Raw genomic sequence first — 57,671 nt, 5'->3', positions numbered from 1 at the left:
CCGCTAATCAAGCCACTTATGCGCCTAGCCACAGTGAAATAAAAACTTCATGGTGGAAAATTGACGACGTATTTTATGAATCAAGAGGTGCAAGCTGGGCATTGCTGCATTTTTTAAAAGCGGTGGAGCATGATTTTTCTGATGTTTTAGCGAAAAAGAACGCAACTGTTAGCTTGCAACAAATCATTCGTGAACTTGAAGCAACTCAAGAAACTGTTTGGAGTCCGGTAATTTTAAACGGCAGTGGCTTTGGATTGGTTGCTAATCATTCGCTAGTAATGGCAAACTACATATCAAGAGCAAACGCAGCTCTTATTGAACTCAGTGAACTTTTAGCGCAAGGATAAAAAATGAAAAAGTACTGTATCGCAGCCGCACTGTCGATGGCTTGTTTAGCACCTGTTGCACAAGCAGACACGTTACTTGGCTTATATTTAGGAGCCGAAGGGTGGCAGGCTGATAATTCAGGTAACTTTGCTGAAAAAGGCAATGCACAATCTTTTAATTTTGATGACAAAACCTTCTCCAGTTTCTATGCCGCATTGGAGCACCCAATTCCTTTAGTGCCCAATATAAAATTACGTTACACCGAGTTGGAGCTTGATGGTTCAACAACGTTATCTGAAACTTTTGAATTTGATGGTAAGAACTTTACCGTAGGAACAACGGCTAACACCGTTACTGATTTAAACCATGTTGATTACACGCTTTATTATGAAGTTTTTGATAATGATTTAGTGTCATTCGATTTTGGTATAAATGTTAAACAGTTTGATGGTTCAATTCAGTTACAGGGTACAGTAGCTGGTACGCCAACAACTGAAGTACGTGATTTTTCAGGCATCGTACCCCTTGGTTATTTACGTGCACAAGTAGGCTTGCCCATGACTGGGTTTAGCGTGTTTGCAGAGGGCAGTATGCTAGCAATTGATGATAGTAAAATTCAAGATTATCAAATAGGTGTGGCATGGGAAGTTATTGGCAGTTTAGCGATGGATGTGTCGTTACGTGCTGGATATCGCTCTATGGTTTTAGAGCTTGATGATGTTGATGATATTAGTACCGATATAGACGCGTCAGGCCCTTTTGCAGGCGTTGAAATTCACTTTTAAACTGCATAAAGCATGTGCTTAAGTGCATAGTTAAATTGAAGTGACCCAAAGACAGTTCTTGTACTTCTTGTGGGTCACTTTATAGCTGTGTGTTTATATCGAGTCTGCAAAATCTAATTGACGCCAAGACTCATAAACAAATACCGCAACCGCATTTGATAGGTTCATACTTCGGCTATCTGCTTTCATAGGAATACGCAGGCGCTGATCTTCTGGTAATGAGAAAATAATATCCTCCGGTAGGCCGCGTGTTTCTGGACCAAAAAGCAAACAATCTCCTACTTGGTATTGTGGCTGATGGTGATATTTAGTGCCCTTCGTTGTACAGGCAAATATGCGTTTTGGCTGACATGCTTTTAGGTAATCATCAAACGAAGCGTGACGTTTTACGTGGCTAAACTCATGATAGTCTAAGCCTGCACGTTTTACGCGTTTGTCATCCCAATCAAAACCCAGTGGCTCTATCAGGTGTAATGCGTACCCCGTGTTGGCACACAAGCGAATGATGTTTCCCGTATTAGGAGGGATCTCAGGTTGGTAAAGTACAATATCTAACATAATCATCTCGAAAACTTTTCAGTGTTCAGTATAACTAAATGACACCATATTTGGGAAAATTTAGAAGAGGTTTTGTGCTTTATATGTCATCAATATTTCACTTCATTTCAGTAAACTGTACACTGTTGAAATTATTTAAGACTAATCTATTTTAATACTAGCTCCATGTGTAGGAGAGGATTGCTTTTTTAATTACGGCAAAAAATTATTTTTAGAACAAATGAATAGCAATTTTTACCTTGTTACGGGCTTTACTTACTTGCATCATTTAAACGCACTTAATTAAGCAAACAGGTATGAAACATTAAGACTGTGAGGGAAGTGTGAAGCTAAGTTATGCGCAGTTAGTGCGTTTTTCGAGTTTATTTACCATGCTGATGGTCGGTTTGATGATCGTTACTAAATGCTGGGCGTGGTTATCTTCAGGTAGTGCCGCTATGCTGGGGTCACTTACTGACTCTTTGTTAGATATTAGCGCATCTTTGATGAGCTTTTTAGTGCTAAGTTATGCGTTACGACCTGCCGATGATGACCATCGTTTTGGCCATGGTAAGGCTGAAGCACTTGCTGGGCTCGGACAAGCTGCATTTATTGCAGGTTCAGCATGTTTGTTGGCTTTTCACGGTATTGAGCGTCTCATTAACCCTGTGGTGCTAAAGCACTCATTGTTAGGAGTCTGGGTTAGTTTGTTTGCTATTGTGTGTACGCTTTTGGTGGTTATGGTGCAGTTTCAAGTAGTAAAACGTACTCAATCAATTGCTGTTAAAGCCGATTCATTACATTATAAAGGGGATATTTTACTCAATATTGCCGTATTACTGGCTATTTTACTGTCTTATTATGGTGTTATTTATGCTGACCCTATCTTTGCTATTGGCGTGGCAGGTTATTTGCTCTATAACTGTTGGGATATTGCCAAAGAAAGCGCAGCTCATTTGATGGATAAAGAACTTCCAGATGATGAAAAAGCCGATATTATTATGTTAGCGTCGAGTCATGATGATGTTTATGGTGTGCACGACTTGCGTACTAGACAAAGTGGCAAGGTTAAGTTTATTCAGCTGCACTTGGAGTTAGATGATGATATGCCGTTGATGCGAGCACATACGGTTAGTGATGATGTCGTGGCGATGATCCAACAAGCTTTTGAAGGTGAGCTGGATATATTAATACATCAAGACCCTGTGTCTTTGGCAGTTAACCCCAAGCTATCACAAAACTGATAGAATTCGCTAAGCACAGCATGGCGAATTTCATCTTTTTCGCACAATAGTTCATGTTTTGCACCTGAAAATACCTTAAGGTTTGCGTTTGGATGAGCGTGAGAAAAACGAATTTGAGCATGATTGTTGACGACTTCATCTTGCTCAGCACTGGCAATAAATAAAGGCGTTTGAATTTTTAAATCGGGTAGGTTTGCGATAAAGCGAAATGTTTGGTTTAGCCATCCAAAGCTCACGCCACCTAAGCATAATTCGGCTTCGCTTTGATATAAAGCGCGAAAACGTTGATAACGAGTCGGGCAGTGAGTTAATTGGTTTTCGTGATACGGTGTATTCACGTAGTTACTTTGGCCAAATGCGTAACGCTTACTAAGCCCTAACCAGCACGCTATTTTTGCAACCCATGTAGCAAGGCGATAGGGGATATTATGGGTGTAAATATCAAACATTGGTGCAGATAAAAAAGCGCCACTGATGGTACTTGGGTAACGTGATAAGTAATCACAACTAATAGCTGCCCCCATTGAATGACTAAGCATAAATAGTGGCCCTTTTTGTTGGGGCATCACAAGGTTGGTGATAAAAGTATTGAGGTCATCAGCATAATTTGAAAATTGAGTTACATGCCCGACATGTGGATTGGTTAGCAAGCGCTCAGATAGCCCTTGTCCAATATGATCATAGGTAAAAACTGCGATATTGTTTTTTGCCAACTCCCACATCAATTCTTGATACTTCCACGCAGATTCAATTCGGCCATTGACTATAACAACACTGTAATTTGCTGTTTTAGGAATATGATAAGCATAAAACAGCCGTCCATTTGAGCCATTAAAGTAGCCTTGTTGGCAATGCAGCCAGTGTTGCTTTATCGCACTATTGTGTTGTGCTAATTGCGCACTGTTACTATAAAAATTCATATAGGTAATGTAATTGTGACAGTCAAACCTTGCGGCTGGTTGTGTTCAAATTCTAAAGTACCATGGTGCGCGAAAACTGCACGTTTAGCAATGGCTAAACCAAGGCCAATACCACCACTGTCTCTGTTTCTTGATTGGCTAGTACGAAAAAATGGTTGGCAAAGCTGCTTAAGTGATGCATCCGATACACCCTCACCATCATCACGAATTACCAGCACCAAGGACTTTTTAGTTATCGAAAATGAGAGGTCGATTTGTTGATTCGCATACTTGATGGCGTTACGTAGAACATTTTCAACGGCACTACTGAGTAATTGGCCATTACACATGAGTGACATCACAGGCACTTTCGCAATATTTAATACTTTATGGCGTTGCTCGGTTTCAAATTGCGCATCGAGTAACAAGTTATCTAATAATGTTGCTAAGCTTAATTGTTGTAATTGTAGGTTTTGTTGGTTATGTTCTAATCTAGATAGGGTAAGAATATCGGCAAGCATTTTATCTAAGCAATGGGCTTCTTTTTCAATCCGAGTTAAGTAAGTTAGTAGGTGCTCGCTCGCATGCTCTTGCGCTAAAGCATTGGCAAGAGTTAACCGTGTTAAAGGTGAGCGAAGTTCATGTGATACATCAGCTAGTAGTTGCTTATGTGTATTTACGCTCTGCTCTAACTTATCTGCCATATGGTTAAAGTCGTGCATTAAAGTGGTTATTTCATCATGGCGGTGTTTGGGTATATTAACGCGCGCGGCTAATTCACCTAAGGCGAGTTTATTGGCGCTGCGCCCAAGCGCATTCAATGGTGCAACTAGGCGGCGGCTAAATACAATACTCAGCAATATGGATGGTAATAATACTGCAATTGCTTTTAGCCAGAACGGTAGCATTTTGATGCGCATTAACCAAGGTGACTCACGCAAAGGCTTAATCTGATACATTTGGTATTGTTGACCCTCTAATGAAATAGGAAAAGGGCCATAAGCAAAGTAGCGTTCAGTTGCGATAAATAGCGGCTCGCTGGTGGTGTTAAAATGCAGCAAAGAAAGGTCTAAATCATACTTGTTTGGGGTTGAACTGATACTTTGTTCTATATTTTCATGAACTAAATACAACCATTTATGTTGGTTAAAGCGCGAATGTGTAATTACTTTCATAAGCGGTTTTTGTTTAACGTTAACTAATCGCTCTATGTTGTGGCGTAGGTGAATCATCGTATCACGCAATTTACCTTTTAAGGGTTTACTTTCTAATTGTTCTGGTTGTAGCTGACTAAGCGCTACCAATAATAACAAAATGCTTATAATGGTCAGCCAAAAGCTTAAAAAAGCTTGGAAAAATAGGCCTGAAGGTCTGAACTTAAAATTGCTGAACTTTTCTTTTAGCATTACTTTATTGCGCCAAAAAAACATAGCCACTGCCTCGGATAGTTTGAATGCAGTTAGCATTATTATGTCGTGCTATTTTTTTGCGTAAGTTGCTAACATGGACATCAATGGAGCGATCAAAAGGTGCTAAGCGGCGCCCTAAAACATGTTGGCTAATAGTATCCTTTGTGACCACTTGCCCAGCATGTTTCATCAACTGATGTAGCACAGCAAACTCAGTGCCAGTTAGTGTGAGTTCATGTTCAAAAACACAGACCCTGCGGGCCAATTCATTTAATGTGACATTGTTAAGCGTTAACTCAGATGTTTGACTGCTGGCTTGTTTAATGTAATCAATACGTCGACCAATTGCGTGGATTCTGGCAAGCAGCTCACGGTGATTGAATGGTTTGGGTAAATAATCGTCAGCACCGAGTTCTAGTCCAAAAATCCGGTCAAAGTCATCGCCTTTAGCTGTAAGCATAATAACGGGCGTAAGGTGGGTTGCTCGAAGCTTTTTAAGTACTTCAAAGCCATCTAATAATGGCAGCATAACATCTAACAAAATCACGTCATAATGCTCGTTGGTTGCATAAAGTAGCCCTTGCTCACCGTCGTATGCTTGAAATACCTCGCAGCCTTGAGCTGTTAAGTATTCCGATAATAAATCGCTTAATGTGTGGTCGTCTTCAATTAATAGCAGCTTACTCATAACAACATTCATTCATAGTCCATAACTCAAGTTTACCTTGCTAAATATTAAATTGCAGATCTTTACACAGTCTTTACATAGCTTTGCGTTGCTTTGCACCTAACTGGTTAAGCTAATACGGAACACATTAATATAAAGGGCAATATCATGAAATCAACATCAGCAGTGGCAGTATTAATTTTGAGCACAAGTTTATTCTTTAGCGCCTTGAGCCAAGCAGGTCAAGGTAGGCACCACAGCGAACATTTCTTATTATCAACAAAAGCGGCAAATAAGCTAAATTTGAGCGAAGATCAACAAAGTAAAATAGCTAAAATTGTTGCAGAGAAAAAGCGAGCAATGAAAGCGCTAAAAGCTGTACGAGGTGAGCATCAAGGTGATTTTAAAGCCTTAGTTGAAAGCGATTATTTTGATGAGCAACAGGCTCGAACATTAATTTCAAAAACCAGTGGAGTAAAAAATGATGCATTACTGGCTAAATTAAAAAGTAAGCAGCAAATATGGCAAGTACTTACACCGGAGCAACGAGAAAAGCTCGCAAAAATAAAAAACCGTAAAATGCAAAGGCACTCTAAGTAATAGCTTAAAGCATACTAGGTGCTCTAATGGGTGCACTAGCGCCCATTTAGCGAGTTAACTTTAATTGGCTTAATTAAAAAAGGACTCATCATTTTTAGCGAGCATAGCTTCAATATCTTCGATCATTTCTTGCTGATCTTGAACACTCATTTGCGTATCTGAAGTGACTGCGGTTGAAATTTTATTGTTCTCAAATGACCATTCCCCGAGATCGATTAGTTGACATCGTTTGGAACAAAAAGGCCGATTTGGGCTTTGTTCAGACCAAGTAACACCTGCTTGGCAGGTTGGACACTTAACAACTGTGGGCATAAATAGCTCCGCTTTAAAATTTGCCCACAGTGTAATTAAAATCATAGCTAGATACTAGGGTCTGTTGATCTTTGCTGTGTGTTTTTGCAGTAGTCATTCGGGTATTTTGGCAAGGCAGAACCTGCGTCGCATAGTTATTCTATGTAAGTCAGGTGATAACGTAGAAAAAATGCTCGAATGGCGCTGCCCAAAGGGTTCAACCAAAGGCTTCCACTACTTTGTCATTCGCAACTGACATAAATTATTATGCTGCATTACTCATTTCGCGTAATGAAAGCCTTTGATTTGAACAAAATTCATACCTCAAAGATCAACAGACCCTAGTGGCTGATTACTTTGAAGTATTAAACTTGCTTAATACACATCTACGACATAGCAAAATTAATAACTTGTCACACGGTTAATCTCGCTTAATGATGTCATGCCAGATGCCGCCTTTTTGAGCCCAGAGGTTCTTAAATTGGCAAACCCCAGTTTATTTGCAATTTTAGCTATCTCTTGTGAGTTACCACCAGACATGATCAGCTCCGATATTTCAGGTGTGATTTTGACTATCTCGTAAATACCCACTCGACCTTTATAGCCATCAGTACAGTGTTCACAGCCTTGTGGAGTGTAAAGACTAATATCATCAAGGTGCTCAACTGCAAAGCCTTGTTTTAGTAATTCGTCTTTGGGTAATGTTTCAGGCGCTTTACAATGATTACATAAGCGGCGAGCGAGCCGCTGCGCAATAATTAAGTTGACCGAGCTGGCAACATTATATGCTGGTACGCCCATATTTAATAATCGAGTCAGTGTTTCTGGTGCTGAATTAGTATGTAGCGTACTCATTACAAGGTGACCAGTTTGTGCCGCTTTGATGGCAATTTCAGCTGTTTCTAAATCACGTACCTCACCGACCATGATGACATCAGGGTCTTGGCGTAAAAATGCTTTGAGCGCATTGGCGAAAGTCATATCGGCTTTGGGATTGATCTGAACTTGGTTTATGCCTTCTAGGTTTATTTCTACCGGATCTTCTGCAGTACTGATGTTTCGCTCAGGCTTATTTAAAATATTGAGCCCAGTGTACAAAGAGACGGTTTTACCTGAGCCTGTTGGTCCGGTAACAAGGATCATCCCTTGAGGTTGATCTAGCGCATCTAAATACATTTGTTTTTGTTCAGGTTCATACCCGAGTGCATCAATGCCGATCATTGCGCTTGATGAATCTAAAATACGCATTACGATTTTTTCACCCCATATAGTCGGCATGGAGCTAACACGAAAATCAATGCTTTTACGCTCTGAAATTTTTAGCTTAATGCGGCCATCTTGAGGTTTACGCTTTTCTGAGATATCTAGACGTGACATCACTTTAATACGTGCAGCTAGGCGTGTTGACAAAGCAGTTGGAGGGCTTGCCATCTCATGTAGTATGCCGTCAATTCTAAAGCGTACTCGGTATTTGTGCTCGTAAGGTTCAAAGTGTAAATCTGATGCGCCTTTTTTAATCGCATCCATCAAAATCTTATTGATATATACAATGATTGGCGCGTCGTCGTTGTCTTTTTCTTTATCGTCACTTTTTTGCTGTGACTGTTCATCTTCTATATCTAGATTGCCGAATTCTTTAAATTCATCTTCACTGAGAGCTAAGCCACCAGAGGAATCAAACAACTGTTCGATTTTTTTCTCTAATACCTTGTGATCGACAACCACCACATCACATTGCAAACCCGTACTAAATTCAAAGTTTTCAAAAGCACCATAATCTGTCGGATCTGAGGCGGCGATATAGAGTTTACGGCCTTTTTTATGTAATGGTAAAACATGATGCTTACGAATTAACTTATCATTAATTAAACTATCAGGTACTTGAGTAACGTCAAATTCGTTTAAGTCGAATAAGGGGATGCGAAATAAATCTAAGCACTGTTCTGCGAGCTCAGCACTGCTGATACCACTGCATAAGCAAATTAGCTCTGCTGTAGAGTGTGCGTCACGTTGCTTGCTTTTAACTTGCTCTGGCGTTACGCGTCCAAGCGTAATGAATTTACGCAACAACGGTGAATGATTTTCCATAGGCCCTCAAACATATCAGCTACAGATTAATATTACTTTAACTCGTTATAAATTAACTTATGACCTCAATAGAGCCCGTGCAAGTTAACCACAAGTTGAATGATTTAATGCAGTAGAAACAAAGTTTTGGTGTAATATTTCTAATTGATTATACATCTCAGTTAATGATTTATCATTATTTAGGATGGTATTTGCACGTTTTAGTTTCTCTGCGCGAGACATTTGTGCTGCAATAATTTTTTCTACTTGCTGCTGAGGTACACTGTCACGCTCAGTTGTGCGAGCTAACTGAGTATGCTCAGGTACATCAACGAGCAAGGTATGACTGCATAAAACGTCGAGTTTATTTTCAAATAGTAAGGGGGCCGATAGCACGACATATGGCCCTTTCGCGCTGTGCAGTTGTGTTATTATTTCTTCACGAATAAGTGGGTGTAAAAGTTGCTCAAGCCACTGTTTACTGTGTGAGTCTGAAAATATAATGTGGCGAAGTTTCGCTCTATCTAGCGTACCATTGGTTTGTAAAATTTCTTTGCCAAACTTATCAACAATGGTGTTTAAGCCAACACTCCCCAAAGCAACTACTTGTTTGGCAATTACATCGGCATCGACAATGGTAATGCCTTTTTTGGCAAGCATATCACTGACCGCTGTTTTACCTGCGCCAATTCCGCCTGTTAGCCCTAAAATCCAGTTGCTCATAACATAGTCACGCTAAAATTAAACCAAAATACCAGCTTTCAATAATATCGCCGAACAGTAAAGTTAACCAACCTGCAATGGCCAAATACGGGCCAAATGGAATAGGCGTACTTTTGTCTTTACCTTGCACTGCTAATTGAATACTGCCAATTATTGCGCCAACTAAACTAGATAATAACACGATGGTTAAAATAGCTTGCCATCCGAGCAGCGCACCAAATACAGCAAGTAATTTAAAATCACCATATCCCATACCTTCTTTGCCGGTGGCTAACTTAAATAGCCAATAAACGCTCCATAGGCTTAAGTAACCAACTGCAGCGCCAATTATGGCATCGCTCGGTGGTATGGTCATATCAAAAGTACTGGCCAATAACATTAACCATAACAGTGGCAAGGTAATTTGGTCAGGTAATAGCATGTGATCAATGTCGATAAAAATAAGTGCAATCAATGCCCATGTCAGTACAAGGTATAAAGCAATTTGTGGTATTGGCCCATAATGAAAGGCAATAAACAAAGAGGCCAGAGCAGTCCCTAATTCAATCAAAGGGTAGCGCATCGCAATTGGCGTTTTACATTGACTACAGCGGCCACGTAACAAAAGCCAGCTGATAAGTGGAATGTTCTGCCAAGGCATTATTTTGGCATCACATGATGGGCAATGAGAGCTCGGCGTTGCCAAATTAAACGGAGCTGTTTGTTGCAGCTTTTCGTCATTACTTATTTGCGGGTTAAGTAGTAGTGTACATTCGCTGCGCCATTGTTGTTGTAACATTTTGGGAATGCGATAAATCACCACATTTAAAAAACTGCCAACACACAGGCTAACTAATCCTACAACAAGCAGTAAAAACCAAGAGTGTGTTTGCATTAATTGAAATACGTCAAGCATGATAATTCTTATTATTTAAGGAGCAAGCAGGGGTTATATAACCGTCCCCAATTGGAAGATAGGTAAATACATGGCAATAATCAGGCCACCAATTAAAACCCCTAACACCGCCATAATGAGAGGCTCTAGTAAGCTTGATAACCCATCAACTAAGTCATCGACTTCTTGCTCATAAATGCTCGCCACTTTGGCGAGCATACTATCTAGTGCACCAGACTCTTCACCGATGGCGACCATTTGAATTACCATATCTGGAAATACACTGGTATTTCTCATGGCCCAATTCATCTGATTACCTGAACTAACTTCACTTTTTATATCTAAAATAGCGTCGCGATAAATAGCATTACCAGAAGCACCTGCGGCTGAATCAAGGGCATCTATCAGCGGTACACCCGCGGCAAATGTGGTAGAGAGGGTTCTGGCATAACGTGCCACGGCGGCTTTATCGAGTATTTGCCCAACCACAGGGAGCTTTAACAACAATCGGTCGTTAAAATTGCGCAAAGGTTTTGAGCGAAAGAGCATTTCTTTATAGGTATAACCCCCTAAAAATAGCAGGGCGAGCATTATCCACCAATATTTTTGCATAATTTCAGAAATACCAATCACCATCAGAGTAAAAGCGGGAAGCTCAGCACCAAAACCATTAAAAATTTCTTGAAACTGGGGCACAACAAAAATCAGTAAAATAGAGGTGACTACCAAGGCAATTAATACCACCGCAATGGGGTAAAATAGCGCTTTTTTAATTTTTGATTTAAGTGCTTCGGCTTTTTCTTTATATATAGCAATACGTTCAAACACATGATCAAGCGAACCCGATTGCTCACCCGATTGTACTAAGTCACAGTATAAGTCATCAAAGTAGCGGGGGTAGGCACGTAAAGCTTTAGATAAAGGCTGCCCTGCTCGCACTTCGTCTGCAATAGTGGTAATTAACTTTTTCATACTTTTATTGTTAATACCAGAGCCAATCATATCTAGTACTTGAATCAATGGCACACCGGCATTTAACATGGTTGCAATTTGACGGGTCGTCACAGAGATATCTTTGGCGCTTACCTTGGGCGTGCGTTTTAAACCAAAGAGCGGCTTGGGTTTGCGTTTCACTTTTGATGGGGTGATCCCTTGCTTACGTAGTTGTGCTTTTACCAGTGCAACACTATTACCTGTCATTTCCCCTTCAAGGCGTTTTCCTCGAGTACTTACTCCGACCCACTGAAAGGTATCTAGATTGTTATCTTTATTACTCAAAAGCGGGCCTACTTTTTAAAAGAAAGGGTGCCAAAACAACACTGTTCTGGCACGGAAGTACTTAACAGAACTCGTTACAGTTGTCAGCCCAAGTTACTAAACCAGCTGCGTATGTACCTGTTAAAACGTAAGTATCAGTAGCTGCTATGCCACCTTTTGCGATTGGGGTAACGGTAATTGTAGCTTTACTGTCTACGTAGGTAAGTGCTACAGATTTAACGGCGCCTGATGGATCAGTAAGATCTGACGGAACACCATTATTGCCTGCAGTACAATTAGTAAAACCACCTTCTACTTGTGCACATACCTCAACGGCAGTTTTTAAAGAATTTGAAGCCATTACAACTTCTGTATAGCGCGCTTTATCTGTGTACTGTTGATAAGCTGGTAACGCAACCGCTGCCAAGATGCCGATGATAGCTACCACTATCATTAATTCGATAAGGGTAAAACCACCCTGTTGTTGTTTTGCCATGATGTGTCTCCTAAGGGATTATTGTCTAACCGTACAAGTGTAAGTTAGAAAGATATTAAAATCTTTATGGTTTTGAGTTAGCGTATAAGTAAGTATAGGCTGTTTTTGGGTAAATGGCGCTATCGTTGCGCTTGATATACCTCAATAAACAGCGTTTTACTCACTAAATTAATAAATTATTAGCAACCCATGCTTTTGTCGTATTTAACGGCCTATTACCACTATTGTCAATAATTTAGTGGTAAAGGGTGTCATTAATATGAATAAATAATACTATTTTTACTTAAAGCGCATTGATAAGTCGATGCTTTGTATATGTTTGGTTAACGCACCACTTGAGATAAAGTCGACGCCTGCTTGGGCATACGTACTGAGTATCTCAAGGGTCATATTACCAGAGACCTCAAGCTTTGCTTTGCCCTGAGTTAGAGTAACTGCTTGTTTAATATCTGCCACGCTAAAGTTGTCGAGCATAATAATATCAGCACCTGCATTAAGCGCTTGTGTTAGCTCATCTAGAGTTTCAACTTCAACTTCAACGGGTTTGTCGAAGTGGTTGACTTTGGCTTGTGATACGGCTTTAGCGATACCGCCACAAGCCGCTATGTGGTTTTCTTTGATTAAAAACGCATCAAACAAACCAATGCGGTGATTTTGACCACCGCCGCATTTTACGGCGTATTTTTGCAGTGCGCGCAACCCCGGAATGGTTTTACGTGTATCTAATAGCTGAGTTTTACTCCCTGCGAGTGCTTTTACATAGTGTGCGGTGGTAGTGGCGGTGCCACTGAGTGTTTGTACAAAATTCAAAGCGGTGCGCTCAGCGGTTAAAATTGCGCGTGCAGACCCAACTGCGGTAAATAGGGTGCTGTTTGCCAAAACTGCATCGCCATCTTCTACTAAAACGTTAACGATAACATTTGGGTCTACTTGCTTGAATACTTCTAAAATCAGGTCTTTGCCGCAAAATACGCAGTCTTCACGAGTGAGCACAGATGCGTTGGCTTGTTGATCTTCAGGTATTAACTGTGCAGTAATATCTCCATCGTTTGCCGATTGGTGATTCAAATCTTCGTTAAGTGCTTGTTTTACTAATTGGCTAATGAGTTCACTGGAGATAAGTTGGCTTTGCATCGTATTGTCACTTGTGTTGGCTAATATAGGCAGAAGTTAAATTTTACTGTGTTGCGCGCGTTTACACAATCATCGCTAGTGAATTAATATTAACCTTGATAAGGTAACAGTATGATTATTAGAGGCCATTTTGTATCATGCCATTAGATTGGTTAGTAGGTGTAAATAGAAGACCTTGTACATTTTATGACGACAGACCCACAGGAGAAGAGGTTTCTTTATTGGTTATTCATAACATCTCTCTGCCTGCGGGTGAATTTGGTACGCCTTATGTAGATGGGCTGTTTTGTGGCACGTTAGATTATAATGCGCATGCGAGTTTTGTTGACTTACAGGGAGTTGAAGTATCAGCCCATTGTTTTATAAAACGTGACGGACAAGTATTGCAATATGTACCTTTTAGTAAGCGAGCTTGGCATGCTGGCGTATCAACGTTTGCAGGACGAACGCGTTGTAATGATTTTAGCATTGGTATTGAACTCGAAGGCACGGATGATTGTGCCTATGAACAGGTGCAATATTTACAGCTTGTTGAACTGACCAAACAATTAATGACAGCATACCCAGCTATCACCAAACAGAGAATTGTGGGTCATTGTGATATTGCACCAGGGCGTAAAACGGACCCCGGTAGCGCGTTTCAGTGGTCAAAATTTTTTCATCAATTAGACAAATAAAGAGCAATGTTATGATCTTAATTTCAATTATTTTAGCACTTGCCATTGAGCGTCTTGCCGCACGAGGCAAATATTGGCAGATAAGTTATTATGCAAAAACTTATTTAGCACGCAGCAGTACGGTTGGGCTTTTTAGGGGAGGAGTTAAGTCAGGCTTTGGTGTGATGGCTTGGCTGGTAGTCCCCAGTATTTTGGTCGCATTCGTGTATCATGTAGCTGATTTGGTATTGGTGCAGTTGGTATTAAACACCTGTGTTCTACTTATTTGTTTTGGTTGTGCCCTGCAGCGAGCACGTTATAAGGGTTATTTAAACGCTTTAACCCGAGGAGATAATGAAGCTGCGACTTTGTATGCGCTACAAATGGGGCAAAAACGCACTGAGCTTGAACAAGGTGGTGAATGGTTTGGGCAAACGCTAGTTTGGGTTAACTTTCGTCATTATTGCGCAGTTATTTTTTGGTTTGTTCTCTTAGGTGCGCCGGGCGCTGTTTTGTATGCACTGACAAGGAGTCTGTTTGATGCGATAGATGAAAATTCAGAGCATCAAATGATAAACCATAGCCAACGATTTCAGACTATGCTGCATTGGTTAGAGTGGTTGCCTGCTAGGATCACCAGTTTTGGTTATTTGATCATCGGTAATTTTTCTAAAGGCACAAGTTGTTGGCTTAAGTATGTGCTTGATTTTAAAGTTTCTAACCGCAGTGTGGTGACGTCTACGGCATTAGCAGCTGAGCAGATAGAACAACAATATATAGGGTGTACATACGAAGCAACCTGCATGATGCGGTTAGTTAAACGCAATATATTGTTTTATTTAGTGCTGATAGCATTATTAACTTTGTTCGGTAATTTAGCATAGCCGTAAGTAACTTGATTGTGAGTGGGGTTCCCCACTCAATTTTTTAAATGTAGGTTAATTTAGTAAGCTTTTTAACCAAGTCTGTTTTCTCAACCGCATAGCCGTTATAAGTTTATTATCGAGCTCAAGGGTGCGCAGGTGCTCATCGGTGACATCTATTAAGTCACATACTCCTGTCACTTTCCATAATCCTTCTTCAAGTTCTTTTGCTTTATGCAGGGCATAATGACTGACATAGCGTAGTTCATTTGCTAAGTAGTCTGTATCAGGGCGTCCAGTTTTAGAAACATGCAAATGAAACACAAATAGCATATTTTTGGTGATGGCTTTTTTCAAAAATAATGACAATGACTCTTGTGGCTCACCTTTTTCAATACAATGGCTTTTAATTGCCTTGCTTAAATCTTTTTCAGTATTATCAAAGCTCACAAATAAATTGTATTTTAAAGGTTTACTTTTTCTGCTGTGCTTTTTGACGGCCTCTGTTAATGTGTTTTCAATAAACCCTGAAGGGAAAAGCGGCTTAACATTTAAATAACCTTGCTTACCATAATGATATTGCATTAATAAATGATGAATAGGAGTTGGATAAAGTCCTATACCAACTGACCCAACTTTAAAGTGTGAAGCTTCCTTGTGAAGGTAAAAAGGAAACTGGCAAACACTTTTGGTGATCATGTTTCTAAGGGCAGTCGAAAGCCCTGGTACTCTAGGCGTTTCTTTACATGGTTGTAGTTTGTCTTTATTACTGTCGATTAATAATTTAAAAAAATCACTGGCGGTTTTAGGTGAGTCTGTAAGCTTACTTACTTTAAGGTTGATGGTTGTTTTAGTTTTACTGACTGCCATCACTTCATAACGCAGATTGCTAAGGGTGTATTGCTTGGTAATTTTTTGCAATTCAGGCAAGTCAATGTGAACAATATCGCCCTTAGTGACTGTCGATGGCTGCGCTAACTGTATTTGCAGCCCCATTACTGAAAAGTCAAGCGTATACCCTTGTACTTCAGCCGCTCCATCAACATGCAAAATGGTGGCTGTTTTATACAAGTAACGCTTGTGAGCGCGAAGATTCACATACTCTAAAGAGACAACCTCTAGTTTAGGTGGGTTGAGGGCTTTTCCTCGGCCAAAAACTTTTAGCTGATTGACTAACCGCTTATCAAATGTCACTTTTTGGTAAGCTGTTCTTTGGTGCTCTGAAGAGATGTCAGTTAGCAGTATGAGGTATTTAACATTATCAATATAACTTTGCGCGCGTGGAGGAGGCCGTTTGTTTAGCTTCTCCACGTTCTTTCCCGCATTTTTTGGTAAAGAGAGTGGTATAAATGCATCTTCATGGTGGCTTGGCATTAACTGCACTTTAAAAGTTCGCCAGCTGCTTTTGTTCGCGCCGTAAGCGATAAATAAACTACGCAATTGTGCTTGTTTTGCCAATTCAAAATCAAATGCTGAATAATGGTACATTTTACCATCTTTTATGTGTGTAAAGCAGTATAGTGTCGACTCTTTGACGGCATTTGGCAGCGATAACATGGCTTCCAAACGAGCTTGGGATAAAACTTGGTATAAACAAGAGGTTTTTCTTTCGTCTTCAAAGTAATAATGAATATTGGCATTATTTTCATTCGTTAACGCAATACTTGGCAATAAGAGCTTATCTTTTTCTGTGATAAAAATGAATAATGAGTTAACCCTAGGCTGGTAATATTGCTCATATCCCTTACAGATAATTGCGTCCATTGTGTTATCGAGGTTTATTTTATAGCGGCGCTTATTACCATGAATAAAGCTATCTAAAAATTCATCAAAAGAGCTGCTGTTTTCAATAAAAGTTCTTTTTAACCTTACATGACTAAGCTCCCTTGACAGAGGCTCAATGGCGACTACTTCGTACTGGATACCGCCTTTGAGGCCTAGTTCAAACTCTTGCTCAAGGCCTATTAGGCGAATACTCACGATTTGCCCCTGCTTAATTCGCTCTTTGGCAGGCATTTTTATTTTAGCGCCACTGAGTGAAATATCAGAGGTGGTACCTCTGATAGAATGCCCTTTACCTAGTTCAATAGATATTTTGATTGAGTAATTCATTCTCTCTTCAATACGGCTTTCGTATGAAGCAAAACGAATGAGTTGGGGGGAGTCAACTTGCTCTGGCGCAATATCTTCAACTAAGCTTTCGCTGTCTTGTGCTTTTTGCATTACTCGAAAATTATTTTCGGTATGCATAACCTCTTCATAAACTGCTAAGGTGTATTTACCATGACGTGCTATTTCACGTTCAAACACTTCAATGGCTAAATCGTCCATAAAGTGTTGTTTACCATCGTATTCATAGGGTATTACTTCACCAGCAACTTGGCCGCGTAAGTCAATAAAGCGGGCAATGGGTTGCGACAAACGAGACATTTCCATTTTTAATAGGAACTTGTCGGGTTTGGAAATATCGCTCGTCATTTGATCAAAGATCCTATCGAAATTGGGATCGCCCAACTGCGACTTTAACTCTTTGATCAGAGGTTGATATTTCTGTAGCTTATCTTCAGCCATAATGACCCATTGTGTTATCTATGTTTAAGCCGTCTGGCTTATTCGTTATTATTAGTTATACCAAGACAAAACTATGACAATATTAAATCATAGTTAATTAATTCTAAACAATTCTGTTAACTTAGTCTGCTATTGCAGTATTTATATTGTGCAGAGATTGAGTTACAGATTTTAAGCAATAAGTGTGCCTAAAAATATGGTAAAAAAGAAAACCGCCTTTGTTTGTAGTGATTGTGGTGCTGAATTTGCGCGTTGGCAAGGGCAGTGCTCCGAATGCCGTGCTTGGAATACAGTGACTGAATTTCGCGTTCCTTCTGTCAAAGCGCCTCCTCGCAGTGCTGCGATGGCTGGGTATGCAGGTATGGTTGATGCCAAAGTGCAAACATTGGATGAAGTTAACCTTGAGAGTTTACCGCGCTTTAGTACGGGTTTTAAAGAGTTTGACCGTGTTCTTGGTGGCGGAGTCGTGCCCGGTAGCGCTATTTTAATTGGCGGTTCCCCAGGGGCAGGAAAAAGTACTATTTTATTACAAACTATGTGCTTGCTAGCACAAGGTATGAATACGCTATATGTAACAGGTGAAGAGTCGTTGCAGCAGGTAGCAATGCGTGCGCATCGTCTTGGTTTGCCGACCAATAAGTTACGAACTTTGGCAGAAACAAACGTTGAAACCATTTGCCAATTAGCTCTGCAAGAAAAACCCAGCATTATGGTCATCGATTCCATCCAAGTAATGCATATGAACGATGTGCAGTCAGCGCCAGGTAGCGTTTCTCAAGTACGTGAAAGTGCTGCATATTTAACGCGTTTTGCAAAGCAAAACCAAGTGGCTATTTTTATGGTCGGCCATGTAACCAAAGATGGTTCTTTAGCTGGCCCAAAAGTTTTAGAGCATTGTATTGATTGTTCAATTTTATTGGAAGGGAGCTCAGATAGCCGCTTTCGTACTTTACGAGGTAATAAAAATCGCTTTGGTGCCGTGAATGAGTTAGGTGTGTTCGCGATGACAGGACAAGGGCTTAAAGAAGTGAGTAATCCCTCAGCTATTTTTTTGAACAGAGGCGAAGAGCAGACACCGGGTTCTTTGGTAATGGTTATTTGGGAAGGAACCCGGCCGCTACTCGTAGAGGTGCAAGCGCTAGTTGATTACTCGCAATTAGCTAACCCTAGAAGAGTCACCGTGGGGTTAGAGCAAAACCGTTTGGCGATGCTATTGGCGGTATTACATCGCCACGGTGGTTTGCAGGTAGCTGATCAAGATGTATTTGTTAACGTTGTGGGTGGTGTCAAAGTGTCAGAGACTAGCGCAGATTTAGCACTAATCGTGGCATTGGTATCAAGTTTTAAAAACTATGCTTTAGAGCGTCAATTAGTGGTCTTTGGTGAAGTGGGATTAGGAGGAGAAATACGCCCAGTACCCAGTGGTCAAGAGCGCCTAAAAGAAGCAGCAAAGCATGGTTTTAAGCGAGCTATAGTGCCAAATGCTAATAAACCAAAAGACCCAATTGAAGGTATGGAAATTATTGGTGTCAATAGTTTAAGTGAAGCGCTTGAAGCACTATTTTAAGGAGCTGCTTATGCGAAATGTATTTTTGGTTGTGCTGGGAGCTGGATTAGTCGCGTATGGAATAGCTCAGCACTTAGTAAACAAAAACGTTACCACTGAGCTGGCGCAGCAATTAGCATCAATACAGCAGCAAAGTGGTATCGAAATAAGTTATGGCAGTATAGATGCGTCAATTTTGCAAGATACAGTGAGTGTGCACAATGTGGTTATTAAAGACGCACTAGCGCGTAAGGTGATAAGTATTGAGCAAGCTAGTCTGCAAGGCTATCAAAGCGATAAAATCAGTGAATTTACTCAGGTACAACTAAATGGAATACGTTTGAGTGAACAAGCCAAGCAGCAGGTATCGCATATACCAGCGCTATTACTGGATACCGACTTTGACTTTGTATCTTCAGTCGCATATGACCATAGTGTTGGTTTAAGTGAATTAAAAGCAAGTTGGGTGGCGCGTGATATTATTGCTGCGACGTTATTATTGCAGGTTAATAATACTCAAGATTTTATGACAGCGTCACAGTCGCTGCGCCAGCAGCCAGATGATTTAGTTGCACAAGGCGCATTGATGGATGCTCTACAAAATGTTGAGCCACGCATGTTGCATTTTAAGCTTGAAAACCAAGGACAGTTGCCAGCGTTACTTGAGAGATTACTGCTGGTGTCTGGGTTAAATAAATTAAATTTTTATCAATTACTAGAAACACGGCTTGAGAAAATTACAATAGCACAGCGCAGTAAAAAGGCATTGCTGGGGTTTGCTAAAGGTTTGCAGCGCTTAGAAGTATCTGCACAGTTACCCTGTGGTACACGTGCTGCTGATTTTTCTCAGCAGCTGGCGATACTCAATACTCAGCCAGAGGCATTGGCAGAGTATATCAACTTGTCTATGACTGGGCAGTAATCGTTAAAAGGTCGCAAGTGCGACCTTTTTAATTTAATGTAATATTCTTGCGCGAATAGTGCCTTCTACAGCACTGAGTTCTTTTAATGCAACTTCAGAGTGATCGCTATCGACATCTATAACCACGTAACCGATGGTGTCATCAGTTTGAAGGTATTGTGCGGCGATATTAATACCATGCTGTGCAAATGCTTGGTTAATTTGTGTGAGCACCCCAGGACGGTTGTGGTGAACATGCAGTAATCTACTGCGATTAGCAAGTTCAGGCAGTGCCACTTCGGGGAAGTTAACGGCACTTAATGTTGAACCATTGTCTGAATATTTAGCGATTTTACCAGCCACTTCAATACCGATGTTTTCTTGTGCTTCTTGAGTCGAGCCGCCAACATGTGGCGTTAAAATAACATTATCAAACTCACGTAATGGAGAAATAAACTCTTCTTCGTTAGATTTAGGTTCCACAGGAAATACATCGATGGCAGCGCCTGATAACTTTTTATCTCTTAGAGACTCAGCAAGTGCATCAATATCAACCACGGTGCCACGAGATGCGTTGATCAAGATTGCGCCTTGCTTCATGACTTCTAACTCAGCCATACCAATAAGGTTTTTAGTTGCTGAGGTTTCAGGTACATGTAAACTCACGACATCAGAGCGCTGCAGTAGTTGCGTTAAGCTTTGAATTTGCTGAGCGTTGCCAAGCGTTAGCTTATCTTCGATATCATAGAACTCTACTTTCATACCGATATTTTCAGCCATGATCCCAAGCTGAGTTCCGATATGACCGTAACCAATGATCCCTAAAGTTTTACCACGGGCTTCGTACGAACCAATGGCAGATTTTAGCCATTGTCCACGGTGTGCCATGGCATTGCGCTGAGGAATGCCACGCAATAGCAGTAGTATTTCACCTAATACTAGCTCTGCAACAGAGCGAGTATTAGAGAAAGGCGCATTAAATACTGCAATTCCGCGTTCACGCGCAGCTTGTAAGTTAACTTGGTTGGTGCCGATACAAAAGCAACCAATAGCAACTAGTTTTTCTGCGGCGCTAAGCACGCTTTCGGTTAAATTGCTGCGAGAGCGAATACCCACAAAGTGGGCATCTTTAATACGCTCTTTTAGCTCATTTTCAGGTAGCGATGTTTTAACGTAATCAATATTACTATAGCCATTGCGTTTTAGTGTTTCGACAGCGCTTTGGTGTACGCCCTCAAGTAGCAAGATTTTAATTTTATCTTTGGCTAACGATACCTTACTCATGATTGATTCCTATTTAACTAATTTTGGGGCCCTCTGAGGTCCCCGTAATAACAACGTCGGCTCCACGCTGTGCAAATAAACCATTGGTTACAACGCCGACAATCTGATTTATGCTTTGTTCTAACTGCTTTGGCTCATTAATCTGCAAGTTATGTACATCAAGTATCACATTACCGTTATCGGTCGTAACGCCATGTCGGTAGACCGGATCACCACCTAACTTTAATAACTCGCGCGCCACATAGCTGCGTGCCATGGGGATCACTTCAACAGGTAGAGGAAATGCGCCCAATGTTTCAACATGTTTGGTGTTATCCACAATACAAATAAATTGTTTAGCTACTGCGGCTACAATTTTTTCTCGTGTTAATGCCGCGCCACCACCTTTGATCATGTCATTACTGGCATTGATCTCGTCTGCACCATCAATGTACACGTCGAGTTGGTCAACATCGTTAAGCTCAAACACTTCTATGCCTAATGCTTGGAGCTTTTCAGTTGAGGCCTCAGAACTTGAAACAGCCCCTTTAATTTGCCCTTTGATACTACTTAAGGCATCTATAAAGTGGTTTACGGTTGAGCCGGTTCCTACGCCAACAATGGTGTTTTCTTTAACATATTCTAACGCAGCCCAGGCTGCTGCTTTTTTCATTTCATCTTGGGTCATTACGTAATTCACTGTGTTGTCAAATTGAACACCGTGAGTATATCGTAATTGTGACCATAGAATGAGTCAGTTTGTGCTTTACCACTGATAAAATTGGCGTGGTGTAATTATCTGCTGTAATGGCACATCCCATGCTTCAGTTGGCAATAGCTCTACCTGCTGGCAGTCATGGGCAAGACCTATTAATTCAGGCTTTTGCATATGTTCGCGATAGTAGCGTGCCAAAGTTTTATCGTAGTAACCGCCACCCATCCCTAAGCGATTACCTGATTTATCAAACGCCACAAGTGGCATAAGTAGATAATCTAATTCATAAAGGGGGCAAATATGACTGCAATTTAATTTAGGTTCCAAGATAGCATAGCGATTCTGTGTCATGGGTGAATTTTCTTCATACCTTTGAAATAGCAAAGAGGTGCCATTGAAGGGATGTATTATTGGTAGAAATATGCGGTGATTTTCTTTCCTAAGTGATTGAATTAGATTGGAAGTATCAAGTTCACCATCATTGCTTAAATAGAGCCCAATTCGAGCGTTTTTTGGTGGGTTTTTATGTTGAAAAAAATTCACTTTAATTTTTTTCGCGGCTTGTTCTTGCTCCGCTTTGCTTAGGTTTTTTCTCGCATTTCTAATATTCTTGCGAATTTGTGAACGAGATAGAGGAGGAGATTGGGGTTTGCTAACCATAAGTGCTCAATTATAAGTTAAACCATTGTGGATATAATATAGCCAGTGCTAAAACTATTAATAATATCAATAACACGGCAGCCAATGCATATTGCAGCTTACGAGTGGGTAGTTTTTTTGTAGGTTCCATTTCAAGGTCTAAATCAAAATCATCAACTATTTCGTCTTCTTGCCATTGTTGCGCGCCTTGTTCATGTTGTTCATTCGATGACGCAGGTAGGCGTTGCTCTAACTCTTCTAGTCTTTCTTCGATACGAATGAGGCTACTGGTTATATAATCTAAAGCTTCAAATACGCGTTCATCTTTTTGTTCTTGTGCGCTTGTTTTAGTTGTATCTTCTAGCGCAATTAGCTTGGCTTGAACCCCCATGCTGGCAAGCAGTTTTACCTGCTTTAAGCATTTGGTTTTATCCGCTGGGGCGAATAAAGGCTTATTGGCTAAAAAGGCACTTGCTTTTTGTGGGTTAATTTTTAATTTAGTACTTAATTTTGCCACCACCTCTTCTGCCGAAAAGCTTCCCTCTAATTCGACAAATGCGACACGGTATTGTTGTGACATGACTATTCCTAACGCTTTGCTAATGCTTTGAGTATACCGAATTTTTTGTATGTTGCGAATGTGTTATGAATAACAAAGGGAGGTATTTTTATGGAAACTAGGCCAGCTGTTAACTGGCCTATAATTGATACTGAATTATTGCTCTCGAGCAATAGCGCGATAAGCGATATCTGTACGGAACTCGACACCATCCCAATGGATGTCTTTTACCAGTGAGTATGCACGCTTTTGGGCTTCGGTCACCGTGTGGCCTAGCGCTGTTGCGCACAGTACACGACCACCCGCGGTCACCACATCTTCACCATTTTGCTTGGTACCTGCATGAAATACCTTTTCGCCTTCTGGGTAGCTTACTTGGAGGCCTTTGATTGCATCACCTTTGGGGTATGCACTGGGGTAGCCTTTGGCTGCGAGAACAACACCTACAGCTGCTCGCGGGTCAAATTTGATATCAAATTTGTCTAGCTCTTCACGATTAGCAGCTTCGATTAATTCAACTAAATCAGACTGTAAGCGCAGCATAATAGGTTGTGTTTCAGGGTCACCAAAACGACAGTTATATTCAATCACTTTAGGTGTGCCGTCTGCTGCGATCATCAGCCCAGCGTATAAGAATCCCGTATAAGGATTGCCTTCGCTTGCCATACCTTCAACAGTCGGTGTGATCACTTCATCCATAATACGCTGGTGGATCTCAGGTGTTACCACGGGTGCCGGAGAGTAAGCCCCCATACCACCAGTGTTTGGACCTGCATCACCATTGTAAGCACGTTTATGATCTTGGCTGGTAGCAAATGGTAAAACGTTTTTACCATCAACCATGACGATAAAGGAAGCTTCTTCGCCTTCTAAGAACTCTTCAATAACCACACGACTGCCAGCATCACCAAATGCATTGCCTGCAAGCATGTCGCGAATGGCGTCTTGTGCTTCAGATTCAGTCATTGCAACTATTACGCCTTTACCTGCTGCTAAGCCATCGGCTTTAACCACGATTGGCGCGCCTTGCTGTTTCAAATAAGCCAATGCAGGTTCTACTTGTTCAAACGTTTGGTAGTTTGCAGTTGGAATAGCATGGCGAGCTAAAAAGTCTTTGGTAAAAGATTTAGAGCCTTCTAACTGTGCCGCAGCCGCTGTTGGGCCAAAGATAGCTAAGCCTTCTTCACGAAAGCGGTCTACCACGCCAATCACTAAGGGTGCCTCTGGGCCTACAATGGTAAGCCCAACCCGGTTTTCTTTAGCAAAGTTTATCAGAGTGTCTAAGTCTTCAACACCAATGTCAACATTAGTGAGTTTAGGCTCTAAGGCTGTGCCTGCATTACCAGGGGCAACATAAACTGTTTTGACTGACGGGTTTTGAGCGGCTTTGAACGCAAGTGCGTGTTCGCGGCCACCGCTGCCAATGACGAGTACATTCATGGCGAAATTTTCCTATTTAAAGCTTTTTAAATTTTAGAGTCATGCGATCACTTTCCCCAATAGCTTTATATTTTGCAGCTTGTTCTTCACCCAGTGCTAAACGTGGAGGAAGAGTCCACACACCTTTAGGGTGATCTGCGCTATCGTTAGGGTTGGCGTTTATATCGCTTTGAGCTACTAATTCGAATCCGGCTTGTTTGGCTATATCAACCACATAGCTTTGCTTCATGTAGCCTGAACGTTTCTGATCAGCGCTATCGCGCGACTCAGGTAAACGGTGCTCAACCACACCCAAAATACCACCTGGTTTTAAGGCTTTATTAAATGCTTTAAACGCACTTAACACGCCTTGGTGATCTTTTTGCATGTACCAGTTATGCACGTTACGAAAAGTCAGTACCATGTCAGCGCTGCTTGCTGGTGCAATATCTAAATGAGAGATAGGAGAAAATTCGGTTATTTTCACTTCGCTAAATCGCTCATCACTGGCTACTTTTTCTTTAAAACCAGAGAGCGAACGCTGGTAATAGCCAACTTCAGAGTCTGCCGGAAAGTGTGCCGCATAGAAAGTACCTTGGCCTTTAAGTGCTGGGGCCAAAATCTCTGAGTACCAACCACCACCTGGGGCAATTTCAACAACCGTCATATTACTTTGCAAACCGAAAAACGCTAATGTTTCAACTGGATTACGATATTGGTCACGGGTTTGATTTGCTGTTGAGCGTTCAGTACTTTGTGCTGCGCTAATTAGCGTGCTTGCGGTATTGTCGCTGTTATTTAGTGTGCTATCGTTTGCGTTACAGCCTACGAGTGCAGTCGTTACAGCAGCTGCAAGAAGTGTTTTTAAACCAAATTTCATTTTTTGTTCCTTCACTTTTGTGATTGTGTTTTAAGCACAATACTCGAATTTAGTGCAAACAAAAAGCGCGAAACGTTAAACGGTTCGCGCAATGGTTTTTAATGTCTAAAGTGACGCATGCCGGTAAAGACCATTGCCATGCCGGCTTCGTTAGCCGCAGCGATGACTTCTTCATCACGCATTGAACCACCAGGCTGGATAACGGCTGTGATCCCAGCTTCTGCAGCAGCATCAATACCGTCACGGAATGGGAAGAATGCGTCAGATGCCATCACTGAACCTTTTACTTCAAGGTTTTCGTCAGCAGCTTTAATGCCTGCTATTTTAGCAGAGTAGACGCGGCTCATTTGCCCAGCACCAACACCAATCGTCATTGAGTCTCGAGCGTAAACAATGGCATTTGATTTAACAAACTTAGCTACTTTCCAGCAGAATAATAAGTCTTTTAGCTCTTGCTCTGTTGGTTGGCGCTTAGATACGACGGTTAAGTCATCTAGTGTAACCATACCTTGGTCTCTGTCTTGTACCAAAATACCGCCATTTACGCGTTTAATATCAGAGTGTGTTGTTTTCGCACCCCACTGACCACACACTAAGACGCGAACGTTTTTCTTTGCTGCAACAATTTGTGCTGCGGCATCTGAAATACTTGGTGCAATGATCACTTCAACAAACTGGCGTGCCACAATGGCTTCTGCTGTATCTGCATCTAATTCACGGTTAAACGCTATGATGCCGCCAAAGGCAGAGGTGGGATCAGTTTTAAACGCTCTGTCGTATGCCGCTAGGATGTTTTCATCAACTGCTACGCCACATGGGTTAGCATGCTTTACAATAACACAAGCGGGCGCATCGAATTCTTTAACACATTCAAGTGCAGCGTCAGTATCTGCAATATTATTAAATGACAATGCTTTACCTTGTAGCTGCTTTGCAGTAGCTACAGAGGCTTCTTGTAGGTCACTTTCAACATAAAACGCAGCATCTTGGTGAGAGTTCTCGCCATAGCGCATATCTTGTTTTTTAGTGAATTGCATATTGATTGTGCGAGGGAATTTGGTATCAATAGCACCCTCTTCGGTATGATCAGGCACCATGTTGCCGAAGTAATTTGCTATCATGCCATCATACTGAGCTGTGTGCTCATACGCTGCAATTGCTAAATCAAAACGCGTATTGTAAGTGGTTGAACCATTGTTTTCTTTTAGCTCAGCAATAACGCGGTCATAGTCATGCGCATTGACGACAATGGTGACGTCTTTATGGTTTTTAGCTGCTGCACGAACCATTGTTGGGCCACCAATATCAATGTTTTCAATCGCATCTTCAAGGCTACAGTCAGCTTTTGCAACAGTTTGTGCAAAGGGGTATAAGTTAACTACAACCATGTCGATAGCACTGATGTCATTATCAGCCATAACCGCTTCGTCTTGGCCACGGCGTGCTAAAATGCCACCATGCACTTTGGGGTGCAGCGTTTTTACACGGCCATCCATAATTTCAGGGTGACCTGTATAGTCAGATACTTCCGTGGCAGTAATGCCGTTCTGTGTTAATAGTTTAAATGTACCGCCAGTAGAAAGAATTTCTACGCCATGTGTGTTTAGAGCACGGGCAAGTTCAACGATACCGGTTTTATCTGACACGCTTAATAATGCGCGACGAATTGGACGATGTATATCCATGATGGTTTAGGTTTCCTCAATGATAAGTTAAGGGCTAGCTTAGAAGGGCGCTATTTTAGCTTAATTTACGTAAGAAAACGATCATAAACCGTATTGTGAAATTGAGAATTCTTTAATTTATAGTGTGCGCAAGATGTTAGCTTGAATGCAAATTGAGAGAAAAAGGGGCAGAGATATAAAAAAGCACCCTAAGGTGCTTTTTCAAAACGTTATAAACTAAATCTACAGATTAGTTCATACCATATTTTTTAAGCTTCTTACGTAGCGTACCACGGTTGATACCAAGTAAGATCGCAGCGCGAGTTTGGTTACCGCGAGTATACGTCATTACTTCCTCAAGCAATGGCGCTTCTAGCTCTGAAAGAACAAGATCGTAAACGTCTTGTACGTCTTGACCGTTAAGTTGCTTTAAATAGTGATGAACAGCTTTTTTTACTGCATCGCGTAAAGGTTGCGGTTTCTCTTGTGACTGAACATGAGCGTTAGTAATAAATGGAGAAGTCACATTTTGTTCAAACATCATTATGTCTCTTTCTTTCTTAGTTAGCTGCTAGTGTTTCAAAGTATTGTTCTAATGCATCGATTTGCTCATTGGGCATCTCAAGAACATTAAATACTCGCCTAAACTGACCTGCTTGGTCATGGGCCTGCAAATACCATGATACATGCTTGCGTGCGATACGCGCTCCCATTGGCTCACCGTAAAACTGATGAAGATTGGTTAAATGCTCCATCAAAATACTACGTACCTCAGATATCTCTGGTGTAGGTAGTTGTTTTCCAGTTTGCAAAAAGTGGTCTATCTCCCTAAATATCCAAGGGCGACCTTGGGCGGCTCGACCAATCATGATGGCATCTGCGCCCGTATAATCTAATACCTGTTTAGCCTTTTGCGCAGATGTAATATCTCCATTGGCGACGACAGGTATGGTCACTGAACGTTTGATATCCTTTATCGTGGCATATTCAGCTTCACCTTTGTACATACACGCTTTAGTGCGACCATGTACAGCTAGGGAGGCTATGCCATTTTGTTCAGCAATTTTAGCAATCTCAACGCCGTTACGGTTTTGTGTATCCCAACCCGTACGGATTTTTAGTGTTACAGGTACTTCGACAGCGTTAACCACTGCTTGAACTATCTGCTCAACTAACTCGGGATACTGCAACAATGCAGAGCCTGCCAGTTTCTTATTCACTTTCTTTGCAGGGCAGCCCATATTGATATCTATGATCTGCGCCCCATTTGCTACATTGAACTGTGCTGCTTGTGCCATTAAAGCTGGATCGGCACCTGCAATTTGTACAGAGCGAATGCCAGATTCACCGCTATGATCCATTCGGTTCATCGACTTATCTGTTTTCCATACTTTTGGATTTGACGACATCATTTCTGATACGGCTAAACCTGCGCCTAATCGACGGCATAGTTGTCGAAAAGGTCTATCAGTGATCCCAGCCATTGGGGCCACAATAATGTTGTTATCTAGTTGGTATGGACCAATACGCACTGTTGTTCAATCTGCCTCTTTTCAAGGGGCGCTAAGTTTACGGTTTTTTTCGCAAAAATCAAAGGCTATAAATTGAACATTATTGTTTTTTTTTTGAACTTATTGGGTTGACTTTTTATAACAGTTTGAGTCAATGATTTATTTGTGTGATTTTTAAACAGGTGAGTGAGCAGGTGTATAAAAATAATACGGTTGATTCACTGTGAAAAAACAGTAAAGCCTGTTAAATACAGGCTTTAGCTGTTACAAGTTACTAACTCAACGATGAGTATATGTGTAAAGATTAAGGTTTGCTGCCACTGACCCTTGTCCATTCGCCTTGCTGAGCAATCTCGTCAAGCTTAACAAAAGGCGCGTACACGTCGGCAACAGACTGCGCCTGTTCAGCCAAAATCCCCGACATGGCTATTTGACCGTGAGGTTTTAAAAAGCCCAAAATGATCTCGTGTAGCTCTTTGAGTGGTTGTGCAAGAATATTAGCAACGACAATATCAGCACTAAAGTCAGGTTGATCCTCGGGTAAGTACACTTCTAGTTGCTCTGCCACACCATTACGTTGTGCATTATCAAGACTGGCTGCTAAGGCTTGAGGGTCAATATCAATGCCAATTACGCGCTGAGCACCTAGTTTAATTGCTGCAATGCCTAAAATGCCAGAACCACAGCCAAAATCGACTACAGTTTTGCCACTTAAATCTTGACTCTCTAGCCATTTTAAACAAAGTGCGGTGGTTGCATGTGTACCAGTCCCAAAAGCCAAACCTGGGTCGAGTAATACGTTAACGGCATCTGGGTCGGGAATATCGCGCCAGCTAGGGCATATCCATAAACGCTCACCAAATTTAATTGGATGAAAGTTATCCATCCATTCGCGTTCCCAATCTTTGTCTTCTAGTTGCTCTATTTTATAAGTCAGTGAATGCTCACTATTTGCTTTTAAATAGGCGACTACTACGTCCATATCGTGTGCGGCATCAAACAAGCCGATAACTATGGTGTCGGGCCAAAAAATAACCTCTCCCGGCTTTGGTTCATAAATAGGGTTATTGCTGCCATCCATAAAGGTGACAGACGGACAGCCAACATCGAGCAGTAAATCGCTGAGGTTATCGGCGGTTTCTTTATTAGCGTGAATGCGGATTTGGATCCAAGCCATGAGCTTTCCTAAATTTGCTAGTTATTAAAAAGGCCGCAGTTGCGGCCTTTAATCAATTATCATGAATTTAAAGGGCTGTTAGCCTTTTACATCCAAGAAGCTTTTCAGAAGATCTGAACGAGAAGGGTGGCGTAATTTACGCAACGCTTTAGCTTCAATCTGACGAATACGCTCACGTGTTACATCAAATTGCTTACCTACTTCTTCTAGCGTGTGGTCGGTGTTCATGTCAATACCGAAACGCATACGCAGTACTTTAGCTTCACGTGCTGTAAGGCCTGCCAATACTTCGTTGGTTGCGCCACGAAGACTCTCCATCGTTGCTGAGTCAATTGGTGACTCAATGGTAGTGTCTTCGATAAAATCACCTAAGTGCGAATCTTCGTCATCACCAATTGGTGTTTCCATAGAGATTGGCTCTTTAGCAATCTTCAATACTTTACGAATTTTATCTTCAGGCATTAACATACGCTCCGCCAACTCTTCAGGGTTTGGCTCTCGGCCCATTTCCTGAAGCATTTGACGCGAGATACGATTTAGCTTATTGATTGTTTCAATCATATGTACTGGAATACGGATCGTACGTGCTTGGTCAGCAATTGAGCGAGTAATTGCCTGACGGATCCACCACGTTGCATAAGTTGAAAATTTATAACCACGACGGTATTCAAACTTATCAACCGCTTTCATCAAGCCGATATTACCTTCTTGGATTAAATCTAAGAACTGTAAGCCTCGGTTGGTATATTTTTTAGCAATTGAAATTACCAGACGTAAGTTGGCCTCAACCATCTCTTTTTTAGCTCGGCGAGCTTTCGCTTCACCAATACTCATACGACGGTTGATATCTTTAATTCTTTCGATAGTAAGGCCAGTGCTTTCTTCAATCGCCTTTAGCTTGTTGATACAGCGCTCAATTTCAGGTTTCACTTGCGAAAGTTTATCTGAATATTTCTCACCTGCTGTTATTTCAGCATCAACCCACGCCATATCTGTTTCGTTATTAGCAAAATGCTTTACAAAGGTTTTCTTTGGTACTTTGGCAATTTGTACCGCTTGCTTCATTACGATGCGTTCTTGAACACGTACTCTGTCCATCATTTCGCGCATGTTATTAACCATGCGGTCAAACTGTTTAGGTACTAGCTTAAAAGTACGGAATAACTCACCGATTTCATGAATTGCAGCTTGTGAATCAGGGTGCGAGCGGCCTTTTGTATTAAAAGTTGCGCGCGCTTGCGTGTACAATGTACGAAGCTGTTCAAAGTGAATACGAGCTTCTTCAGGATCAGGGCCTGTATCCGCTTCTTCATCATCTTCATCATCTTCGCTTTCGTCATCTTCATCAGCTAAGTCTTCATCGCTTAACTCAGAACCGATATGAGTTGCAGAGATTTGAGTCTCTTCCGCATTCGGATCGAAAAAGCCAGAAACGATATCACTTAAGCGCATCTCTTCGGCTTCAAATTTATCCCATTGCTCAAGCAAATAAGTAATTGCTTCTGGGTACTCTGCAACAGAGATCTGAACTTGGTTGATACCTTCTTCAATCCGCTTAGCTATTTTTATCTCGCCTTCGCGAGTCAATAGCTCAACAGTACCCATTTCACGCATGTACATGCGTACAGGGTCAGTAGTGCGACCTATTTCTTTTTCAACCGTAGCAAGTGCAGCAGCAGCAGCTTCAGCAGCATCCTCATCGGTAGTGGTTTCTTGCATCATCAATTCATCGGCATCAGGTGCATTTTCAGCAACTTTAATACCCATATCGTTGATCATACTAATGATGTCTTCTACCTGATCTGAGTCTATTATGTCTTGTGGAAGATGATCGTTAACTTCTGCAAAAGTTAAATACCCTTGCTCTTTACCTTTTTGAATCAGAAGTTTTAGTTGTGACTGAGGAGATTGATCCATAGAGATTTATGCTTCCACTCTGATAAGTTGATACAACAGGCGCCAGCGAAAAACACCGAACAATTTGCATGACGCAGTGAATAGAACATTATAACAGCAAAATTTGATTTTGACTAGTTCTTCTATCGTTTTAACGCTTGCATTAATAGTGCACATTCGAGTCGCTCTTCGTTGTTAAGGCCTTGTGTTTTGTCTTTTATAAATAAGGTCTCTAACCTAAAGTTTAAACACTGATCTTCAATAAATTGAAAGGTATTTTGGAACTCTTCGGTGAGTGCTTGCTCATTTATTTCGTGTTGCCAAATGGCTAATTTTTTTAATGCTTGGTATTGAGGCTTTTCTCTGAAATATTCAAGTAGCTGAGCTGTTGTATAGTTGGGGTGTTCTAAACAAACAGATTGTAACTCTAGTAATAGTTCAATGCCTGGAATGCTCATTTGTGCCAGTTCGGGCAAGTGCTCAATACTTGATGCAAGTTTTGGGTGCTGTACTAGCAAGCCAATTGCACGTCGCATAGGTGTTACTTTAAACTTACGTTCAATGTTTTGCAGCTGTTTAGGCGTTGCTAACTTGGCTGATAGTTGCTCAGTTGTTCTGCCTATCAGGCGCGCTAGTTTTTCTAGTAGGCTCTCTTGATAAAATTCACTGGGTAATTTACTTATTAAGGGTAAAGCATCGCTTAAAAGCTTCGCTTTACCTGCATCGCTAGTCAATTCACAGTTTAGCGCCAGTTTGTCGAACAGTACTTTTGAAAAGTCGTCAGCTGTTTCTAAGCGTTTTTCAAAATCAACCTTCCCTTCTTTTTGGACAAGCGAATCAGGGTCTTCACCGTCAGGTAAAAACACAAACTTTAACGACTTGCCATCTTTTAGGAAGGGGAGTGCATGCTCTAATGCACGCCAAGCAGCGTCTTTACCTGCTCTATCTCCATCGTAGCAACATATTACTTTTTCTGTGGTTCTAAATAACGTTTGCATATGTTCTGTGGTGGTGGCCGTACCCAGTGCTGCAACTGCATAGGTAATATTTTGTTCTGCCAGTGCTACAACATCCATATAGCCTTCAACAATGAGTATATTATCTAACTTATCGTTGCTTTGTTTTGCTTCATACAAGCCATATAACTCAAATCCTTTATGAAAAATACGAGTTTCAGGAGAGTTTAAGTATTTTGGGCCTTGACTATCCCCCATAACCCGCCCGCCAAAGGCTATTACTCGTCCACGCTTATCTCTGATAGGGAACATAAGCCTGTCGCGAAAGAAATCAAACTGTCGACCGGGTGTTTTTTCCGAGGCTAGTTTGAGTTCAAGCAGTTGCTGGCGTTGATGTTGATTTCGACCGACTTGATGACACAGTGATTCCCACTCTGAAGGAGCGTAACCTATCATGTATTGCTTGACCGTTTCACCAGATAAGCCTCTGCCTTTTATGTAGTCTATGACTGCACTGGCATTTTTATGATGCTTTAATTGGTGCTGGTAAAATTTTGCGGTTTGCAGCATTAGGTCATAGTCAGAACGTTTTTGTTCAACGGTTCGCTCTGGCTTGTTTGAACCTTGCTCTCGGGGCACTTCTAAATTAAGTAAAGCAGCAAGTTCTTCAATGGCATCTACAAACTCAAGTTTGTCATAATCCATCATAAAAGAAATAGCGTTACCATTGGCACCACAACCAAAACAATGATAAAACTGCTTATCTCGAGATACGGTAAATGAAGGTGATTTTTCGTTATGAAAAGGGCAGCATGCTTGATAGTCTTTGCCTGCTTTTTTTAGACCAACACGGTTATCGATTAGATCGACAATATCGGTTCTATCAAGCAACTCATCTATAAACTGTCTTGGGATCTTTCCAGCCATACTATTCTAACGAAGTTCCTTTATGCCTAGACGAAGAAACCGAGCGCTAGGCTCGGTTCACTTTAATCATACAATCTGTATGTGGGGTTATGCGCTTAATCGTTGTTTAATTAAACCAGAGATTTTGCCCATATCGGCACGACCTTCAGCTTTAGACTTGATTATTCCCATAACTTTACCCATGTCTTGCATACCTGCAGCACCAGTATTGGCAATTGCATCATCAATTAATGTGATAATTTCTTCTTCAGTCAAAGGCTGAGGTAAGAAAGTTTCAAGCACAATAATCTCATTTGCTTCAATTTCAGCTAAATCTTCGCGCCCAGCATCTGTGTACTGAGTGAAAGAGTCACGGCGCTGCTTAACTAACTTCACTAAAACAGAGGTAATACCTGCTTCATCTAGTGTTGTTCGATTGTCAATTTCACGCTGTTTTATTTCAGCAAGTACCATACGTATTGCGCCAAGTCGTAACTTGTCTTTAGCTCGCATGGCATCTTTTTGTGCGTCTTTTAGCTTAGTTAAAAGGCTCATTTATACAAGACCGAAATAGATTAGTATAATTTAACGCGACGTGCGTTTTCGCGAGAAAGCTTCTTCATGTGACGCTTAACCGCTGCAGCTTTTTTACGCTTACGCTCAGCTGTTGGCTTTTCATAGTGCTCGCGACGACGAACTTCTGAAAGGATACCTGCTTTTTCACATGAACGCTTAAAACGACGAAGTGCAACGTCAAACGGTTCGTTCTCTCTTACTTTAATTACTGGCATTAAAAATTCACCTACCTAATAAATGAGCAATGCTCACGCTGATCAAATATTGATCAAGTGGTTCAAAAATGGTGCGGTATTGTAATCTGAAGCCACACCACATGTAAAGTGTAAATTATAGCTAAATGTAAGGCTATTTAATTGTCACGTTGATAAAGTCGGCATAATACTTGTCCTGCCTGCTTTTCTTTAATTATTTGCCAATTATTAGGGGCAACAAGTGATAGTTCTTTTTCTACTTCTACATAAATTAAAGCATCATCCGTTAGCCATTGATTTTGCTCTAGTAACTCACATATATGCTGAGCCAATTCCTTGCGAAAAGGGGGGTCAACAAAAACAAGGCTAAAGGTTAGTTGATCTTTATTATTGGATAACACGTCAATAGCACTACTGTTAATTACTTCAGCATTGCTTAACTTCAATGTGGCAATATTTTGTTGTAGTTGCGAAGCGGCTAGTTTATCCAGTTCAATAAAATGGGCTTGCTTTGCAAACCGAGACAAACATTCGAAGCCCAATCCCCCGGAGCCTGCGAAGCAATCGAGTACGGTAGCTTCTCTGGTGTCTTGCATTAACCAGTTGAATACGGTTTCTTTCACCCTGTCAGTGGTTGGCCTAAGACCAGTCACATTTTTTACTGGTAACTTTCTACCTTTGAATTGACCGCTTATAATACGGATCATGCCATCTTTTTGATTTGCTTTAGAGGTTGTTTTTTTTCTCATAGGTGTCACAGGTCATAGAATCTTAATATTTCACTCGGATAAATCACCATCGCTGCATTTTTCATCCCTTAGGAACATGATACACTGCGCGCTAATTTTAGATTTATTTTGACGCTAACATGTTGCTTCACTTTAGAAGCACGTTAGTGTTACATACTTATGGCTCTTTATTGGCGAACAACGGCAATTAATTTGAGTCATCATTAGTTTATCAGATTTATTAAATACGGTATTTAGCGAGCATGGGAAAAAAGAACAAATTTCTGTCTTGGTTTGGATTTGGCAAAAAAGAAGCAGAGCAATCACAGCAACAAACCGATGATGAGGCAAGCCTCGCTAACAAAAAAGCGGAGCAAGCTGCAGCTGAAGAAGTCGAACGTCAACGTTTAGCGGCAGAAGCGAAAGTACAAGCTGAGCAAGTTGCAGCTGAAGAGGCCGAACGTCAACGTTTAGCAGCACAAGCGAAAGCACAGGCTGAGCAAGTTGCAGCTGAAGAGGCCGAACGTCAACGTTTAGCAGCACAAGCGAAAGCACAGGCTGAGCAAGTAGCAGCTGAAGAAGTCGAACGTCAACGTTTAGCGGCAGAAGTGAAAGTACAAGCTGAGCAAGTTGCAGCTGAAGAGGCCGAACGTCAACGTTTAGCGACAGAAGCACAAGCAGCGGCTGAAGAAGCTGAGCGTCAACGTTTAGCGGCAGAAGCGAAAGTACAAGCTGAGCAAGTTGCAGCTGAAGAGGCCGAACGTCAACGTTTAGCGACAGAAGCACAAGCAGCGGCTGAAGAAGCTGAGCGTCAACGCTTAGCAGCAGAAGCGAAAGTGCAGGCTGAGCAAGCAGCAAATGAAGAAGCTGAGCGTCAACGTTTAGCAGCAGAAGCACAAGCAGCGGCTAAAGAAGCCGAGCGTCAACGCTTAGCAGCAGAAGCGAAAGTGCAGGCTGAGCAAGCAGCGGCTAAAGAAGCCGAGCGTCAACGCTTAGCAGCAGAAGCGAAAGTGCAGGCTGAGCAAGCAGCAGCTGAAGAAGCCGAGCGTCAGCGCTTAGCAGCAGAAGCTAAAGCACAAGCAGAGCAAGTAGCGGCTGAAGAAGCCGAGCGTCAGCGCCTAGCGGCAGAAGCGAAAGCACAGGTTGAGCAAGACAAACCTAAAAAAGAGGGCTTCTTTTCACGATTAAAGAAAGGGTTACTTAAAACTAAAGTTAATTTAGGCTCTGGTATTGCATCGATTTTTAAAGGTAAAAAAATCGATGATGATCTTTTTGAAGAATTAGAAACTCAGCTATTAACTGCCGATCTTGGTGTAGATACCACGATGAAGTTAATTGATAACTTAACTGATGCGGCTAACCGTAAGCAGCTAAAAGATGGTGATGCACTCTATGAGCTAATGAAGCAAGAGATGGCTGATATGCTCAAAGAAGCGGAAAAGCCGCTTGAGATCCCACACAATAAAAAGCCATTTGTGATTTTAATGGTCGGTGTCAATGGTGTAGGTAAAACTACCACAATTGGTAAATTAGCAAAGCAATTTCAAGAGCAAGGTAAATCGGTCATGTTAGCGGCAGGTGATACCTTCAGAGCCGCAGCGGTTGAACAACTACAAGTATGGGGTGAGCGTAACAGCATTCCTGTAATTGCCCAACACACAGGTGCCGATAGTGCATCGGTGGTATTTGACGCATTTCAAGCGGCACAAGCACGTAACGTTGATGTTTTAATTGCTGATACAGCTGGGCGTTTACAAAATAAAGATAACTTGATGCAGGAGCTTGAGAAAATCGCTCGTGTAATGAAGAAGCTAGACCCTGATGCGCCACATGAAGTAATGTTAACAATAGATGCTGGTACAGGGCAAAATGCGATTAGCCAAGTTAATTTATTCAATCAAGCTGTGGGGCTTACAGGCATCACTTTAACTAAGTTAGATGGTACAGCTAAAGGCGGTGTTATTTTTGCTGTTGCAGACAAATTTCAAGTGCCTATTCGCTATATCGGTGTTGGCGAGGGAATTGATGACTTACGAACATTTAAAAGTGAAGACTTTATTGAGGCATTATTTAGTAACGAAGATGCTTAACTAATGAAGGGGAGACTAAGTGCTCCCTTTATTTGGTCTAAAACATAATTATAAGCAGGCCTAGCATGATCAAATTTGACCAAGTCAGTAAAACATACCCCGGTGGTCACCGAGCATTAGAGAAAGTTAGCTTTGAGCTGGGCAATGGTGAGCTTGCATTTTTAACTGGCCACAGCGGAGCGGGGAAAAGTACTTTATTAAAGCTTATCAGCGTGATGGAGCGTCCTTCTGCGGGACATGTTTTTATTAATGGTGTTGATTTAAATAGTGTGAGTAATCGTCAGATACCTTTTGTAAGGCGAGATATTGGGATCATTTTTCAAAATCACCGATTGCTTGAACGTTACAATGTATTTGATAACGTTGCATTACCGCTTGTTATTGAAGGGATGCACCATAAACACATAGCCAAAAGAGTAAATGCTGCGTTAGACAAAGTGGGGCTTTTGAATAAAGTTCGCTGTCAGCCAAATACTTTATCTGGTGGTGAACAGCAACGAGTGGGTATAGCTCGTGCCATTGTTAATTCACCGCCTTTATTATTAGCAGATGAACCCACAGGTAATTTGGACCCTGAGCTATCAATGGAAATCCTAAAATTATTTGAAGACTTTAATCGCCATGGCACAGCAGTGTTAATCGCCACTCATGATTTAGGACTGATCGCTAGGATGAAATATCGTAGCTTGACCTTGAGTCATGGCCGAATGAGCCAAGATCCGCTCTCGGAGGAAAGACTATGAGCTTATTGTTTAAAGGTCGTGATGCACAAACTAGTAGTCAAAATAAATCTTGGTTTTTACGCTGTTATTTTTTTATGCTTACCGTGTTTCGCCAAGGCATAAATAGTTTAGGTGAAATGTGGCGCACGCCCATGGCATCATTGATGACTATTTTAGTATTAGGATTAAGCTTAACGCTACCTGCCACATTATATATAGTGGTAAAAAATGTGCAGCAAGTGAGTAGTGGTTTTAGTGATGCTTCAGAAATTTCGCTGTTCGTTAAAGAGTCTATGAGTGAGCAGCAAACACAAACATTGGCAAAACGTCTTGCATTATATCCTGAGATTGCGAATGTTAAGCTTATATCAAAATCACAAGCACTTGATGAATTTAAGCGTATTTCAGGGTTTGGGCAAGCATTAGACTATTTAGAAGAAAACCCTTTGCCAAATGTTGTTTTGGTGACACCGACTAGTCGTTATCGTAAACCACAAGCTGCTCAGCAATTGTTAGATAAGTTAGAAAGTGAGCGTGAAGTGGAGTTTGGTAAGCTCGATATTGAATGGTTAGAGCGTTTAAATGCACTGTTGAGCCTATTAAAAGAAAGTGTGGTAACCATCGCTCTTTTATTGCTCAGTGCGGTTATTTTGATTATAGGGAACACTATTCGCCTATCAATCATGGATAAAAAGGCTGAAATCCAGGTGCTTAAGCTTGTTGGTGCTACAAATACCTTTATTCATACTCCATTTATTTGGACTGGTGTATGGTATGGCATTGTCGGTGGCTTGGTTGCATTTATCTGCGTTGCTATGATGCTGTGGTGGTTAGAATCAGCAGTCTCTATGGTTGCTGGGGTTTACCAAAGTGCTTTTGTGTTGCAAGGGCTCAATGGCAATGAGTTAATGATTTTATTGTTGTTGGCGGTTTCTTTAGGGTTTGGTGGGTCTTTTCTATCCGTACATCGTTATATAAAAGATATTGAGCCTGATAAAGTCTAATACCAACCTGAATGATTTTAATACATAAAAGTATATTTAAGCCCATGTAATTTATCACAGATGGGCTATATCAATGCAATATGATATCCTGAAGACTGCTTAATTGTTGCATCTAAACCCCATCTTTATTTAATAAAAATCAATGATTTATAAGTAAGGTCGAAATGGGAGAAGAAAATACTTGCATTTTCTTTTGAAAACGTATTATATACGCATTAGCACTCTTGCTTGAAGAGTGCTAAAATGGACTGGAATATTTACCACTTGAGGTGAGAAATGAGTAAAGATTTATACGCATTAGCACTAACTGCTGGACAACAAAGCGCAAGTTTAGATGGTTACTTACAAACAGTAAGCTCTATTCCTATGCTTGATGCTGAGCAAGAAAAAGTGTTGGCCACTCGTCTTCAACAGGAAGGGGATTTAGAAGCCGCTAAAAAACTCATCGTCTCTCACCTTCGCTTTGTTGCGCACATTGCTAAAAGTTATTCTGGTTATGGCTTACCACAGGCTGACCTAATTCAAGAAGGTAACATTGGCCTGATGAAGGCTGTTAAACGTTTTAATCCTGATGTTGGCGTGAGGCTTGTCTCATTTGCAGTACATTGGATTAAAGCCGAAATCCATGAGTATGTATTAAAAAATTGGCGTATTGTTAAGGTTGCGACCACTAAGGCGCAGCGTAAATTATTTTTTAATTTACGTAAGAACAAAAAACGCCTAGGTTGGTTTAATCAAGCTGAAGTAACGACAGTTGCAAATGAACTGGGTGTGAGTGAAAAAGAAGTCCGTGAAATGGAATCGCGAATGAGTGGACAAGACATGGGCTTTGACTTAACTGGTGATGATAATGATGATGCGCCATCAAGCAGCTATTCACCAGTACAATATTTAACAGATGGTAGCAGCGACTTGGCAGATTCTGTTGAACAAGAACAGTGGCAAGAGCAATCGCAAAATAGACTTTTTAATGCACTTAAAACGCTTGATGAGCGTTCGCAAGACATCGTAAGTGCACGTTGGTTAGCTGATGAAAAAGCAACCTTGCAAGATTTAGCTTCTAAGTACAATGTATCAGCTGAACGCGTACGCCAATTAGAAAAGTCAGCGATGAAAAAGTTACAAGCTGCAATGAGCTAACTGATTATTCCATTTAAAGAAAGCCGCTAATCGTTAGCGGCTTTTTTGTTTTTTATTTTCAAGCAAGTTTTTTGAGCTTACAAGTGTTCGCTATTTTGATTATAATACGCGTTCGTAAGTGAGGAGAAACGATTTTGTTGGCAGCATTACGCATCTTAGCGATGGCATTATTTATTATTTTTAGCTGTGTGTTTGGGCTATTATTGTGTCTGGTACGGCCATTTCATCCAAATAATGTGCATACCATTGCCTGTTGGTTTGGAAAAATGTCTACCGTCATTGGTGTCAAACTTGTTATTTCACGTCATGTTAATTGTATTGACGCTGGGCCTGCGGTATACGTAGCAAATCATCAAAATAACTACGATCTATTCACATTGACTGCAGCTGTACCTCAAAGAACAGTTAGTATGGGCAAAAAAAGCCTTAAGTGGATCCCATTTTTTGGTCAGCTTTATTGGCTCTCAGGTAATATCCTAATTAATAGAAGCAACCGTACTAAAGCAGTCGGTACGCTTGGTAAGTCTGCCCAAAAGATCAAAAGCAAAGGTTTATCTCTTTGGATGTTTCCCGAAGGCACTAGAAGCTATGGAAAAGGACTATTAGCATTTAAAACGGGCGCTTTTCATACCGCACTCAATGCACAAGTGCCTGTTGTGCCTGTATGCATGAATAGCACGAGTAATTGTATTAAGCTAAACCGCTGGGACAATGGTACAATTTACATTGATATTTTAGCGCCGGTTGATTTAGACAAAGAGATCAGCGCGCGTGAACATGCTAAAGCAATACACTCGCAAATGGCACAGCGTATTGCAGAGCTTGATGAAAAGGTAAAAGAAAATAATGGATAATTGGCGCGAGATTAGCGAAGACATAGTTGAATCACTTTTAGAAGATGGCTCGGCAACAGATAAACTGTATGAAGTGGAGCATCACTTTGTATGTGAAGATTTTAAAAAGTTAGAGAATGCGGCTTTAGCTGCATTTAAACTTGGTTACGATGTTGAAGACCCTGCTGAATTAGAGCTCGAAGATGGCAGTAAGATTTGGGGATTTGATATTGTAGTAGAAGCGGAACTGGATGCCGATGTGATCATGGAGGATGTCGATAAGTTGGCCGCCTTAGCAACGGAATTTAACGTTGAATATGATGGTTGGGGTACTTACTTCCAAGAGTAACTGACTACCTACATACTGTGTCATTTCAGCCAAAGTTACAAAATAGAAATGACACAGAGCATAAATGTGTCTTAAATTGTACTAGCTCATCTCTTTTATAGCGCAGCTTAACCCATCAAGGGTCAACGGGTACATGCGCTTATCCATCGCTTCTTCAATTAAGCCAATAGACTGATAATACGGCCAATGCTCTTTTGGTTGTGGGTTTAACCAAGCAATTTTTTCAAAATGATTACTAAGGCGTGCTAGCCATGCCGAACCGGGCTCTTTATTCCAATGCTCCACGCTACCGCCTGGATAGGCGATTTCATATGGTCCCATGGTCGCATCGCCTACAAAAATCAATCTATAGTCTTTGCCAAAGCGGTTAATGAGTTGGTACGTATCCACTACACTGGCTTGACGGCGTTCGTTATCTTGCCATACATGTTCGTATACACAGTTATGAAAATAAAAAAATTCTAAGTGTTTAAATTCACTGTGTGCGGCACTAAACAATTGTTCACATAGGTGAATGTAATCATCCATGGAGCCACCAATATCAAATAGCATGATCACATTCACTGCATTGTGTCGCTCAGGTGCCATTTTTACATCTAGCATCCCACCTTGCTTTGCCGTTGCAGCTATAGTCTCGTTTAAATCCAATTGCTCGCTGGCACCACTGCGTGCAAATTTACGTAGCTTTTTTAAGGCTAACTGCATTGTACGACTGGTGATTTCACTATCGGCATCTAAATTTCGATATTGGCGCTTGTCCCACACCTTAACCGCTTGGCGCTGGCGACTGCTATCTTGTCCAATTCTAACGCCTTCAGGGTTATATCCAAACGCACCAAAGGGTGAAGTACCACCAGTGCCAACCCATTTGTTACCGCCAGCGTGACGCTTTTGCTGCTCGGCTAGACGCTGTTTAAGGGTTTCCATTAACTTATCTAGGCCTCCTGCAGCTTCAATTTGTGCTTTTTGTTCTGCAGTGAGGTTTTTCTCAAACTCCTTCCTCAGCCAATCTGCAGGAAGTTGTGTATCTTTTTGTAGCTGACTTAAAAAGTCGATGTCTTCAATACCCTGAAAATAATCAGCAAAGGCGCGGTCAAATTTGTCATATTGAGTTTCATCTTTGACGAATATGGTTTTACTTAACCCATAAAATGCATCCATATCGGCAAAAGCCAGGCCATGGTTCAAGGCATTGATACAGTCTAACAATTCTCTTGGAGATACTTTCAGGCCATATTTTTTCAAGGTAAAAAAGAAATCAATCAACATGGTGTTATCGCTTACTCATAAAGGCAAGCTTTTCAATTAGACTAACATCTTGCTCATTTTTAAGTAGGGCTCCAAAGAGCGGCATTAAGCCTCCTTTATGGCTGCTATCTTTTAATGTATTTGCATCAATATCTTGTGCCATGAGTAACTTCAGCCAGTCTAGCAGCTCACTGGTACTAGGCTTTTTCTTAAGGCCGGGTATGTCGCGCAGCTTAAAAAATGACTCTAATGCTTGTTGTACTAATTGTTGTTGGATATTTGGATAATGCACATCAATGATTTGTTGCATTTGCGCTGATGATGGAAAATCAATGTAGTGAAAAAAGCAACGACGCAAAAAAGCATCTGGTAGCTCTTTTTCATTATTAGAAGTAATTATCACAATAGGGCGCACTTTGGCACTGACTCGCTCACCTGTTTCGTAAACATGAAATTCCATTTTATCCAACTCTAGGAGTAAATCGTTTGGAAATTCAATATCCGCTTTGTCTATTTCATCAATCAATAACACAGGACGTTTTAAGCCTTCAAATGCTTGCCAAAGCTTACCTTTAACAATGTAGTTACTGATGTCATGAACTTTTGCATCACCTAACTGGCTATCGCGCAATCGTGATACTGCATCATATTCGTACAAGCCTTGCTGTGCTTTTGTCGTTGATTTGATATGCCATTGAATGAGTTCTGTATTGAGACTGTTGGCCAGCTCTTGCGCTAGCATTGTTTTTCCTGTGCCAGGTTCGCCTTTAATCAATAAGGGTTTTTCTAAAATTACCGCAGCATTGACGGCTTGTTTGAGTGCATTGCTTGCGATGTAATTATGTGTACCTTCAAAGCTCACGTTAATTTCCTAATTATCTGGTCTGATGAGACTAGTGTGCCATAAAATGGCACCACTGCTCTAGTCAGTAAAATATTTTCCTCGCTAGTTTGTACCAACAAACTTAAAACGTGGTGTAAGTGTGCCCTCTACTAGGACTTGTTCATTAAACATCTCAAGTGGTCTAACCCAAAAATCAAAGTCGCCGTATAAAGTTTGATATACCACCATCGCCTCGCCAGTTTCACTGTGTGTGGCAACATGATGAACATGATATTTAGGTCCTTTGTAATGTTGATAAATGCCTGCTTTTAGTAATTGCTTCATTGTTTGCTCCTGTTACAGTGCGGTATACTTCAAAGTTATATGTTTGCCAATATGGCGTAAAGATGAATTATATTTCCATAGAAGAATTTAAAAAAGCCTGGGTATTTAAACATAAGGATCTACCGATTGATGATGTTGATCTTAATGCAATTAAATTAATGAGCGCAGAGCGTGCAGCGGTATTGTGGACTACTATGGTTTCACGAGAGAAAGACCACCCTGATTTTTTCACTCAATCAGAATGGGCTGGCGATGAAAGCACTTGGAGCGACAGCTTCAACTGGGAGCAACCTTGGGAAGCTGGTGAGCCGGCTTTACCACAAACATTGTGTACTTTCTTAGAATGGGAGGATAATACCACTGTGTACTTTTGCCTGTCTCGAAAGTATGTGTTTGAAACAAGCTTTGGTGTATTTAAACGTTGTTGGCAAAACTTCATGTTTTTAGCCGATGGTAGTTTGTTGTTAGGAAAGAAACGCCAAGGTGTTATTCAATTTTTAGAAAGTGGACATGCCAAACTGGGGCTGCGCCCTAAAGGCTAGCGTGGATCTGCTTAGCATGCTATAACTTTTCTCAGGCAGTGGAGGGTGTGTGGTAAAGCAGAATATATCTGATACAAAGCAAAGCAACTTGTGGCATAACGAGCATGAACGTTTGCAATTTGCTGAGTTAGTTAACGTATTTTATGCACGAGAAATCCTATTGCTGGCGAAACAGTATAACGGTGAACAGCTGCAAAAAAAATTGCTGAGTTTACCGTATTATGTGGAACGCGCTGCACGGCATATTAGCCAAGGAGATGTACCTTTAGAGCTTGATAGCCAAAATGCTTGCTGGCTTGCACCACAAAAAAAAGCACAGCCACAGTTTAATGAACAAAATAATAAAAGTTTTTACTCCGTGCATACTCCAGTTGGGTTAGTGGTGCCAATACTTGTGAATAACGCTGGGTATACACAGGTTGTCATGGACAGCATAGATCAAGTAAGAGACAATGCGATACATTGCAATCAATATGGTTGGTTTGCAAGTTCAGGCCTGAGTCATCAAAGTGACACTAAGTTACTTAAACCAACTAAGCTACTTATGGTTTGCGCGTGTTGCGGCCATCGTTGGCAATATAAAAAAGTTGTTGTACCACGCGTATTAAGCTTAAGAGAGATGCTACTAGCTAGCATGATAAATTGGACCAATGTTAAAGTACCAAAACTACGACCTCATTAATCTGCTTTGTGCAATAGCCTGGTATTCAGGGGAGTAGGTTATGCGTTTATTTCAACTCGTACTGCTCAGCCTTGCCATTTTTCTCCAGTATCGCTTATGGTTTGCGAACAACGGTATTGATGATTATACACGCATAAAAAGTACCGTAGAGTCACATCAAGCACTTAATACAAAACTGTCTAAACGCAACAAGTTGTTAAAAGCTGATATTGAAGATTTAAAGCTTGGTCTTGAGGGCGTCGAAGAGCGGGCTCGCCATGAGCTAGGTATGATTAAAGAAAACGAAACATTTATTCGAGTACTCCCTAGAAAACACCATGAATCAAACAATTAAAATAGCAGCGATTGTGCCTGCTGCGGGCATTGGCAGTCGAATGCAAGTGGGTCATCCCAAACAATATTTGAAAATTGCCCAACACACTATCCTAGAGCACACACTAAATAAACTAACTCAGTTGAGTGAATTGAATCAGATTGTCGTCGCCGTTAGTGATTCGGATGAATATTTCAAGACACTAAAGCTTTCAGATAAGCGAATTTTGGCTGTTAGTGGTGGAAAAGAAAGAGCTGACTCTGTGCTCAATGCGTTGCTAGCACTTAATGACAAACAACCTGACTGGGTGTTGGTGCATGACGCAGCAAGACCTTTGGTAACGGTGCATGATATGCAAAAGTTAATAACCCAGTGTGTTGCCGATAATGAAGGTGGTATTTTAGCGTCAAAAGTAAAAGACACAATAAAGCGTGGCGAGTCACATAGTTTGCAAACCGTCCCTCGTGGAAAGCTCTGGCAAGCTTTGACGCCTCAGTTTTTTCCTTACCAAGCACTGAAAAGTGCATTGCAGCAAGCGTTGAAAAATGGCGTGGCCATCACCGATGAAGCGTCAGCAATGGAGTGGGCACAGCACCCTGTTAAATTAATTTCTGGACGAAGCGACAATATTAAAATTACCACGCCCGAAGATTATGATTTAGCATGTTTTTTAATTTCTAAGCAGCAAGAGAGTGAGCAATGATTAGAATCGGTCATGGTTTTGACGTACACAAATTTGGTGGAGAAGGTCCACTGACAATCTGCGGAGAAAAGATACCTTACACGCAGGGGTTTATAGCCCACTCTGATGGTGATGTAGCAATCCATGCATTATGCGATGCTTTATTGGGGGCGCTAGCATTGGGGGATATAGGCAAGCATTTTCCAGATACCTCAGATGAATTTGCTAACATTGATAGTCGAATTTTGTTGCGAAGGGTTATATCAAAAATGAAATCAATGGGTTATCACTTAGGGAATTGTGATGTTACGCTGGTTGCACAAGCACCTAAAATGCGTCCTCATATTGATGATATGAGAGCTAACTTAGCTTTGGATTGTGAAGTTGAATTATCTCAGGTTAACGTTAAAGCAACGACTACAGAGCAGCTTGGTTTTGAGGGGCGTAAAGAGGGCATTTCTGCTCATGCGGTTGTGGTATTAGTAACATCATGAAAGAACTTAATTATTTATATGGACAACCAAAATCTTCAGCTGATTTTAAAACATCAGCTGAAGATTTTATGGTAGACGAAATACTGGATATTCCGTTGACTGGTGAAGGTGAGCATGTTTGCTTACAGGTGATCAAAAAAGGGGAAAATACGCAATTTATTGCCAAGCAATTGGCTAAGTTTGTAGGCATTGCCCCCCGCGATGTCAGCTATGCAGGTTTAAAAGACCGACATGGTGTCTGTAGTCAATGGTTTAGCGTCCCAGTGCCGATTAAAAAAGATATTGATTTTAGTGCACTAAATAGTGATAGCATTTTTGTAGTTAAACAAATACGGCATAATCGCAAGCTGCGGACTGGTTGTCACAGTGGTAACCATTTTAAAATCATATTACGTAATGTGGATATGCCTTTAGACATTCTTTCTAGAATTAATGCAGTTCGACAAGGCATTCCTAATTACTTTGGTGAGCAGCGTTTTGGACATGGTGGTCATAATCTGGAAATGGCTGAGCGATTATTTGGCGGAGAGCATATTCGAGATAAAAAACTGCGCGGTATCGTTATCTCAGCCGCACGCTCACATATTTTTAACCAGTTGGTAAGCCTGCGTGTGGCTGAACACGGTTTGGCTAAAACGTGGCACAGAGAAGTATTTTTGCTCAGTGGTAGCAATGCCTTTTTTGAAGATGACATAAATGATGAAATCATCGCACGTTTGAGCAGTGGAGATATTGTGTTGTCAGCACCGATGGTGGGTAAAGGAGAAAAAGGCCTAGTTGAACAAGAAAGGCAATGGTTACAGCCATATAGTGCTTGGCAACAAGGTCTTGGAGAGTTAGGCTTAAAAGTAGAACGGCGCGCGCTGCGTTTAGTTCCAAAAGACTTGCAAGTGGAGACCATCGATAGTGATACGATTAAGTTGTCGTTTAGTTTACCCAAAGGTACATTTGCTACGGCTGTATTGAGAGAGCTGGTACTACACCGTGATGCGAGTAAAGATAATTTAACGCAAGGAGTAATTGATGCGAGTATTGCTCAGTAATGATGATGGCGTAAATGCGAAAGGGATCGATGCTTTGTACAAAGCATTAATTCAAATTGCTGAAGTGACTGTTGTTGCGCCCGACCGTAATTGTAGTGGCGCGAGTAACTCATTGACTTTACTTAATCCATTACGTGCCTCGGTACTTGAAAATGGGTTCATTTCAGTTAATGGCACCCCCACGGATTGCGTTCATCTTGGCGTAAATCAATTAATGGATGAACTGCCTGATTTAGTGGTTGCGGGTATCAATAATGGGGCTAATTTAGGAGATGATACTTTATATTCGGGCACTGTTGCTGCTGCAACTGAGGGGCGTCATTTAGGGCTTCCAGCAATTGCTGTGTCACTGTGTTCAAAATATGAAAACCATTACGAAACTGCGGCTCAGGTAACAATCGATATAATAAAACAATTACAACATCATCCGTTGCCCAAAGATCAAATTATTAATATCAATGTACCTGATATACCTCTTGCTGAACTTAAGGGCATAAAAGTATGCCGCTTGGGTGCCAGACATAAAGCAGAAACAATGACGCAACAGCGAGACCCCTGGGGCCGAGATGTTTATTGGTATGGTAATTTAGGTAGTGAAAGTGACGCAGGAGACGGAACCGACTTTCATGCAATCAATCATGGCTATGCTGCTATTACACCTTTAAAAGTGGATATGACAGCTTATGAAAGCCTTGATGCCATGGCAACATGGTTGAATGAGGCTAAAACCGAGTGTTAAGCAGTTATAAACGCAGTGCCAGTGCGTTAGCTCTGCAGCTTAAAGAGCTAGGTGTTGCTGATGAGCAAGTGCTAGATGTGTTAGAGCGCACACCTCGGCATGTGTTTGTCGATGATGTGTTAAAACATAAATCATACGAAAACACGGCGTTACCTATTGGACAAGGTCAAACCATTTCTCAACCCTATATTGTGGCTAAAATGACTGAGGTTTTGCTACAAATTGGCGTAAAGGGTAAAGTGCTAGAGATTGGTACAGGTTCCGGATATCAAAGCGCGATTCTTGCTCAGTTATTTGACGAAGTATGTAGTGTTGAGCGTATCAAATCATTACAGTGGCAGGCCAAGCGGCGCTTGCATTCGCTTGATTTATATAATGTAACCATGAAACATGGTGATGGTTGGCAAGGTTGGTCGTCAAAAGCGCCTTTTGCTGGGATTATTGTAACAGCTGCGGCAAAAACAGTGCCAGAAGCATTGCTATCACAGCTTGAAGACAATGGGGCGCTTATTGTACCTTTAGGAGAACAAGAGCAACAGTTAACCTTATTTGTTCGTAAAGGGAGTCAATTTATTGAGCATCGACTCGCACCGGTACGGTTTGTTCCGTTGGTGGCAGGCGACATTATTTAACTGATTAATTCATATCTTAGCGGTGCGAAGCTCAAAGTCGAATACAATGTTAATAGTTTCAAAAAAGGTCGCTTATGCTTAAAACATACCTGTTGATACTGACAACTGTCTGTATGTTATTAAGTGGTTGTGCAAGTCGCCACTCTCCAGCACCAGTGACTAGCCTTCAAACAGGTAAGTCCAGTTCAACACAAAAAATTCATATCAACAATGATCGTTACCGAGTTCAAAAAGGAGATACTTTGTTTGCTATTGCTTTTAGTGCAAATAAAGATGTCAGAACAGTTGCGAAGATAAATGGAATTAAGCCACCATACCTGATTTACCCCGGACAATTGATTTATATTGAACGTCCACAAAATAAAAATAAAAAGCACAAAAAATACACTTCAAATCGAAATAAGTCCAGTTATCATAAACAAAAAAATAACAAAACTACCAAAAAAGAACTTGATCAGCCAAAACAACGAGAGTATGTTCAAAAGCATAGCAGTAAAAATAACAATGCACCTAAGGCTTTGTTTTCTAATAAGGTACGTTGGTATTGGCCTGCTGTTGGTAAAGTGACTAAGCAATTTTCTAGTAGAGAAAATGGCTATAAAGGGCTTCAAATCACGAACGTTGAAGGAGCCCCTGTTAAGGCTGCTGCAGATGGTATTGTAGTTTATGCGGGCAGCGCACTTAGAGGTTATGGTAATTTAATTATTCTGAAACACAATGATGATTATTTAAGTGCTTATGCGCATAACTCCAAGTTACAGGTCACTGAGCAACAAAAAGTTAAAGTTGGGCAAAAAATTGCCGAAATGGGTAGTACAGACGCTTCTAAAACAGCATTAAGATTTGAAATTCGTTTTAGAGGGCAGGCTGTTAATCCGGTTAAATATTTGCCAAGTAGGTAGTGACGCGATGATTTTGCTACGCACAACGTCACTATTAATTCACTTGGGAGGATGCGTATGGCTCAAACTGCAAATGTTAAAACCAAAAAAACGGACGATTTTGAAGAGAAGCTCGACGAGCTAAATGAAAATAGCTCAAAAGCCGAATTATTGGAAGAAATAGACGAAGAAGATGATATCTTTGCCAAAGATGATAACGTCAAAAATTTAGATGCGACGCAACTCTATCTTGGTGAGATTGGCTTTTCGCCTTTGCTCAGTGCTGAAGAGGAAGTATATTTTGCTCGAAAAGCGCTTAAAGGTTGCGAAGCTTCACGTAAACGAATGATCGAGAGTAATTTGCGTTTAGTCGTGAAAATATCTCGTCGATACAATAATCGAGGCTTAGCATTATTAGATTTAATTGAAGAAGGTAATTTAGGCTTAATTAGAGCGGTTGAGAAGTTTGACCCAGAGCGTGGTTTTCGTTTTTCTACATATGCGACATGGTGGATAAGACAAACCATTGAGCGCGCAATTATGAACCAAACTCGTACTATTCGCTTGCCGATTCATGTTGTTAAAGAGTTAAACGTATATTTACGTACAGCGAGAGAATTAACGCAGAAGCTGGATCATGAACCTACAGCAGAAGAAATTGCGGAGTGTTTAGACCGTCCGGTTGAAGACGTGACTAAAATGCTGCGATTAAATGAAAAAATAACGTCTGTTGATACACCCATAGGTGGTGATAACGACAAAGCTTTATTAGATATCATCGCTGATGAAAAAGGTCACGGACCTGAAAATGAAGTGCAAAGCAATGATATCAACAATCATATTGTTGATTGGTTAGGTGAGCTTAACCCTAAGCAACGTGAAGTGTTAGCAAGGCGCTTTGGTTTGTTAGGGTATGAGCCTTCAACTTTGGAAGACGTTGGCAGAGAGATTGGCCTTACACGTGAACGTGTCCGCCAAATTCAAGTAGAAGCACTTAGGCGTTTAAAAGATATTTTGCAACATGAGGGCTTAAGCACAGAAAGCTTATTTGAACAATTATAAGTTTGTAAGCCAGTTTTTGTTTGCAAAAAACCACCTCTAATGGGTGGTTTTTTGCATTTTAACTTTCAATTTATGATAGCTGCTGCTTGAGTTTGTATAGTAAAGCATGTGCTTCTCTTGGACTTAATTCATCAGGGTTAATCTCTGTGAGAATTTGTTCCACTGCAGATGGCTCTGGCAATGATAAGGTTTGTTGTGTTGGCTTGAGTGGCTCTACGACACTTTGGTGGTTTTCTAATTGCATGAGCTTTTGTTTTGCAAGCAGTAACACTGGCTTGGGTACGCCTGCAAGGCCTGCGACTTGTAAACCAAAACTCTTGCTTGCCGCACCTTCCATTACTGTATGTTTAAATGCAATGGTATCATTGTGCTCTATGGCATCTAAATGTACATTGACCAGCCCTGGTTGTTGTTGTGCCAGCTCGGTGAGCTCAAAGTAATGAGTCGCAAACAATGTTTTTGCTTCTAATTGGCGTGCTAAGTAGTCGGCTGTTGCATAGGCTAAAGATAGACCATCGTAAGTGCTTGTCCCACGTCCAATTTCATCCATCAAAACTAAAGACTGCTTGCTGGCGTTATTTAAAATAGTTGCGGTCTCAGTCATTTCAACCATAAAAGTAGAGCGCCCAGATGCTAAGTCATCACTGGCACCAATACGTGTAAATATTCTATCTATTTGGCCAATTTGAGCTGAGCTTGCTGGTACATAGCTACCAATGTGGGCCATTAATACGATGAGTGCAGTTTGACGCATATAAGTTGATTTACCACCCATATTTGGACCCGTAATAATGAGCATTTTACGTTGTTTATTTAGGTGTACAGGGTTGGCGATAAATGGGTCCTTGCTCACTTGTTCAACAACAGGATGACGGCCATCTTCAATATGTAGCTCCTCACCCTCAGTGAGTTCTGGTTTGCAATAATCAAGTGTTTGGGCGCGTTCAGCTAGAGTATTGAGCACATCTAAATCTGCTAATGCGCCCGCCATAAGTTGTAACTGTTCTAAGTAGGGGGCAATAAAGTCAAACAGTTGTTCATAGAGCTGCTTTTCTAATGCAAGTGCCTTACTTTGGCTCCCGAGCACTTTATCTTCATGTTTTTTTAGCTCAGGAATAATATAGCGCTCATTATTTTTTAATGTTTGACGACGAATGTAATCAGCTGGAACTAAATGTGAATTTGCACGACTTATTTCGATATAAAACCCATGCACTTTGTTGTAGCCAATTTTGAGAGTACTGATACCTGTTCGCTCACGTTCGCGTAATTCAAGTTGCTCCAAAATATCAGTCGCACCTTGGCTGAGTGCTCGCCACTCATCTAACTCGCTATTATAGCCTGTTGCAATAACACCGCCATCACGTATTAAAATAGGTGGGTTATCTATAATAGCGCGTTCTAATAAGTCTTGTAACTTTGGTAGAGTAGGTGATTGCGCACAGATTTGCTTGATACGTAAGTCACTACTGTTTGATAGTAAATCGTGCAATGGGGCTAAAGCTTGTAGGGCGCTCCTTAAACGTGTTAAGTCCCGGGGCCTAGCATTACATAACGCAAGTCGTGCAACCACGCGCTCAATATCGCCGATTTGTTTAAGTGCATCATAAGTATCTAAACATAATTGAGATTCAATTAAGCTTGAAATAGCGTTGAGTCTGGCGTTAAGCTCATTGCGGTTTCGAATTGGTGTATGAATACGGCGCTTTAACAAACGAGAACCCATTGGAGTCGACGCTTTATCTAAGATTTGCGCTAACGTATTGTCAACGCTGCCAGAGAGATTTAGTGTCAGCTCTAAGTTTTTACGAGTTGCGGCATCTAAGATCACTGCATGTTCGTTTTTTTCTAGTGTGATAGACCTAATATGGGGTAAAGCAGTACGCTGTGTGTCTTTAACGTATTGCATCACACACCCAGCGGCTACGAGTGCGGTGTGTGCACTATCTACTCCAAAGCCAATGAGATCTTTTGTTTCAAATTGTTGGCATAGTAAATGCCTTGCTGTGTCTAAGTCAAACTCCCAATCTGGACGACGGCGAGCGCCTTTAAATTGTTCAATTAAATGAAGGTTTTTAAATGACTCGGGATAAAGTAGCTCGGCTGGTTGCAAGCGTTGCAATGTGGAGCTAAGCGCCTCGTCTGTTTTAAGTTCAACAATATTAAATTGGCCAGAGTTTATATCAAGGTAGGCAATGCCGTACTGTTGTTGTTTATCTTGCCAAAGCGCGCCAAGTAAATTGTCTTGGCGTTCTTGCAATAATGCTTCATCAGTGACTGTACCTGGGGTGACGATACGAACTACTTTTCTATCAACGGGCCCTTTGCTGGTAGCTGGGTCGCCCACTTGCTCACAAATAGCAACAGACTCTCCCATTTGTACCAAGCGAGCTAAATAGTTTTCTACCGCATGATAAGGTACGCCAGCCATAGGTATTGGAGCACCTGATGCTTTACCACGGTGGGTTTGTGAAATATCAAGTAATTGTGCAGCACGGACTGCATCATCAAAGAACAGCTCATAGAAATCTCCCATGCGATAGAACAATAAAATATCTTGATGATCCGCTTTGATCCTAAGATATTGCTGCATCATGGGCGTTTGTTGTTTTATAGTATGTTCTGAATATAAATCTATCGACATGCATCTACCTAAGAGGTTGAATATGGAGCTAAACCAAGAGATAAAAACTCTGGCGGCACAGTTGGGTGCTATTTTAACGGATAAACGTTTTACAATCACTACCGCTGAGTCATGTACTGGGGGTGGAATTAGTTATGCTTTAACTGATACTCCCGGTAGTTCAGCTTACGTTGATCGATGTTTTGTGACTTATAGCAATGATGCAAAGCAAGGGTTGCTAGGTGTCAGTGCCGATACTTTGTGCAGTCATGGCGCGGTGAGTGAGCAAACGGTGTTAGCAATGGCATTAGGTGCAGCCAAAGCCGCAAAGGCAGATATTGCCGTTGCTGTATCGGGCATTGCCGGCCCCAGTGGAGGGTCAAAAGATAAACCTGTGGGACTTGTGTGGTTTGCAGTGAATGTTCAGGGAAATGTCACATGCTATGAGCACATTTTTACTGGTGATCGCGCTTATGTTAGAGCGCAAGCTATTGCTTTTGCATTAAAAAATATAGTTTCGCTACTATAAGGTTAAAAATATACTTGATACTGTGATTCTATACAGTATACTGAGCCCATTACGCTAGATTGGAGAAGCAAATGAACGATAACAGACAAAAGGCATTAGACGCTGCACTAGGTCAGATTGAGCGTCAATTTGGCAAAGGCTCAATTATGAAATTGGGTGACAACAAGACTATGGATGTTGAAACAACATCAACAGGGTCACTCGGTTTAGATATTGCACTTGGTGCTGGTGGCTTACCATATGGTCGTATTGTAGAAATTTATGGACCAGAATCATCGGGTAAAACAACGCTGACACTAGAAGTAATTGCGCAAGCGCAACGTGACGGTAAAACATGTGCATTCGTTGATGCAGAACATGCTCTAGACCCTATTTATGCCGCCAAGCTAGGCGTAAATATTGATGAGCTTCTGGTATCTCAGCCTGACACCGGAGAGCAAGCATTAGAGATATGTGACATGCTAACTCGCTCTGGTGCCGTTGATATTATTGTTGTGGATTCTGTTGCTGCTCTTACACCAAAAGCTGAAATCGAGGGCGAAATCGGAGACTCTCATATGGGCTTAGCGGCTAGAATGATGTCGCAGAGTATGAGAAAAATAACCGGTAACCTGAAAAGATCAAACACTATGTTGATTTTTATCAACCAAATTCGTATGAAAATTGGTGTGATGTTCGGTAACCCAGAAACGACTACTGGTGGTAACGCGCTTAAGTTCTATGCTTCTGTTCGTTTAGATATTCGTCGTATTGGCTCAGTAAAAGAAGGCGATGAAGTCGTAGGTAATGAGACTCGCGTTAAGGTTGTAAAAAATAAAATTGCGCCACCATTTAAGCAGGCTGAGTTTATCATCATGTACGGCGAAGGTATTTCTAAGCACGGCGAGTTGGTTGACTTAGGTGTTAAACACAAGATTGTTGAAAAAGCAGGTGCTTGGTATAGCTACAAAGGTAGTAAAGTAGGCCAAGGCAAATCTAACTCAATTAAATTCTTAAAAGAAAACCCTGAAATTGCCAATGAAATTGAAGGCAAACTCAGAGAAATGCTGTTACTTAAGGCAACCATTAAGCCTGAAGAAGGTGAAGACCAAGGCTTAGCAGCCGGTGCAGAACTATAAGCAACTAATCGATTAAGCGTAAGAAGCCCGGCAAATTGCTGGGCTTTTTTGTTCTAAGGCGTTTTTTAGAATACGTATTTAGCAGACAGCTGTAGACGGTTTAAATCGCCGTCAATATCGGCTTCGGTATCGCGTGTGGCTATTTTATATTCAATCCCAAACGTGAGCTGCTTAATTGGTGAATAAAGTAAGTTTGCACTGTAACTTTGACTTGATTTAGTTGGGTTACCCGTAATTGCTAATAAGCTTTCATTATTATCGGCAGTGAAAAATGAATATAAAAATGTTGAGCGGAATTGGTCATTCCAATGCTGTTGGTAGCCAACAAACCCAGACGTTGAATCGATAGCATCTAAACTACCCCCATCATAAACAGCTCCATTAGCGACATTTAAACCTACATAACGGCCTAAACCTTGGCCTTGGGTCAGCATAAATTTCAGGTTATTTCTACCAAAGTTAATACGTCCTGAGGCGCTTAGTCCAAATGATGTTTGAGTCTCATTAGCAATACCCTGCTTATAGGTAAGCTGGCGCGCAAGGGTTGCTAGCGCAATGTGGCCCCAGCTGGCTTTGTGCGTATATTTTGCTGTGAAATCAGGCATGCTGGCATCATCAGTGACCACTCTTGCATTATTTTCTGTGGTAATTGTACTTTCTGGGTTTTCAGCCGAAAATGACCAACTACCAATACTGTACTTGACCATGGCTTGGCGCACAAATACGGTGCCCTCTGCAGGGCCTACAAAATCTAATGTTTCAGGTAATGCAGAGACATTTTGAAAGTTCGTCCAAGCTTGGCCAAACAACCAACCTTGATAGGTAACAAAGGCTTGTCTAAGTCGGGGGGAGTAGGAGTTGGTAACACGCTCATTTCCGCCAGAGGAGGCAATAAAATCTAATTCAATTTTGGTTTTAATTGCACTGCCATCTGCTAGTTTTGTGTTGGTGGCGAGGTTAAAACGAGATTGCCTAGCGTGCATATCAAAAACTGCATCGTCAGAGCTTGTCGCTGTAACAGGTGTTGTACCTGGCACATAAAAATCTCGGCCGATATTACCGCTGCCTAAACTACCGTCAGAGAAATCACTCCAGATTGCATCTAGTTTGACGTAACCACCGTAATTAATGTCTGTTTGGCCGATAGAGGCTGCAAAAACGGGTGTTGTTAACGCACCTAATATGCTTGCAGTAATGATTGTTTTTTTTGTGTAAGTTAATGTTGTCATAATCGTTTTTCCTTTGCAGCGACTTGTCATGAATATGGAGTCGCCTGATAAAAGCGTTAATGTTCACTTTTGATGAAGGGTGGCGATTACTCAATTATCTATTGGTCTATACGACTAAGGTGGCATCGGATACTCATGTATGAATGAATAAAATATTTATTTTTAGCAGGGTTTTTTTCTAATAACTTGAAAAGTAATGATTTTAATTTAATTTATTTAGCGTGGGAAAAATTAATTTGGTACAGCCAAGCACTTGAGATAATTTCATATAACAAGAATGCATGACATGCTTCTACAACTAAGGTCTAATACTTTCACGGCCTTGGCTGAGTGATCCTTGGACAAAGCCTTATGGCAAGCAAATAAAAATGGAGATGACTATGTCACAGAGCATTTATCCTGTTCCTGAAACTATTAAGAACAATGCACTCATTGATAACGATAAATATAATACGCTATATAAGCAGTCAATTGAGGATCCACAAGGTTTTTGGGCTGAGCATGGGCAACGCCTTGATTGGTCAAAGCCATATACAAAAGTAAAAAATACCTCTTTTGACAAAGGGCATATAAGTATAAAGTGGTTTGAAGATGGCCAGCTTAATGCGTCTTATAACTGTATTGACCGACATCTTAAAGATAAAGCAGATAAAGTGGCGCTGATCTGGGAGGGTGACAACCCAGCACAAAGTGAACATATTACCTATCAACAATTACATGATGAAGTGGCCAAACTGGCAAATGGTTTGAAAAAACTGGGTGTTAGTAAAGGCGATCGAGTTGCTATCTACATGCCAATGACACCGCAAGCCGTGTACGCTATGCAAGCATGTGCACGAATTGGTGCAACGCATTCAGTGGTATTTGGTGGTTTTTCACCTTCGGCGATAGCTGATCGCATCAAAGACTCAGGTGCGAAGGTTGTGATCACCTCAGATGAGGGCCGTCGTGGTGGCAATTGTGTACCACTCAAAGCCAATGTTGATGAAGCCGTTTCGCAACCGGGCGTTAATATTGACCATGTTGTAGTACATCAATTGACTGGTGGTGAAGTAGATTGGCAATCACATGATGTGTGGTGGCATGAGTTAGTCGCTGATGTTGATGCGAAATGCCCGCCAACTCCTATGGACGCTGAAGACCCTTTGTTTATTTTATATACCTCAGGGTCAACTGGGCAGCCAAAAGGCGTTGTGCATAGCACAGGAGGTTACCTTGTTTATGCTGCGATGACACATGAGTATGTATTTGATTTAAAAGACGACGATGTTTATTGGTGTAGTGCAGATGTTGGTTGGATAACAGGTCACAGTTATATTGCTTATGGCCCACTTGCCAATGGTTGCACGCAGGTTATTTTTGAAGGTGTACCTACCTACCCAAGTGCAGGCCGTATTGGTGAAATCGTTGATAAACACAATGTCACTATTTTGTATACAGCCCCCACCGCAATTCGTGCACTGATGGCCAAAGGTGACGAACCTACGGCAACATCTAAACGCACTAGCTTACGTATTCTGGGCTCTGTGGGTGAACCAATTAACCCCGAAGCTTGGACTTGGTATTATGAGAAGATAGGCAATGGCCAATGTCCAATTGTTGATACTTGGTGGCAAAC

At 41.2% G+C, this 57,671-nt stretch carries 59 protein-coding genes (2 of these 59 running past the window's edge); 27 read left to right on the top strand and 32 right to left on the bottom strand.

Annotated features, from left to right (window positions below; genetic code table 11):
* Both OCI93_RS09015 and OCI93_RS09010 read left to right on the top strand, forming a co-directional pair.
* Positions 1–347 carry the end of a DUF2333 family protein gene (locus OCI93_RS09015; RefSeq protein WP_261626238.1) on the top strand. The gene continues 640 nt to the left of window position 1, outside the view, so only the last 347 of its 987 coding nucleotides appear in the window; the start codon falls outside the window, past its left edge; it ends in the stop codon at positions 345–347.
* Between the two features lie 3 nt (positions 348–350).
* The gene (locus OCI93_RS09010; RefSeq protein WP_261591933.1) at positions 351–1,112 is read left to right on the top strand and encodes a TIGR04219 family outer membrane beta-barrel protein; all 762 of its coding nucleotides are present in this window, start codon (positions 351–353) and stop codon (positions 1,110–1,112) included.
* Between the two features lie 93 nt (positions 1,113–1,205).
* Here OCI93_RS09010 and trmL read toward each other — a convergent pair whose 3' ends face one another.
* On the bottom strand, positions 1,206–1,670 hold the full coding sequence (gene trmL / locus OCI93_RS09005; protein ID WP_261626237.1) for a tRNA (uridine(34)/cytosine(34)/5-carboxymethylaminomethyluridine(34)-2'-O)-methyltransferase TrmL: 465 nt from the start codon (positions 1,668–1,670) through the stop codon (positions 1,206–1,208).
* Positions 1,671–2,041: 371 nt separating this feature from the next.
* On the opposite strand from trmL, the gene OCI93_RS09000 reads away from it, so the two are divergent.
* Positions 2,042–2,893: a cation diffusion facilitator family transporter gene (locus OCI93_RS09000; protein WP_261592167.1), complete on the top strand. Its 852-nt coding sequence runs from the start codon at positions 2,042–2,044 to the stop codon at positions 2,891–2,893.
* Here OCI93_RS09000 and OCI93_RS08995 read toward each other — a convergent pair.
* The 3 genes from OCI93_RS08995 to OCI93_RS08985 are packed head-to-tail and all read right to left on the bottom strand — an operon-like array spanning position 2,845 to position 5,889.
* Positions 2,845–3,813 (bottom strand): alpha/beta fold hydrolase, encoded by a 969-nt coding sequence (locus tag OCI93_RS08995; RefSeq protein ID WP_261626236.1) that lies wholly within the window; start codon positions 3,811–3,813, stop codon positions 2,845–2,847. The two genes, OCI93_RS09000 and OCI93_RS08995, sit on opposite strands and share 49 nt — an antisense overlap.
* A complete protein-coding gene (locus OCI93_RS08990; RefSeq protein ID WP_261626235.1) occupies positions 3,810–5,222 on the bottom strand; it encodes an ATP-binding protein in 1,413 nt (470 codons plus the stop codon). The genes OCI93_RS08995 and OCI93_RS08990 overlap by 4 nt, the downstream gene beginning before the upstream one ends.
* Positions 5,203–5,889 (bottom strand): response regulator transcription factor, encoded by a 687-nt coding sequence (locus OCI93_RS08985; protein WP_261626234.1) that lies wholly within the window; start codon positions 5,887–5,889, stop codon positions 5,203–5,205. Before OCI93_RS08985 ends, OCI93_RS08990 begins: the two co-directional genes overlap by 20 nt.
* Positions 5,890–6,036: 147 nt before the next feature.
* Between OCI93_RS08985 and OCI93_RS08980 the strand changes: the two genes are divergently transcribed.
* Positions 6,037–6,468, top strand: coding sequence for a Spy/CpxP family protein refolding chaperone (locus OCI93_RS08980; RefSeq protein ID WP_261626233.1), 432 nt, complete (start codon positions 6,037–6,039; stop codon positions 6,466–6,468).
* Between the two features lie 69 nt (positions 6,469–6,537).
* Here OCI93_RS08980 and yacG read toward each other — a convergent pair whose 3' ends face one another.
* From yacG to nadC, 7 genes are all read right to left on the bottom strand, one after another.
* Positions 6,538–6,780 (bottom strand): DNA gyrase inhibitor YacG, encoded by a 243-nt coding sequence (gene yacG, locus OCI93_RS08975; protein WP_261591939.1) that lies wholly within the window; start codon positions 6,778–6,780, stop codon positions 6,538–6,540.
* A gap of 381 nt (positions 6,781–7,161) precedes the next feature.
* A complete protein-coding gene (gene pilB / locus OCI93_RS08970) occupies positions 7,162–8,847 on the bottom strand; it encodes a type IV-A pilus assembly ATPase PilB (RefSeq protein ID WP_261626232.1) in 1,686 nt (561 codons plus the stop codon).
* 84 nt (positions 8,848–8,931) lie between these two features.
* Positions 8,932–9,549 (bottom strand): dephospho-CoA kinase, encoded by a 618-nt coding sequence (gene coaE / locus OCI93_RS08965; RefSeq protein ID WP_261626231.1) that lies wholly within the window; start codon positions 9,547–9,549, stop codon positions 8,932–8,934.
* 7 nt (positions 9,550–9,556) lie between these two features.
* A complete protein-coding gene (locus OCI93_RS08960) occupies positions 9,557–10,444 on the bottom strand; it encodes a prepilin peptidase (protein ID WP_261591942.1) in 888 nt (295 codons plus the stop codon).
* Positions 10,445–10,477: 33 nt separating this feature from the next.
* Complete coding sequence (locus tag OCI93_RS08955; RefSeq protein WP_261626230.1) at positions 10,478–11,701, bottom strand: type II secretion system F family protein; 1,224 nt, start codon at positions 11,699–11,701, stop codon at positions 10,478–10,480.
* 61 nt (positions 11,702–11,762) lie between these two features.
* Positions 11,763–12,176, bottom strand: coding sequence for a pilin (locus tag OCI93_RS08950; RefSeq protein ID WP_261626229.1), 414 nt, complete (start codon positions 12,174–12,176; stop codon positions 11,763–11,765).
* 279 nt (positions 12,177–12,455) lie between these two features.
* Positions 12,456–13,310: a carboxylating nicotinate-nucleotide diphosphorylase gene (gene nadC / locus OCI93_RS08945; protein WP_261591945.1), complete on the bottom strand. Its 855-nt coding sequence runs from the start codon at positions 13,308–13,310 to the stop codon at positions 12,456–12,458.
* A gap of 137 nt (positions 13,311–13,447) precedes the next feature.
* On the opposite strand from nadC, the gene ampD reads away from it, so the two are divergent.
* Together ampD and ampE are read left to right on the top strand one after the other, a co-directional pair.
* Entirely contained in the window at positions 13,448–13,987 is a 540-nt protein-coding gene (gene ampD, locus OCI93_RS08940) for a 1,6-anhydro-N-acetylmuramyl-L-alanine amidase AmpD (protein WP_261591946.1), read from the top strand.
* An 11-nt stretch (positions 13,988–13,998) separates the two neighbouring features.
* A complete protein-coding gene (ampE, locus tag OCI93_RS08935) occupies positions 13,999–14,850 on the top strand; it encodes a beta-lactamase regulator AmpE (RefSeq protein ID WP_261626228.1) in 852 nt (283 codons plus the stop codon).
* Positions 14,851–14,904: 54 nt separating this feature from the next.
* On the opposite strand, the gene OCI93_RS08930 is transcribed toward ampE, so the two are convergent.
* On the bottom strand, positions 14,905–17,400 hold the full coding sequence (locus tag OCI93_RS08930; RefSeq protein WP_261626227.1) for a PilZ domain-containing protein: 2,496 nt from the start codon (positions 17,398–17,400) through the stop codon (positions 14,905–14,907).
* A gap of 196 nt (positions 17,401–17,596) precedes the next feature.
* On the opposite strand from OCI93_RS08930, the gene radA reads away from it, so the two are divergent.
* Together radA and OCI93_RS08920 are read left to right on the top strand one after the other, a co-directional pair.
* Positions 17,597–18,967, top strand: a complete 1,371-nt coding sequence (radA, locus tag OCI93_RS08925) for a DNA repair protein RadA (protein ID WP_261592168.1) — start codon at positions 17,597–17,599, stop codon at positions 18,965–18,967.
* 10 nt (positions 18,968–18,977) lie between these two features.
* Positions 18,978–19,868, top strand: a complete 891-nt coding sequence (locus OCI93_RS08920) for a hypothetical protein (RefSeq protein WP_261591949.1) — start codon at positions 18,978–18,980, stop codon at positions 19,866–19,868.
* A 33-nt stretch (positions 19,869–19,901) separates the two neighbouring features.
* Here OCI93_RS08920 and serA read toward each other — a convergent pair whose 3' ends face one another.
* The 15 genes from serA to rsmD form a co-directional block, all read right to left on the bottom strand.
* The gene (gene serA / locus OCI93_RS08915) at positions 19,902–21,131 is read right to left on the bottom strand and encodes a phosphoglycerate dehydrogenase (RefSeq protein ID WP_261591950.1); all 1,230 of its coding nucleotides are present in this window, start codon (positions 21,129–21,131) and stop codon (positions 19,902–19,904) included.
* Positions 21,132–21,144: 13 nt separating this feature from the next.
* Positions 21,145–21,798: a ribose-5-phosphate isomerase RpiA gene (gene rpiA, locus OCI93_RS08910; RefSeq protein ID WP_261591951.1), complete on the bottom strand. Its 654-nt coding sequence runs from the start codon at positions 21,796–21,798 to the stop codon at positions 21,145–21,147.
* Between the two features lie 78 nt (positions 21,799–21,876).
* Positions 21,877–22,485 carry a 5-formyltetrahydrofolate cyclo-ligase gene (locus OCI93_RS08905; protein ID WP_261591952.1) on the bottom strand — a complete coding sequence of 203 codons (609 nt, stop codon included), beginning with the start codon at positions 22,483–22,485 and terminating at the stop codon, positions 21,877–21,879.
* 10 nt (positions 22,486–22,495) lie between these two features.
* The gene (locus OCI93_RS08900) at positions 22,496–23,044 is read right to left on the bottom strand and encodes a hypothetical protein (protein WP_261591953.1); all 549 of its coding nucleotides are present in this window, start codon (positions 23,042–23,044) and stop codon (positions 22,496–22,498) included.
* 135 nt (positions 23,045–23,179) lie between these two features.
* Positions 23,180–24,463: a phosphoribosylamine--glycine ligase gene (gene purD, locus OCI93_RS08895; protein WP_261591954.1), complete on the bottom strand. Its 1,284-nt coding sequence runs from the start codon at positions 24,461–24,463 to the stop codon at positions 23,180–23,182.
* A 16-nt stretch (positions 24,464–24,479) separates the two neighbouring features.
* Positions 24,480–25,322, bottom strand: a complete 843-nt coding sequence (locus OCI93_RS08890; RefSeq protein WP_261591955.1) for a class I SAM-dependent methyltransferase — start codon at positions 25,320–25,322, stop codon at positions 24,480–24,482.
* Between the two features lie 98 nt (positions 25,323–25,420).
* On the bottom strand, positions 25,421–27,007 hold the full coding sequence (gene purH / locus OCI93_RS08885) for a bifunctional phosphoribosylaminoimidazolecarboxamide formyltransferase/IMP cyclohydrolase (protein ID WP_261626226.1): 1,587 nt from the start codon (positions 27,005–27,007) through the stop codon (positions 25,421–25,423).
* Between the two features lie 229 nt (positions 27,008–27,236).
* Positions 27,237–27,527 carry a DNA-binding transcriptional regulator Fis gene (gene fis, locus OCI93_RS08880; RefSeq protein ID WP_005491017.1) on the bottom strand — a complete coding sequence of 97 codons (291 nt, stop codon included), beginning with the start codon at positions 27,525–27,527 and terminating at the stop codon, positions 27,237–27,239.
* 19 nt (positions 27,528–27,546) lie between these two features.
* Positions 27,547–28,518 (bottom strand): tRNA dihydrouridine synthase DusB, encoded by a 972-nt coding sequence (gene dusB / locus OCI93_RS08875; protein ID WP_261626225.1) that lies wholly within the window; start codon positions 28,516–28,518, stop codon positions 27,547–27,549.
* A gap of 283 nt (positions 28,519–28,801) precedes the next feature.
* Complete coding sequence (gene prmA / locus OCI93_RS08870) at positions 28,802–29,674, bottom strand: 50S ribosomal protein L11 methyltransferase (protein ID WP_261626224.1); 873 nt, start codon at positions 29,672–29,674, stop codon at positions 28,802–28,804.
* Between the two features lie 78 nt (positions 29,675–29,752).
* Positions 29,753–31,591 (bottom strand): RNA polymerase sigma factor RpoD, encoded by a 1,839-nt coding sequence (gene rpoD, locus OCI93_RS08865; protein ID WP_261626223.1) that lies wholly within the window; start codon positions 31,589–31,591, stop codon positions 29,753–29,755.
* A 122-nt stretch (positions 31,592–31,713) separates the two neighbouring features.
* Positions 31,714–33,453 carry a DNA primase gene (gene dnaG, locus OCI93_RS08860; protein ID WP_261591960.1) on the bottom strand — a complete coding sequence of 580 codons (1,740 nt, stop codon included), beginning with the start codon at positions 33,451–33,453 and terminating at the stop codon, positions 31,714–31,716.
* Positions 33,454–33,540: 87 nt separating this feature from the next.
* Entirely contained in the window at positions 33,541–33,987 is a 447-nt protein-coding gene (locus tag OCI93_RS08855; RefSeq protein ID WP_261591961.1) for a GatB/YqeY domain-containing protein, read from the bottom strand.
* A 20-nt stretch (positions 33,988–34,007) separates the two neighbouring features.
* A complete protein-coding gene (gene rpsU / locus OCI93_RS08850) occupies positions 34,008–34,223 on the bottom strand; it encodes a 30S ribosomal protein S21 (RefSeq protein WP_010362466.1) in 216 nt (71 codons plus the stop codon).
* A 137-nt stretch (positions 34,224–34,360) separates the two neighbouring features.
* Positions 34,361–34,951: a 16S rRNA (guanine(966)-N(2))-methyltransferase RsmD gene (rsmD, locus tag OCI93_RS08845; protein WP_261591962.1), complete on the bottom strand. Its 591-nt coding sequence runs from the start codon at positions 34,949–34,951 to the stop codon at positions 34,361–34,363.
* Between the two features lie 242 nt (positions 34,952–35,193).
* Between rsmD and ftsY the strand changes: the two genes are divergently transcribed.
* From ftsY to rraB, 6 genes are all read left to right on the top strand, one after another.
* Positions 35,194–37,020, top strand: a complete 1,827-nt coding sequence (gene ftsY, locus OCI93_RS08840; protein ID WP_261626222.1) for a signal recognition particle-docking protein FtsY — start codon at positions 35,194–35,196, stop codon at positions 37,018–37,020.
* Between the two features lie 65 nt (positions 37,021–37,085).
* A complete protein-coding gene (gene ftsE / locus OCI93_RS08835; protein ID WP_261591964.1) occupies positions 37,086–37,763 on the top strand; it encodes a cell division ATP-binding protein FtsE in 678 nt (225 codons plus the stop codon).
* Positions 37,760–38,746, top strand: a complete 987-nt coding sequence (gene ftsX / locus OCI93_RS08830) for a permease-like cell division protein FtsX (protein WP_261591965.1) — start codon at positions 37,760–37,762, stop codon at positions 38,744–38,746. Before ftsE ends, ftsX begins: the two co-directional genes overlap by 4 nt.
* Positions 38,747–39,022: 276 nt before the next feature.
* Entirely contained in the window at positions 39,023–39,886 is an 864-nt protein-coding gene (gene rpoH, locus OCI93_RS08825; RefSeq protein WP_261591966.1) for an RNA polymerase sigma factor RpoH, read from the top strand.
* Positions 39,887–40,020: 134 nt separating this feature from the next.
* Entirely contained in the window at positions 40,021–40,740 is a 720-nt protein-coding gene (locus OCI93_RS08820) for a 1-acylglycerol-3-phosphate O-acyltransferase (RefSeq protein WP_261626221.1), read from the top strand.
* Positions 40,733–41,068, top strand: coding sequence for a ribonuclease E inhibitor RraB (rraB, locus tag OCI93_RS08815; RefSeq protein WP_261591968.1), 336 nt, complete (start codon positions 40,733–40,735; stop codon positions 41,066–41,068). The genes OCI93_RS08820 and rraB overlap by 8 nt, the downstream gene beginning before the upstream one ends.
* A gap of 81 nt (positions 41,069–41,149) precedes the next feature.
* Here the strand turns inward: rraB and OCI93_RS08810 are convergent, their stop codons facing one another.
* From OCI93_RS08810 to OCI93_RS08800, 3 genes are all read right to left on the bottom strand, one after another.
* The gene (locus OCI93_RS08810) at positions 41,150–42,337 is read right to left on the bottom strand and encodes a vWA domain-containing protein (protein ID WP_261591969.1); all 1,188 of its coding nucleotides are present in this window, start codon (positions 42,335–42,337) and stop codon (positions 41,150–41,152) included.
* 4 nt (positions 42,338–42,341) lie between these two features.
* The gene (locus OCI93_RS08805) at positions 42,342–43,178 is read right to left on the bottom strand and encodes an AAA family ATPase (RefSeq protein WP_261591970.1); all 837 of its coding nucleotides are present in this window, start codon (positions 43,176–43,178) and stop codon (positions 42,342–42,344) included.
* Between the two features lie 84 nt (positions 43,179–43,262).
* Positions 43,263–43,484 (bottom strand): DUF1653 domain-containing protein, encoded by a 222-nt coding sequence (locus OCI93_RS08800; protein ID WP_261591971.1) that lies wholly within the window; start codon positions 43,482–43,484, stop codon positions 43,263–43,265.
* Positions 43,485–43,546: 62 nt separating this feature from the next.
* On the opposite strand from OCI93_RS08800, the gene OCI93_RS08795 reads away from it, so the two are divergent.
* The 10 genes from OCI93_RS08795 to rpoS all read left to right on the top strand — a co-directional run bounded on the left by OCI93_RS08795 (position 43,547) and on the right by rpoS (position 50,554).
* Positions 43,547–44,026 carry a DUF2947 domain-containing protein gene (locus OCI93_RS08795; protein WP_261591972.1) on the top strand — a complete coding sequence of 160 codons (480 nt, stop codon included), beginning with the start codon at positions 43,547–43,549 and terminating at the stop codon, positions 44,024–44,026.
* Positions 44,027–44,075: 49 nt separating this feature from the next.
* Positions 44,076–44,708 (top strand): hypothetical protein, encoded by a 633-nt coding sequence (locus tag OCI93_RS08790; RefSeq protein ID WP_261591973.1) that lies wholly within the window; start codon positions 44,076–44,078, stop codon positions 44,706–44,708.
* Between the two features lie 40 nt (positions 44,709–44,748).
* Positions 44,749–45,042 (top strand): cell division protein FtsB, encoded by a 294-nt coding sequence (ftsB, locus tag OCI93_RS08785; protein ID WP_261591974.1) that lies wholly within the window; start codon positions 44,749–44,751, stop codon positions 45,040–45,042.
* Positions 45,026–45,724: a 2-C-methyl-D-erythritol 4-phosphate cytidylyltransferase gene (gene ispD, locus OCI93_RS08780; protein ID WP_261591975.1), complete on the top strand. Its 699-nt coding sequence runs from the start codon at positions 45,026–45,028 to the stop codon at positions 45,722–45,724. Before ftsB ends, ispD begins: the two co-directional genes overlap by 17 nt.
* On the top strand, positions 45,721–46,197 hold the full coding sequence (gene ispF, locus OCI93_RS08775; protein WP_261591976.1) for a 2-C-methyl-D-erythritol 2,4-cyclodiphosphate synthase: 477 nt from the start codon (positions 45,721–45,723) through the stop codon (positions 46,195–46,197). Before ispD ends, ispF begins: the two co-directional genes overlap by 4 nt.
* Positions 46,194–47,240: a tRNA pseudouridine(13) synthase TruD gene (gene truD / locus OCI93_RS08770; protein ID WP_261591977.1), complete on the top strand. Its 1,047-nt coding sequence runs from the start codon at positions 46,194–46,196 to the stop codon at positions 47,238–47,240. The genes ispF and truD overlap by 4 nt, the downstream gene beginning before the upstream one ends.
* Positions 47,221–47,979 (top strand): 5'/3'-nucleotidase SurE, encoded by a 759-nt coding sequence (gene surE / locus OCI93_RS08765; protein ID WP_261591978.1) that lies wholly within the window; start codon positions 47,221–47,223, stop codon positions 47,977–47,979. Before truD ends, surE begins: the two co-directional genes overlap by 20 nt.
* Entirely contained in the window at positions 47,973–48,611 is a 639-nt protein-coding gene (locus OCI93_RS08760; protein WP_261591979.1) for a protein-L-isoaspartate(D-aspartate) O-methyltransferase, read from the top strand. Before surE ends, OCI93_RS08760 begins: the two co-directional genes overlap by 7 nt.
* 74 nt (positions 48,612–48,685) lie before the next feature.
* Entirely contained in the window at positions 48,686–49,513 is an 828-nt protein-coding gene (locus tag OCI93_RS08755) for a peptidoglycan DD-metalloendopeptidase family protein (protein WP_261591980.1), read from the top strand.
* 57 nt (positions 49,514–49,570) lie between these two features.
* Entirely contained in the window at positions 49,571–50,554 is a 984-nt protein-coding gene (rpoS, locus tag OCI93_RS08750) for an RNA polymerase sigma factor RpoS (protein ID WP_261591981.1), read from the top strand.
* A gap of 70 nt (positions 50,555–50,624) precedes the next feature.
* On the opposite strand, the gene mutS is transcribed toward rpoS, so the two are convergent.
* Complete coding sequence (gene mutS, locus OCI93_RS08745) at positions 50,625–53,198, bottom strand: DNA mismatch repair protein MutS (protein ID WP_261591982.1); 2,574 nt, start codon at positions 53,196–53,198, stop codon at positions 50,625–50,627.
* 22 nt (positions 53,199–53,220) lie between these two features.
* Here mutS and OCI93_RS08740 point away from each other — a divergent pair, with 22 nt between their 5' ends.
* Positions 53,221–53,706, top strand: coding sequence for a CinA family protein (locus OCI93_RS08740; protein WP_261591983.1), 486 nt, complete (start codon positions 53,221–53,223; stop codon positions 53,704–53,706).
* A 71-nt stretch (positions 53,707–53,777) separates the two neighbouring features.
* Positions 53,778–54,824 carry a recombinase RecA gene (recA, locus tag OCI93_RS08735; protein ID WP_261591984.1) on the top strand — a complete coding sequence of 349 codons (1,047 nt, stop codon included), beginning with the start codon at positions 53,778–53,780 and terminating at the stop codon, positions 54,822–54,824.
* A 65-nt stretch (positions 54,825–54,889) separates the two neighbouring features.
* Here the strand turns inward: recA and OCI93_RS08730 are convergent, their stop codons facing one another.
* On the bottom strand, positions 54,890–56,053 hold the full coding sequence (locus OCI93_RS08730) for a DcaP family trimeric outer membrane transporter (RefSeq protein WP_261626220.1): 1,164 nt from the start codon (positions 56,051–56,053) through the stop codon (positions 54,890–54,892).
* Between the two features lie 380 nt (positions 56,054–56,433).
* On the opposite strand from OCI93_RS08730, the gene acs reads away from it, so the two are divergent.
* Positions 56,434–57,671 carry the 5' portion of an acetate--CoA ligase gene (gene acs, locus OCI93_RS08725; RefSeq protein WP_261626219.1) on the top strand. 700 nt of this gene lie beyond the right edge of the window, so the window shows 1,238 of its 1,938 coding nt (coding positions 1–1,238); its start codon is at positions 56,434–56,436; the stop codon falls past the right edge of the window.

It is taken from the genome of Pseudoalteromonas holothuriae (assembly GCF_945859825.1).
Classification (GTDB): domain Bacteria; phylum Pseudomonadota; class Gammaproteobacteria; order Enterobacterales; family Alteromonadaceae; genus Pseudoalteromonas; species Pseudoalteromonas holothuriae.
This window is presented reverse-complemented; position numbering and strand designations above follow the sequence as displayed.

Excerpts from the sequence above, each read along its gene's own strand:
- OCI93_RS09010 (WP_261591933.1), top strand. The coding sequence starts at position 351 with ATGAAAAAGTACTGTATCGCAGCCGCACTGTCGATGGCTTGTTTAGCA.
- trmL (WP_261626237.1), bottom strand. The coding sequence starts at position 1,670 with ATGTTAGATATTGTACTTTACCAACCTGAGATCCCTCCTAATACGGGA.
- OCI93_RS09000 (WP_261592167.1), top strand. The coding sequence starts at position 2,042 with ATGCTGATGGTCGGTTTGATGATCGTTACTAAATGCTGGGCGTGGTTA.
- OCI93_RS08995 (WP_261626236.1), bottom strand. The coding sequence starts at position 3,813 with ATGAATTTTTATAGTAACAGTGCGCAATTAGCACAACACAATAGTGCG.
- OCI93_RS08990 (WP_261626235.1), bottom strand. The coding sequence starts at position 5,222 with ATGTTTTTTTGGCGCAATAAAGTAATGCTAAAAGAAAAGTTCAGCAAT.
- OCI93_RS08985 (WP_261626234.1), bottom strand. The coding sequence starts at position 5,889 with ATGAGTAAGCTGCTATTAATTGAAGACGACCACACATTAAGCGATTTA.
- OCI93_RS08980 (WP_261626233.1), top strand. The coding sequence starts at position 6,037 with ATGAAATCAACATCAGCAGTGGCAGTATTAATTTTGAGCACAAGTTTA.
- yacG (WP_261591939.1), bottom strand. The coding sequence starts at position 6,780 with ATGCCCACAGTTGTTAAGTGTCCAACCTGCCAAGCAGGTGTTACTTGG.
- pilB (WP_261626232.1), bottom strand. The coding sequence starts at position 8,847 with ATGGAAAATCATTCACCGTTGTTGCGTAAATTCATTACGCTTGGACGC.
- coaE (WP_261626231.1), bottom strand. The coding sequence starts at position 9,549 with ATGAGCAACTGGATTTTAGGGCTAACAGGCGGAATTGGCGCAGGTAAA.
- OCI93_RS08960 (WP_261591942.1), bottom strand. The coding sequence starts at position 10,444 with ATGCTTGACGTATTTCAATTAATGCAAACACACTCTTGGTTTTTACTG.
- OCI93_RS08950 (WP_261626229.1), bottom strand. The coding sequence starts at position 12,176 with ATGGCAAAACAACAACAGGGTGGTTTTACCCTTATCGAATTAATGATA.
- nadC (WP_261591945.1), bottom strand. The coding sequence starts at position 13,310 with ATGCAAAGCCAACTTATCTCCAGTGAACTCATTAGCCAATTAGTAAAA.
- ampD (WP_261591946.1), top strand. The coding sequence starts at position 13,448 with ATGCCATTAGATTGGTTAGTAGGTGTAAATAGAAGACCTTGTACATTT.
- ampE (WP_261626228.1), top strand. The coding sequence starts at position 13,999 with ATGATCTTAATTTCAATTATTTTAGCACTTGCCATTGAGCGTCTTGCC.
- OCI93_RS08930 (WP_261626227.1), bottom strand. The coding sequence starts at position 17,400 with ATGGCTGAAGATAAGCTACAGAAATATCAACCTCTGATCAAAGAGTTA.
- radA (WP_261592168.1), top strand. The coding sequence starts at position 17,597 with ATGGTAAAAAAGAAAACCGCCTTTGTTTGTAGTGATTGTGGTGCTGAA.
- OCI93_RS08920 (WP_261591949.1), top strand. The coding sequence starts at position 18,978 with ATGCGAAATGTATTTTTGGTTGTGCTGGGAGCTGGATTAGTCGCGTAT.
- serA (WP_261591950.1), bottom strand. The coding sequence starts at position 21,131 with ATGAGTAAGGTATCGTTAGCCAAAGATAAAATTAAAATCTTGCTACTT.
- rpiA (WP_261591951.1), bottom strand. The coding sequence starts at position 21,798 with ATGACCCAAGATGAAATGAAAAAAGCAGCAGCCTGGGCTGCGTTAGAA.
- OCI93_RS08905 (WP_261591952.1), bottom strand. The coding sequence starts at position 22,485 with ATGGTTAGCAAACCCCAATCTCCTCCTCTATCTCGTTCACAAATTCGC.
- OCI93_RS08900 (WP_261591953.1), bottom strand. The coding sequence starts at position 23,044 with ATGTCACAACAATACCGTGTCGCATTTGTCGAATTAGAGGGAAGCTTT.
- purD (WP_261591954.1), bottom strand. The coding sequence starts at position 24,463 with ATGAATGTACTCGTCATTGGCAGCGGTGGCCGCGAACACGCACTTGCG.
- OCI93_RS08890 (WP_261591955.1), bottom strand. The coding sequence starts at position 25,322 with ATGAAATTTGGTTTAAAAACACTTCTTGCAGCTGCTGTAACGACTGCA.
- purH (WP_261626226.1), bottom strand. The coding sequence starts at position 27,007 with ATGGATATACATCGTCCAATTCGTCGCGCATTATTAAGCGTGTCAGAT.
- fis (WP_005491017.1), bottom strand. The coding sequence starts at position 27,527 with ATGTTTGAACAAAATGTGACTTCTCCATTTATTACTAACGCTCATGTT.
- prmA (WP_261626224.1), bottom strand. The coding sequence starts at position 29,674 with ATGGCTTGGATCCAAATCCGCATTCACGCTAATAAAGAAACCGCCGAT.
- rpoD (WP_261626223.1), bottom strand. The coding sequence starts at position 31,591 with ATGGATCAATCTCCTCAGTCACAACTAAAACTTCTGATTCAAAAAGGT.
- dnaG (WP_261591960.1), bottom strand. The coding sequence starts at position 33,453 with ATGGCTGGAAAGATCCCAAGACAGTTTATAGATGAGTTGCTTGATAGA.
- OCI93_RS08855 (WP_261591961.1), bottom strand. The coding sequence starts at position 33,987 with ATGAGCCTTTTAACTAAGCTAAAAGACGCACAAAAAGATGCCATGCGA.
- rpsU (WP_010362466.1), bottom strand. The coding sequence starts at position 34,223 with ATGCCAGTAATTAAAGTAAGAGAGAACGAACCGTTTGACGTTGCACTT.
- rsmD (WP_261591962.1), bottom strand. The coding sequence starts at position 34,951 with ATGAGAAAAAAAACAACCTCTAAAGCAAATCAAAAAGATGGCATGATC.
- ftsY (WP_261626222.1), top strand. The coding sequence starts at position 35,194 with ATGGGAAAAAAGAACAAATTTCTGTCTTGGTTTGGATTTGGCAAAAAA.
- ftsE (WP_261591964.1), top strand. The coding sequence starts at position 37,086 with ATGATCAAATTTGACCAAGTCAGTAAAACATACCCCGGTGGTCACCGA.
- ftsX (WP_261591965.1), top strand. The coding sequence starts at position 37,760 with ATGAGCTTATTGTTTAAAGGTCGTGATGCACAAACTAGTAGTCAAAAT.
- rpoH (WP_261591966.1), top strand. The coding sequence starts at position 39,023 with ATGAGTAAAGATTTATACGCATTAGCACTAACTGCTGGACAACAAAGC.
- rraB (WP_261591968.1), top strand. The coding sequence starts at position 40,733 with ATGGATAATTGGCGCGAGATTAGCGAAGACATAGTTGAATCACTTTTA.
- OCI93_RS08810 (WP_261591969.1), bottom strand. The coding sequence starts at position 42,337 with ATGTTGATTGATTTCTTTTTTACCTTGAAAAAATATGGCCTGAAAGTA.
- OCI93_RS08800 (WP_261591971.1), bottom strand. The coding sequence starts at position 43,484 with ATGAAGCAATTACTAAAAGCAGGCATTTATCAACATTACAAAGGACCT.
- OCI93_RS08795 (WP_261591972.1), top strand. The coding sequence starts at position 43,547 with ATGAATTATATTTCCATAGAAGAATTTAAAAAAGCCTGGGTATTTAAA.
- ftsB (WP_261591974.1), top strand. The coding sequence starts at position 44,749 with ATGCGTTTATTTCAACTCGTACTGCTCAGCCTTGCCATTTTTCTCCAG.
- ispD (WP_261591975.1), top strand. The coding sequence starts at position 45,026 with ATGAATCAAACAATTAAAATAGCAGCGATTGTGCCTGCTGCGGGCATT.
- ispF (WP_261591976.1), top strand. The coding sequence starts at position 45,721 with ATGATTAGAATCGGTCATGGTTTTGACGTACACAAATTTGGTGGAGAA.
- truD (WP_261591977.1), top strand. The coding sequence starts at position 46,194 with ATGAAAGAACTTAATTATTTATATGGACAACCAAAATCTTCAGCTGAT.
- surE (WP_261591978.1), top strand. The coding sequence starts at position 47,221 with ATGCGAGTATTGCTCAGTAATGATGATGGCGTAAATGCGAAAGGGATC.
- OCI93_RS08755 (WP_261591980.1), top strand. The coding sequence starts at position 48,686 with ATGCTTAAAACATACCTGTTGATACTGACAACTGTCTGTATGTTATTA.
- rpoS (WP_261591981.1), top strand. The coding sequence starts at position 49,571 with ATGGCTCAAACTGCAAATGTTAAAACCAAAAAAACGGACGATTTTGAA.
- mutS (WP_261591982.1), bottom strand. The coding sequence starts at position 53,198 with ATGTCGATAGATTTATATTCAGAACATACTATAAAACAACAAACGCCC.
- OCI93_RS08740 (WP_261591983.1), top strand. The coding sequence starts at position 53,221 with ATGGAGCTAAACCAAGAGATAAAAACTCTGGCGGCACAGTTGGGTGCT.
- recA (WP_261591984.1), top strand. The coding sequence starts at position 53,778 with ATGAACGATAACAGACAAAAGGCATTAGACGCTGCACTAGGTCAGATT.
- OCI93_RS08730 (WP_261626220.1), bottom strand. The coding sequence starts at position 56,053 with ATGACAACATTAACTTACACAAAAAAAACAATCATTACTGCAAGCATA.